The sequence below is a fragment of the Hymenobacter norwichensis DSM 15439 genome, from assembly GCF_000420705.1.
GTDB lineage: Bacteria > Bacteroidota > Bacteroidia > Cytophagales > Hymenobacteraceae > Hymenobacter > Hymenobacter norwichensis.
On record NZ_ATVL01000006.1, the window covers coordinates 690648 to 748318 of the forward strand.

Consider the following 57671-nt stretch of genomic DNA (forward strand, 5'->3'; position numbering starts at 1 on the left):
GAACCCAGGCCGCCGGCAATGGCAATGGCCTTGCAGTGAATCTGGGTGCCGTCAACGGTCGTCACGATGAACGAGCCGTCGTCCTGCTTCTCATAACCTTCCACCCGCTCACCCAGCGTAAAGGTGGGGTGAAATGGCTCGATCTGGCGCATCAGGTTGCTCACCAGGTCGCCGGCCAGAATGTCGGGGAAGCCCGGAATATCGTAGATAGGCTTCTTGGGGTAAATTTCGGAGAGCTGACCGCCCACTTGGGGCAAGGCATCCACTACGTGGCAGCGCAACTTCAGCAGGCCGGCTTCGAATACGGCAAACAGCCCTACGGGACCGGCTCCGATAATGCAGATATCGGTGGAAATAGAATTCATCGGCGAAAGGTGAAAACAAACAAACGGCGGCCGAAGCCCCCTACCTAACAGCCGAAGCGTCCAAAACGTTGGGCGTGGCTGCTACTGTTGCCACAAAGATAGGCACCCCGTGTCAACCCTGCATCAGCCGCCAGCCTCCGAATCCGACTCTATTTGAAAACTGTCTAAAAAAGCGTCAGCTTCTTCACGGCTTGTAAACTGCCGAGTGGGCATGTGAGTTTGGGCGCGCACTACTTGGCTGATTTGGTACATGGTGTGGGACAACGGGTGTACTTCGGCCATCATACCAATGCCGGCTTCCATCATCATGATGTGCGAGGCCAGAAAAACGGGCATCAAATTCAGATTAGGTCCCAGCGTGCGACGCAAATCAGCCAGTACCGTAAAGCCTGGTCGGAGGTGGTCTAGGGCGCGCTGCAAATCCGATAAATAATAGGGTAGTTCGGCGGCTAAAGTCAGTTCCTCGAATCGTTCATATATCATCCGGTTGCGTGCTTCATCAATTCGGACGTGATACTCAGGACGGTAAGCAACTAAGAGCATATAGGCGGCGCAATAGGGAAGGGCGGTGAGGTTGGTCTAAAACAGGAAAATGTAAAAATAATTCATTGAATAAGTCACAAATTAAAGAAATGACAACAAGTCAGGCGGTTAGCATAGCTAATTGGTAATGTGTTGATCAGCCACGGTGGAGCTTGACGCGGATGCGGAAGTACCGCGCGTATAAACGCCAACACCCAACTCCGTTTCCCATTCAACTGAATGGGAAACGGAGTTGGGTGTTGGCATGCTACACCGCAGTGACTTAAGCTTGGGGCGTGTACTTAGTTTTGATGAATTCCAGCATTTCTGGAATGTCGCCGTGGTCTTGGGTGGCGAGGCTTTTCCACAGCACTTCCACCAGCAGCATCAGCAAACGAGCCTCTTTATCTGGTTCGGCGTAGCCAAGTTGCTTGAATGCCTTGGCCAGCAAGCCGGGTAGGGGCTGCAAAAACCGCTCGTGCTGGGTACGAGCCACCGCCACATCTACCAAGCGGTTCTGAAGCTTCCAGAACGCCGGCTCTTCCTGCACCAGGGTGTAGGGTAAATCGATAATCTTGTAAATTAGCTCTAGTGGCGAATTCTCGGGGAGCCGCCCGCGGCCCTGCTCGATGATGCGCTTATAGCCGTGCCGGATGATGTAGTCGAGCAACAGGTCTTTGTTGCCGAAATGCTTGAAAATGAGAGCTTCGGAAACTTCGGCTTCCTTCGCAATCAGGGCCGTTGAGGTGTTCTCGTATCCTCGTTCCGCGAACAGCTGCAAGGCCGACTGAGCAATAAGTTGTTTGCGGTTCATGCGCTAAAGATAAAGTACAAAAGGTGGACGTTGCTTGGCTTTCCTACAACCCGCCAAAGCGGTAAGGAGTGGCCATGCAAGAGGGTGGTGATAATGGCATCCGCCGAACTATACGCGCAAGTAGCACGAATGGCGGCCATTACCCAAATAGGCAAGCCCCAAAGTAACCTGAAATCTTTGAAAAAATCAGCGTCCTGGCGGTTTTAGCTGGTGCTGGATGCGTAGCAAACAGTTATAAGCAGGCAGGTAGGGTGCGCGTGAACTAGCTAAACCGTTCTACCTTTGCCCGCCACTATGGTGAGCGGCCAACTGCGGCAATTGGCTCGGGTGCGTAGCAAGTGCGCGGGCAAGATGGCTCTCAACAAGCTAAAAAATGTAAATCCGTAAGGTTTAAGCGGGTGTTATACGTCTGCGGCTATGAAGTGCAGGTAGTAGTGACCTATAAAGTATTGGTGCTATCTGCTTTGGTTTGTGTATCTGCGTTTTATGAAAGTGAAGAGTTTACTGCGGCTTGCCTCAGTGAGTGCTGTAATAATAGGATTGGTCCTGAGTGTCGGGTGGTTGCGGCCGTGGCCACTGGCCGCCACAACGGAAATGGTAGTTGCGCCAGTGTTGGTAGCAGGCCCCTTACGCCATCTGCCGGCCGCTAGTGCCGGGCGCGTGTGGGAACTATACGTGCAACCCGGCAGCGTAGTGAAGCGCGGCCAGCTACTGGCCAAAGTGGCGGTGCCGCTACGCTCGGCCGCCCAGCAGCAGTTGGAAGCCCAACTACGCCAGGCCCTACAACGCCAAGGGCAACTGCCTGCTGCCCGCTCTGGCAACGACTCTGTGGTTATCCGGCAGGCTAACCAGCAAGTGGCCGCTATCCGCCAGCGTTTGAGCGCCATGCCCCGGCAACTGACTTTCGTTTATGTTCAAGCCCCAGCCAACGGTACAGTGGTGCGCCTACCCGTGAATACAGGCAGCTACATAGCCGATTCCACTACGGTTATTAGCCTAGGCGTGGCGCCTCCGCTCACCGAGGGTGTAGCTCAGAACTAGCCTGCTGAAGTTAAGGCCAGAGTACACTCGGTGTAACTGAACGAACAGCAGAAAAGCACTGGCGTCGAGTCTTAGTGTGGCGCTTTCATATTCCTGCGCAAGATTTGAAGTCAACGAGAAATGCACCGTTGAGAAAATTGCGGCAAGCCTAGGCAGTGTGGATAGCTATTTGGCTGCGAAGCCGCGCTCCGTGAGGCGAACTTTGGTCAGGTCGAAGCCGAACTGGTTGCTGAACTGGCGGGCAATGTTGGCGCGGAAGGTGGCCGTCTGACCGGTTTGGCGGCTTTGCTGCCAGCCGGTAGCCAGAATAACGGTTTGTAGCTTAAGTTCCTCGCCCACTTGCGCGAGGGTGGCGGGGTTGCGGGCCGCTGGGTTGCGGCCAAGAATGCCGGCCACCTGGTTGCGCAGGCCACGGTCCATGGCAGGAGTGATAAGGGCTTCGTTCTGCACGTTGTTGACTACGGCATAGGCAATTTCCATGTAGGCCGCCAGGGCGCTGGCCGCGTCGTTGTCTTGAAAGCCGGAGCCTTTCAGGCCAGCCGAGTACAGCTGGGCGTAGTTGGCTTTGCCGGGACCGTAGGCGGCCTGCAGATACTGGGCCTGAGCCGGCTTACTTTGCTGGAGCCGCTGGGCCAGGTTGCGGACGGTTTGCTGACGCAGGGCGGGCGTAGGCGTGTAGGTGAGGCGGGCGGCGGGGCTTTTGGTGGGGCTGGCGGTGTCTTTGAGCTTGATGCCCTTGCGGGCGGCGTCGCGCTCGGCCTGAGCATACATCGTGGAGGAAAGCACCAGGCCCTGGCCGAGCATAACAGGGTCGAGGGCGGGGCTAAGGTCTTGGGCAACGGCGGGGCGGGTGCAGAGCAGCAGGCCGAAGGCGGCCCCGAGCAGTTGAGTCTTCATAAGCTATAGAAATGAAAATGAAGCTAATGCGGTAAGTGGCTGGCCAGATAATAAAGACAGTATCCTCTCAACGAAACTAGCACCGCGGAGGTTAGCAGGTCCGGCAGGGTAAGAGCTAGCTCGACCTAACCCGCTGGGGCTTCTTGCCGTTGCAGAAACTATGCAAGAAGAAAACAAACTTAGCCGCCGCCAGGTCCTCAGTGGCTTAGGCGCCAGCCTGGCTATAGCCACCGTGCCACCCCTGCTGACGGCCGAAGCCGCCCGCCCGGCCGCCGAACGGGCCGCCGCACTCATTGACCCTACCTCCGCCTACCCCAAGCCACCCTTCAAAAGCCAGACCCAAACCTGGCCGGGGCTGGCCAGCAAGATGGAGCCCGTGCCCGACCACGGCGAAAAAAGCTACAAAGGTTCGGGCCGTTTGAAAGGCCGTAAAGCCTTGATTACTGGCGGCGACTCGGGTATGGGCCGGGCCGCGGCCATTGCCTACGCCCGTGAAGGCGCCGATGTAGCCATCAACTATCTGCCTTCCGAGGAAGCCGACGCCAAAGAAGTAATTGCCTTGATAAAAGCTGCCGGCCAGAAAGGCGTGGCCATTCCTGGTGACTTGCGCGAAGAGGCTTTCTGCAAAAAGCTGGTAGAAGAAGCCGTGCGCCAACTGGGCGGCCTAGATATTGTGGTGAGCAATGCCGCCCGGCAGCAGCAGCGCCAATCGATACTGGACTTAACCACCGAGGATTTCGACGCAACGATGAAAACCAACATCTACGCGCCGTTCTGGATTATCAAGGCGGCGCTACCGCACCTCAAGCCTGGCTCGGCCATTATCGGTACCACTTCGGAGCAAGCTACCGACCCCTCCGAAGACCTTTACGACTATGCCCAGACCAAGGCGGCTACCACCAACTACGTCCGTTCTTTGGCCAAGCAGCTCGCCCCTAAAGGCATTCGGGTGAACGGTGTGGCTCCTGGCCCCATCTGGACGCCCTTGCAGGTAAGTGGCGGCGCCACCCAGGAGAAGCTGGTTAAGTTTGGCGGCGACACGCCCATGAAGCGGCCAGGGCAGCCAGCCGAATTAGCTGGCATTTACGTGCTGCTAGCCGACCCGCTGGCTAGCTACGCTACTGGCCAAGTGTATGGCTCAGCTGGCGGCAAGGGTATGCCATAGCACCGCCGCTGGCACAACCGTCAAGTATGCAAAACGCCCTGGTAGTTGCCAGGGCGTTTTTGCTGCCTTCTACACATACAGCATATGGTGGAGTAGGTGAGCAAGCACCGGGAAGTAGGCGTATAAGTGGGTAGTCGTAAAAATGCAGGTAAGTCTAAAGTCAACTAAAAACAGAGCACGCAGCCGTTGAACTCAAGCAGCTTCTTTTCAGTGAGCTACGTTAAACCTTGTTTTTAGCCTCCTATTCTGTAGTATATGGATTCTAGTACGGCCCTAGCTCAGCATCTGCAAGCTCTGGAATCGTCACCCGATTCCTACTTGGTGTTGTCGCCGGAGCTAATTATTCTGACTGCTAGCAACGCTTATCTAGCTAACACGCTTACCCGGCGGGAACAGGTAGTGGGCCAGTATGTTTTTGATGCATTTCCCGATAACCCTGCCGCCCTCGAAGCCAATGCCGTGCGTAACCTGCGCGCGTCGTTGGAGCAAGTACTAGCTACGGCTCAGCCCCAGCGCATGAGAGTGCAGCACTACGATGTGCCCGACCGGGAAAACCATGGCCGCTTTGTGGAGCGCCATTGGGAAGTGCTGAATACACCCGTTTTCACCGCCGAAAACCACTTGCACTACATTATTCACAGCATTGTGAACGTGACGGAGGCGGTGCAAATGAACAAGGCGCTGCACCTAAGCCAGCACCGGGAGCGTGATGCGTTAGCTGAAGCCGAGCGGGAGAGGCATCGTTTGAGCCACCTCATGCTACAAGCCCCAGCGGCCATTTGCCTGCATTCCGGCCCGCATCTAGTGTATGAATTTGTCAATCCCAGCTACCAGCAGCTGTTCCCGGACCGCGAATTGGTAGGCAAGCCCCTGTTGGAAGCTGTACCGGAACTGCACGGCACCACTATTTGCAAGCAGTTGCAAGAGGTGTACCGAACCGGGCAAAGCCGACAAGAGCACGACGTGCTGGTGCAACTGGTGCGCACGCCGCAGGCCAGCCCCGAGGACTCATATTTCACGTACACGTTTCAGGCCCGCTACAACAAGCACCAACAAGTTGATGCCGTGTATGTGTTTGCCATTGAAGTAACCGCGCAGGTGAAAAACCGGCAACAAGTGCTGGCCCTCAACCAGGAGCTGGACCAAGCCAACCAGCAGCTTACCCGCGTCAATGCCGACCTGGATAGCTTCGTGTATATGGCGGCGCATGACCTGAAAGGGCCCATCAATAATCTGGAAGGGTTGGTGCATATTTTGAGCGACTTGCTGCCTGGCCCGGAGCCCACCGAAGCGGGCACGGTGCTGCATATGATGCAGGAATCAGTGACCCGCTTTCAACGGACGCTGGTGCAACTCAGTGACGTGCTGAAACTGCATCAAGCCCACAACCCTTCCGCCCCGCCCACTGAGCTGGCTACGGTAGTAAACGACTTACGCCAAGATTTGCTGCCGGCACTCCAGCAAACTGGCGGAGTTTTGGAAGTGGATGCCACTGCTTGCCCCTTGGTGAGTGTGCCGGCCAAAAGTTTGCGCTCCTTGCTTTACAACTTGCTCAGCAACGCCATCAAGTATCATCACCCCGACCGGCCACCTCATGTATATTTAAACTGCCAAACCAAGGACGGCTTCTGGCACCTCACCGTGCAAGACAATGGTCTGGGTTTAACTGCCACCCAGCAAGCCTCTTTGTTTACTTTGTTTCGGCGTTTTCACAACCACGTTGAGGGTTCCGGTATGGGCCTCTACACCATCAAGAAAATAGCTGAGAACCTAGGTGGCCGCGTAGAGGTGCAAAGTGAACTGGGTGTGGGCTCCACGTTTTCAGTCTATATCCCGACCCAGGCTATTAAATAATAAACGGCTCACGATACCCTACAATCAACAAGGCCATCACTCCGAACATAGCTGAGGAATGATGGCCTTATTAGCTTGTTAATTACTTAGCCTGAATATGATCTGGAGACTTAGGCTATTTGCTCTGTCTGGTTGGCAAAGTAATGTCCTTGTTCAAGGTCGGGGATGAGGGCAGGATGGCTGGGGTGCCAGCTTAGGCGCTGCTGCGTAAGGGTACTGGAAGCGGCCAGGTCGAGGCCTGCAAAGCCAGCCATCCAGCCAAAATGTGTGGGCGCTTCCTCTTGGGCTACACTTACCACCGGTACATTCAGGTGGCGCCCGATGATGGTGGCAATATTGCGCATCGGAATACCCTCATCCGCAACGGCATGGTAGCGGGCACCAGCTACTCCATTTTCCAGGGCCAACCGGTAGAGGCGGGCGGCATCAAGGCGGTGTACCGCGGGCCAGCGGTTGCTACCGTTGCCGATGTAGGCAGCCACGCCTTTCTCCCGCGCAATGGCAATGAGCGTTGGCACGAAGCCATGGTCACCTTTGTCGTGCACCGAAGCGGATAAGCGCATTACCATAGCGCGCACGCCCTGCGGTACCAAGGCCAGCGCTGCCCCTTCCGAATGGCGGAAGGCGGGTAGGCTAGGGTCGAGAGTGTCTTCCTCCGTCACAAATTCGCCTTGCCTGGTGAGGCTGGCGAAGCCCGAAGTGACGATGAAGGGACGATTTGAACCGGCCAAGGCAACTCCTATGGTTTCTACCGCGCGGCGGTCGGCTTCGGCAGCGGCGGCGTACTGCGTGAAATCATGAATAAACGCGCAGTGGACAACCCCATCGGAAGCGGCGGCGCCACGCTGTAGGCTGTCAAGATCATCGAGCGAGCCACGGTGCACCTCGGCCCCAGCAGCGGTTAAGGTTTGGGCCGCTTCTTCGGAGCGGGCGAGGCCGAGTACTTGGTGGCCCGCTTCCAGTAGTTCCTGAACGACGGTCGAGCCCACAAAGCCCGTAGCGCCGGTAACGAAAATTCGCATGTGTTTGGTTGTTGAGTGGTGTGGTTAAAAGCAACTCCACAAAGGTGCCCCGCGCCAGATGCCCTCCGTTTGCGCCAGCCAAACCATCTACTGAACAATTCAAACAATGTGTGAGTGACTTTAAAATAGGCTACTCCTAGCTCCACATCTAAAAGCTAGTTTCCCTCCTCAGTTGAGGAGGGGCTAGGGGGGGTTGACCAATCGTTGAACGGCCTGCTAACTCTAGCTTCTAGATCTAACCTTTCAACCACCCCTAACCCCTTGCCGCTTAATGCGCGCAATCATTTGAGGAGGGGAACTAGTTTGTAGGTGTAAGGGCAGGCGATACATATGCCATTCAGACGAGCTTAGAGACTTTTCAGCCCTTTTACTAGCTCACCCTCTAAAATCTCTTGGGGTAAGGGTAGTTTGGCGCTTGAAGAAGTTGCAGAAGTGGGCCACGTCGGCAAAGCCTAGGCTGTCGGCTACTTCCGACACGGTCCAAGTGGTTTGTTTTAGCAGTAGCTTGGCTTCCAAGGCCATGCGGCCACCGATAAGCTCAGTGGTGGTGTGGCCGGTGGTTTCTTTGAGCACCCGGTTGAGGTGGTTGACGTGCACGGCCAGCTGGTCGGCGTAGTCTTTGGCGGTGCGCAGGCGCAGTTGCTGCTGCGGAGTAGCCAGCGGAAACTGCCGCTCCAGCAACTCGCCAAACAGCGCCGTTACCCGGGCCGAGGCGTTGTGCGCGGGTGCCTCAGCCGGGACGGGCTGCAGCTTCTGCCCCCAATGAATCAGCTCCCAGAGGTAGGTACGCAGCAGGTCGTACTTGTAGGCGTAGGTGGAGGTGATTTCCTGGGCCATTTTCTTGAAAATAGCCTCAATAGCCGAGTAGTTCTCGTTGCTGACTTCCAGTATTGGCAAGCTGCCCGGCTGAAAAATTGGGAGTTCTTCCAGCATTACGCTGCTGCGGGAAGGGAGCATAAAATCCTCGGTGAAGAGGCAGAAATAACCGCTCTGGTCTAGGTCGTGGGGGAGCCAGCGGTAGGGCACCCGGGAGGTGGCAAACCACAGGGCCTGGTGCTTTACTTCCACTACTTTATCGGCGTATTCTGTCTGGCTGCGCCCGTTCATCAAACATAGCTTGTAGTAGTCTTGCCGCTGAAAGGACATGGCGGGGCGGTTGGGGTAGCTGCGCATCAAATCCTCCATTGTGAAGATGTTGAAGTGCCCCACTTCGCGCGGCTTGCCTGCCGTCAACTCCGTACTAGTAGCTGCCCCCGCCATCGTCGGAAACTTCGCGTAAAACTCTTCGAGCCGAGTGGATTTCATAACAGGTAGCTGTGAAAATCAAATATAGCTTCCTTTCCTGTGGTGTAAGTTGGCTCTGGGTAATCCGCTAGAATGGGTGGACTCTACACAACCTACAGCGGAGTACAAGCAGAAGGCTGCCATTACTTAGTTGCGCTTGGAACGACGGCCTTTGGTAGGTCGTCGTAATCCACACAGTCTAGTTGTGCTCAAGTTGATAAGTTTCTCTGTTATTGAAACGTCAACAAGGGTAAGCCTACTTAATCAAACTCAACAATAGCCTATATGACCACTGAAGAATTTGTGCAGGCTTGTTACCGCGAAAAGCAACAGCTGCTACAGCATTACTTAGAGGGGGCAGGCGCTGAGTGGCTTCGGCCACTGAATAGTAGTAGCCCGGAGCACCGCTTGGCACTAGAGCAATTGCTAGACGTGGTGCTAACCGACACCTTCTATACTATGCTTCTTGGTTTGGAAGGCAGCGGGTCAATTGGCGGTAGTCAGGCGCCTTATGAGCTGCGGGACCGTGAAGGGAATCTGCTTACCAACGGCGACATAGGCGGCTACGCGTGGCAGTACTTCCAGAATGATGGGCAAGAAGAGTAGTTTGGGCGAGTTTTTGCGCGACATGGCGCTGTATGCCGCCTAGTAGCCAACGCTGCCAAAAGCAGAAGCTACTCGCGCAGCCCCCGCCGGATGGCGTCCTCCAGCCGAACCGTGTTGTCGGTGAACTCCTGGTCGTAGAGGTACTGGCCCTGCTTGTTGAGCACGATGGTGGTAGGGTAGCCCGCAATGGCAAACTGCTGCGCCATGCCTTTGGCTTCCGGGACGACAGCAAAACCAAAGTCGCCGCGCTGTTGCAGAAACTTCTTGAGTCGTTCGGGCTTATCCAGCGCGAAGGAGAGGAATACCACGTCGTCTTGGGGCTGGTAGGAAGTGGCAACACGTTTCAGGTTGGGCATTTCCTCGATGCAGTACGGGCAGTTGACAAACCAGAAATTGAGCACCACCACCTTGCCACGCAGTGCCTCCAGGGTAAATTGGCGGCCCTGCAAATCAGTGGCGGTGAAGGCGGGGGCTGCGGTGGTAAAGGCGCGCTGTGGGGTGAGAGCCTTGAGGCGCACCGCATCGGGCGTATCAGCGGGCCGCAGAGATAAGGAGACGAAGGATTTGCCTTCGGCCTGTGGATTATCGACCTTGAAGTGGCCGGTGCGCAGCTTGGCCTTGTAGTCGTCCTTAGACAATACGCGGCCATCCACATCGATATACACAGTATGGCGGTTGATTTTTGGCCGTTGTTGGGCTGCTGCCGAAAGGGCGAACAGGCTCAGGGCCGCTAGGAGAAGAGGTAGGCGCATGTGGGATATAGGTATGCAGTACATACGGCCAAGCCAGGTAGTTATTGTGCATGGGTGCGGCAACAGCAAGCCGATTGAGAATGAATAGTTTCTGTTTCAGCCCCAGTTGCCAACTCCTCAGGCTGCCGACAAATACTTTCCGGCCTAGCCAGCATTCGGGGAACTGGGCGAGTAGCTACTTAGCCAAGTGGAAATTCAGGGGTGGCCTTGTCTGCTGCGCCGGAACTGCTAGCGCCGCCCCGCCTCCGCCGCCCGAATTACCCGAATACAGTTGTTATCCTGGTCGGCGACGTAGAGCGTGCCGTCGGGGGCCACGGCGACGGCGGCGGGGTGGTTGAAGCGGGCCTGGGCGGCGGGACCGTTGCGGTAGTCGCCCAGGGCCTGGCCTTCCATGCCGCCGCTGCCATCGGGACCGTAGAAGTGCTCGGCGTACTTGGTGAGCGGGGGCTCTAGGCGGTGCCGGCCGGGTTCCCCGGCCACGGTGGTTACCTCGCCCCGGGGGCTGACGCGGCGGATGAGGTGGTTTCCCCGGTCAGCAATAAAGACGTTGCCCTGACCGTCGACGGCCAAGCCGGTGGGGTAGTGGAATCGGGCCTGACGGCCGGGGCCGTCGGCGTAGCCGGGCTCGTAGTTGCCGGCCAGCCACTCGGCGCGGCTGCTGCCAGAGGCGTAGCGCAGCAGGCGGCCTTGGAGCACGTACACGGCCCCATCGGGCCCCACCGCCACGGCGCTGGGGTAAAAGTAGTGCCCCTCGTTGCTAAGCGGGCTCACGGAGTGAATGTCGCCCTTGAGCAGGGTGCTGACTTTGCCCTTGGGCGAAATCCGGCGCACGGCCATCGTCTCGCCATCTGTCACGTAGAGGGTGCCATCGGGGGCGGCGGCAACGGAGTTGGGCTTGTTGAAGCGGGCGGCCCAGATCAGGCCGTCGTCGTTGTTGCCGGCCACGATGCCCGGCTGCCCGGCCCAGACTTGCACCTTGCCTTCCGGGCTGAGGCGGTAGATGGTGTGACGGCTCTCATCGGCCACGAACACGCTGCTCCCAGGGCCGGTGGCTACCCCGGCAGGCTCAAAGATTTCCTCGGGAGCCTGGCTCCGGACATCGGGGGAGGGGAAGCGGCCAGCAATGGTGCGTACCTCGCCGGTGGAACTCACCCGGCGCACTAGGCCGGTACCGAAGTCGGCCACCAGCAGGCTGCCGTTGGGCTCCAGCGCCAGGCCCCGGGGCTGGCTGAACTCGGCCGTAGTAGCGGAGCCATCGAGAGTGGTGCGGGGTGGGTGCCCGGCCAGGGTGTAAACCCGGCCGCTGGGAGCAATGGCGCGGATTACGTAGTTCTGCACGTCGGCCACGTACACGGTGCCGTCGGGGCCCAGGGCTAGGGCATCGGGGTAGTTGAAGCGGGCCTCAGTGGGCGTGGCCGCGTCGGTGTAGGCGCGGGCGTCCTGTTGCCCGGCCCAGGGAATTACGAGCTCGGTACGGTCGGGCAGCAGGCGGCGCACGGTGTGGCGCGCATCGTTAGAGGTGAAGTAGATGGTGCCCTGCCGGTCGACAACCATGCTTTGAATGCCGTCAAGGTCCAACTTAGCGCCGGGCCAAGTGCCGGTGTGGGTGTTGGTCATGGTGCCCGCCCAGGTAGTGACTTCTCCACGCATGCTCATCCGGCGGATGCAGCCGTTGGCTACATCGGCCACCAGCAGGGCCCCATCGGGCGCCAGGGCCAGGGCTTTGGGGTGGTCGAAGCGGGCAGCCCGGCCGGTTCCGTCCACGGCGCCGTACTCCCCCGGCTCCCCGGCCAGGGTGCTGACCATACCGGCCGGGGTGATTTTGCGAATGACCTCGTTCTGGGTGTCGGCTACGAACAGGTTGCCGGCGGCGTCCAGGACCAGGCCGGTGGGGTAGCTGAACAACGCCTGGGCGGCGGGACCGTCGCGGTGGCCGGCGGCTTCGGGACCGTAGCCCGGCTGGCCGGCCAAGGTAGTCACCTGGCCCTGGGGGCTGATGCGGCGGATGGTATTGTTTTCGCTTAGGTACACCGTACCATTGGGTGCCACGGTAATGCCCTGGGGGGAGCCGAAGCGGGCCGCCGGACCCTGGCCGTTGGCGAGGTCGGTGGTGGTGGCTATGTGCATTACGTGGCCATCGGTGAGCTTTTGCGGGGCCGGGGGCTCCCCGGCCAACGTAGTAACTAGGCCCGCAGGAGTGATTTTGCGGATGGCCGTCCCATCAACCAGATAGAGGTTGCCCTTAGCATCAGCCCCCAAGGCCCCGACGCGGGCAAACCGGGCGGCCGAGCCCTGCCCGTCGGCGTAGGTGGGCGGCAGCGGGCGGCCCGCCAGGGTGCTAACTACCAGTGCGGGGGCCGGCTCTGCCAAACCGGCCGGAACTTCGCGGTGGATGGGCCCGGCGGGGCGGTTGGCCCGGAGGAACCAGCCGCCCGCCGCCAGCAACACGCACATTCCCACCACTCCCAGGCCCAGATAACTCATCATACGCGCATCAGATAAGGAGAAAATCGGTGTCGGTGGCCGGAAAAAGGTAGTGAAAGGGCAAAGGAATACGGGTAGACGGGCTTAAATACCGGTAGGCTTGCCGTCGATGCTGTGGGCGTTGCGGTTGTGCCAGTATTGCTCCACCTGCTCGGGGCCGCGCTTGTCCATGTTGTCGTTCAGTTCGTTGCGCTCGGCCCGGTAGTCGAAGAACGGCACGGCCATGCCGCACGAGGTCTGTACCAAATCCACCTCGACCACCACTACCTGCCGGGCGCCGGGCAATTGTGGAAACAGCGGCAGCAAGTCGTCCCATTCCGCGTCGCGCGGGTGGTAGATACTTGCGGTGCCATAGAGGCGCAGAATGTTGGGTTTGCCCTCGAAGGCGCACCACATCAGCGTAATGCGGTTTACTTCCAGCAGGTGGGCGGCCGTTTCGTTGCCGCTACCAGTCAGGTTCAGCCAGGCCACGCGGTTAGAGCCGAGCACGCGCAACGTGTCCTGGCCCTTGGGCGAGATATTGACGCGCCCATCCGCAGCAGCCGTACCCACGAAGAACATATGCTGCCGCTCGATAAAGGCCTGGGTGTCGGTGCTGATGGCGGGGTATTGCTTGCCCATTGGGAAGGGAATTTAGCTGGTCAAGCAAGGTAGGGTTGTTGGATGCAGTGACCAAGCCTGAAGTCGGAAACAGCGGGGCTTAGTTTACGCTGTTGATCCACTCTATTCAGCTTGCGCTGCATATGGTTAGTGCAAAACCTGCTCAGATTATCGGGATGGCTGACTAAGTCGTCTTGCTACTTGCGCTTTTGGGGTCTACTGTACGAATTAATGCGTCGCTCCTGGCCTTTTGCAAGTCGGTAAGTCCTCTCTGCTACTTCGGTTTCTGAAGCCACCAAGACGTCAAGACCCGAAACGATAACAAACTGCTGCGGTGCTACTGGAAGGTAGCACACTTCTATATTTTGGCCTTTCTTAACTTCGGAAAAATGGACTTTATCCGAGGATGTAAACGTCAGTAGTTCACCCGAAGAAGCTGTGAAGCGAACAATTGGGAAGCGGTGGAAAAGCCCGAAAAACTTCAGGTCTATTATTTCGCCTGGAACACGGATGCCGTGTCGGAGAATATCTATTCTAGAATGCGACTTCTTGTTATCGTGACACAGCACAAATAGTGTCACGATAATAAGAATGGCACAACAGAAAAAGAATAGCTGATTCATGCTATGGAATTACTTCCGTTTCAGCGCTAACTAAGCCTTACTCAAGGATCGGCAACGTTAGTATCTGAACTGGCTGGGGCAAACTCGTGGTGGTTTACTATTGGTCGAATAAGTGGTCAAGGCCTGAAACAATTACGAACTGCTCTGGCGAAGACGCAGGATAACATACAATTACTTTCTGGCCCTGCTGTATCTCAGTAATTGATGTCTTTTTCTTAGCGGTTAAAGTCAATTGGCGACCCTCTGGCGTTGTGAAACGCACTACTGGATAGCGAGATAGTATCTCGGTTTTGGGGTTGGTTAATGACACTATAACCCCTTCCACTCTTATGCCTTCCTTAAGCGTAGTAACACGTTTTCTGATGTTCCGAATGAATTGCACCAGAACCACGCAAAAGAAAATAGAGAAGGCAATTAAGACGAGGGGGTGGAAATTCTGCATTGTTATAAGTAGAGGTTCCGGCTTTTGGCAGGAAGACTCTTTCTGCACTAAAAGCGTGGTTGATAATTACTAGGAGCCTGTCAGAAGATCATGCTTCGACTTCGCTCAGCATGACCTTCTGAATTAGTACCTACTCCCGCTTCAGTACCTCCCGAATCCCGCTTAGGCCACCGGCAATGTTCTCTAGCTTATCGAGCATTTGCAGGAGCTGGCCGGCGCCGGAGTTGCGGAGGTTGTCGAGGTAGGTTTGCTTGATTTGCTGCCAGCGGGCGGCTTGCTCGGGGGTGAGCCAGTTGAGCAGTTCGCGCAGCTTGAGCAGGTTGGCTTCGGTGGCACTGGTTAGGGTCTGGGCTTCGCTTTCGTAGTGGGCGGCCAGGAGCTGTTCTATTTCCTGGTCGTTCATCACGGGGCGCACTTTCTCGGCCAGCTTGTTCATGTTGCGGTACGAGCCTTGCAGCTTGAACGGCGGCTCGGTGCGGTAGGCGTCGGCCTGGGCGGCGCTGGCAATGTAGGCGGCATTTACCTTGGCCACCACGTCGCGCAGGCGCAGCAGCTTTTGCAGCACTGCCACGTACTCGTTCAGCTCCTCGGGCGAGTGGTTGCCCTCGAAGCTGAGGCCGTCCTGCTGCCCGGATTCGGCGAGGCGGATGAGGGCGGGCACGTCCTGGGGGCTTTGGGTGGCGAGGCGGGCTAAGGCAGCGTTGCTGGTGAGGGCGTTTTCGAGGTAGGAGAGGCGGAAGGCGTCTTCGGAGCCCGCCGTGAGAATGTCGCCGAGGTTGTAGATGTCGGCGCGGTTGGCCAGCATGTCGGGCAGCTGGAATACGTCGCCGCTTTCAGTGTAGGGGTTGCCGGCCATCACCACGCACACCTTGCGGCCGCGGAAGTCGTAGGTGCGGGGGCGACCCTGGTACACGCCTTCAATCTTGCGCTGGGCGTCGCAGAGCGAGATGAACTTCTGCAGAAACTCGGGGTTGCAGTGTTGAATGTCGTCCACGTAAATCATCACGTTGTCGCCCATCTCGAAAGCCAGGTTCAGTTTCTCCAACTCCTGCCGCGCCCCGGCGTTGGGGGCCTGGGCAGGGTCTACGCTGGTTACGGCGTGCCCGATGGCTGGCCCATTGATCTTCATAAAGATGAGGCCCAGGCGGTTGGCCACGTACTCCATGAGGGTGGTTTTGCCGTAGCCGGGCGGCGAGATGAGCAGGAGCAAGCCCATCAGGTCGGTGCGTTTGCCCTCGCCCGCCGTCCCGATCTGCTTGGCCAGGTTGGCCCCGATGATGGGCAGATACACCTGGTCGATGAGGCGGTTGCGCACAAACGACGTAAGCACGCGGGGCCGGAAATCTTCCAGGCGCATGTCCTCGGCGGCGCGGGCCAGTAGCTGCTTCTTCACCTCCTGAAACTGCTCGTACTGGGCTACCGTGGCGCGGTCGTAGTGCAGCAGGCGGCGGCGGAAATCGGGGAAGTTGAGGTGGTAGCTGGGCGTTGGGGTTTTCGGGTCTTGGGGACTTGGGCTTTCGGTGACGATGCGCGGGTGGGTGCCTTGGAAGCCTTCGAGCGTTTCGCGCAGGGGCGTGTGCACCACGCGGCCAGGGTCGTAGGTGTTGGTGAGCAGCAGAACGGCGCACTCGTTGCAGAAATCCGCCAATGTAGCCGCGGCCGGCGCCTGGCGCAGGTAGGCCTGTAGCCACTGCCGGATCAGGGGGAGCTGGGCGGCAGGCTGGTCCTGGAGGCCCGTCACCGACTGCTGAAACAACTCCGTGGCCTGCCGCTCCTGCAACTGCTTCTGGAACTGCTGGTACAGCTCGGCGGCTTCGGCGGCAATGATGAAGGTGCCGGTGTGGGTCAGCTCGTGGAAAAGGTAGTCGCCGGCTTCCGCTACCTGGGCGGGGGTGAAGAGGCCGGTTTGCTCCGCGAAATGGTTTACAGCTGTTTGTAGCTCAGTTTTCAGCTCATCGAACTCCTGCGAATCGGGGAAGACCTGGAGTAGCACCCCGATGCCCTGGAGCTGCCGCTCCCAATGGGCGCGCTGGTCGGGGTTGGCGAAGCGCAGCCAGTAGAGGGCCGCAGCGGCGCGGGTGTCGGCCGGGTAGCGGAGCAGGTCTGCCGTGCGGGTGAGGCGCACCAGGGCCGTGAGCAGCAGGGCGGCATCGTGGTCGTGCACGCCTTTGAGGTAGCCTTCCTGGTAGCGCGCGGCCATAAACTGCTGCACGTAGGCCAGTAGCTCGGCGGCACTGAGGTGGCCTAGCTCCGTTACCGACAGCACGGCGGCGCGGCCGGTTTCCGCATCAGCGGGAGCGGGGTGCTGGGCGGCTTGCAGAATGCGCCAGGCCAGAAACTCGGCCCGGTACACGTCCTGGCTTTCCGACACCACGGTTTGCTCCCACACGGGCTTGGAGGCCAGCAGGGCGGGGTCGGTTATCTTCTGGAAGAAGTTGGTGCCGGTGAGGTGGTAGTGCAGGTCGCCGTCGCGCAGCACCACGGTTAGCTCCAGCGGCTGGGTGTTCACTGTGAAGGAGTGCGGGCCGAACTTGAGGGTCTGGCCGCCGTCGGCGAACAGGTCGGCCCGGTCGCGGAGCTGGCGCACGGCGTCCTCGCGCAGGGTTTTCAGCCGGCTCTGCACGTCATCCGACTTCACCGAGTCGCCGAGGTTAAGCAGCTCCTGGGCCGTTTGGCGCACCTTTTCCACCATCACGTCGGCAGCAAAGTACCCGTTGATATCTGCCACCGATTCCAGGCGGGTGAGGCGGCTCTGCACCGCTTTCAGCAGCCGCTCGGCGCTTTGCAGCAGGGCTGTAGCGCGCTGGTTGCGGGCGGCTACCAGGGCCGTTTTCTTGGACTCGAAGGCTTCGACTACCTGCTCGCGGCGGGTGGTGAGCTGCTCGATAAACTGGTCGAAGTCGGGAAACTTACCTTCCAATTCTTCGAGCTGCACCATGAGCTTGGTCAGATACTCGTCGCACTTGGCGGGGGTGTCGGCCAGGTCGAGGTAGTTGGTGAGGGCCTGTTCCAGCAGCTTGAGCTGGGCGGTAAACTCGGCCTGGGCCTCGGTGCCGGCCAGGGCCTGCCGCCGCCGCTTCAGCGCTGCCCGAATCTGGTTGAAGCGGGCGTACACCGTCGAGATGTTGTCGATGATGGCCGTGGTTTGGGTGGGGTCGGGGATGGGCAGGTTGCTGACCACCTCAATCAGCAGCTCCAGCTCCTGGGCTACGGCGGCGGTTTCCTGCTCGCGCTGGTCGGCCTCGATGGTTTTCTGCACTTGCTCTACGCCGTCGGCAATGGCCTGCACGCGCTGGGAGTAGGGCGCCAGGGCATCGGGCTTGAGCAGGAAATCCACGGTTTGCAGGGCCACTTCTTTGCTCAGGGCTTCGAGGTCAGCGGCGTGCTTTTCCACCGCCGGCAGCTCCACGTAGCGCAGCTCCTTCAGCGAAATTACCTCGCCCTGCACCCCGCGCAGCTCCCCCAGCAGTTGCACAAACTCGGTGACGGAATCGGGGGCCGAGCGGCGGATGCGGCCGGTCAGTTCGTCGGCTTTCTGGAACACGGCCGCGGTTTGCTGGGCGGTGTTCTTGCGGATGCTCTGCACCTTCTCAAACTCCTCCACCGCCGCCGTAGCCGTCTGCCGGATTTCGCTTAGCGGCTCGGCCAGGGCTTGGGCCGCGGGCTCGCGCAGCCAGTGGTAGGCGTCGGTGAGGCTGGTCGTCTGGCGGATCAGGTCGAGGTAGAGGCCGGCGTAGGAGTCGTCCTTGCTGGTCAGCGTCAGGACTTCCTGCACCTCGCTCATGGCCCGCACAATCTCCTTGTTGCCCAACTTGTAGAGGTAGGAGTCGGAGGTGACGGGCAGCTCGAAGTCCGGGGCCGTGTAGGGCGTCTGCCAGATCTGCACGGCGTGGTGCTTCTTGGGCTCGTCGTCGGCCCGGAAGTAGCACAGCTCCCCATTTTCAAACAGGGCGTAGCCGTGGCACACAATGGGGTTATCCACGCGCTGGGCAATGCGGTTGTAGCTCAGCAGCAGGTAGGTGCCCTGGTCCTTGTTGTAGAACACGTACAGGAAATCCTCCCCGTTCGGCGACACCACGCGCTTCTCAAACAGCATCTCCCGCAGCCCATTGTCGAAGAGCTTGTTGTCGCCGGTTTGCAGGTAAAAGCCGTGCGGAAAAATCAGGCCCTGCCCGTCGGGCAACAGCACGCAGGCATCGGCCAGGGCGTCGAGGCGCTGAGCGGTTTTGAGCTTGTGGTTGAAGATGAAGTAGCGGTACTGCTGCTCCTGGTAAGGCCGGATCTTGAGCAGAATCAGGTTGCCAATGGCGGCAAAGTAGATTTCCGAGTCGTCCAGCGTTTGGTCTTTGTTATCGACTGGCTCGCTCAGGATGCCGTGGCCGGTGCTGGTGTTGTCCTCGACTTTGATGGTCAGGTCGCCGCCAATCGTCTCCACGAACACCTTGTCCTCGATGCTGATGTGGGGGTGCTTGCCGCCGCGCTGCATGTCACGGGTGGCGCGCTTCCACTGGAACTCGTGCTGGGGCGGGAAGGTGTACTCGTGGTCGGAACGGTTGTCGATGTACGTGAGCGTGTCGCCCTGCATCAGCCACTTAAACGTCTTCACATCGGAAGCACTCTTGCCCACCCGAAACACCATGAACAGGTGCACACCAATGACGGCGAACTTCACGAACTGGGTGTTCTTGTAGTAGCGGTACAGGTTGCGGAATTCCTCCAAAAACTGTGGATGCTGCAACAACTCCAGTCCCAGCGGCCGAAAGTCGTGCGCGGCGTACTCGTACACCCCGAATACGTCGGCCAAGTCCGGCTCCGCCTTCAGCCCCAGCACCACGTTGTAGCCAAAGATGAAGCGCTGCCCCACCGGCACCATGTCCCAGGGCACGCAGTTGTTTTCAGTGGTAATGCGGCCGGTGCCCAGCAAGCGGGTATCCACGGCCCCAAACACCTGCTTACGCTCGGTGTTCAGCGTGTCGAGGCGCTGGCGCAAGTCGGTGCTGCTTTTGAGCAGGCGGTTGCGCAGGATTTCGTAGGTGCCGGTTTCGAGTTGGGTAGCTTGAGCTTCCATAGGCGGGCAAGGCACAAACCCTTGCCAGGAGAAAAGAACTGCTGATTACTTGGTTGACGGCCGCAACGTGACCTTCAGGATAGCTCTGGCTGGATCGGCTTTAGCGTAGATGATGGCGGTAGTGTCGCCTTTGGCGTGGGTGCGCAAAAAGTTTCTGGGCACTCTGGCTCTGAGAGAATATTCGGCGCTGCCAACGGTATACCGCACGGTTACGCGGCGGCTCTTGTGGGTTCTCACCCTGGTGATGATGCCCGTGGCGTACCCCGGATTCTTCAGAATCAACGCCCGCTTTTCGGCCCTATCCGCTTTAACGAAGTAGACGACGCCCGCGAAGAAGGCAATACCGACAGCCAGCCCGAGGACGAGGCTTATTATTTGCCGGGTTGTAGTGGGCTTGTTGGTAGAAGCGGGTGCTTGCATAAGTAGGTGTCTATAGCTAAAAACTAGTTCCCCTCCTCAGATGAGGAGGGGCTAGGGGTGGTTGATGATGGCAGAACGACACGCGGAAAAGCCGCCTCAATAGTCGCCAATACACTCTCTAAATGCTGTGCGACTAGCTTATTCTCGAACCGCAATACTTTCAGACCTGTGCCGAGTAGATAAGTATCCCGCTCCACATCCTGCGCCTCGCCGCTAGCCGTGAAATGCCCAGCGCCATCCAACTCCACCACCAGCTTTTCAGCCGGGCAGTAGAAATCCACAATATAGGGCCCGATGCCGTGCTGCCGCCGGAACTTGCGGCCAGCTAGCTGACTGCGCTGAAGTGCTTTCCAAAGTGAAGCCTCCGCAGGAGTGAGGTTGCTGCGGAGCGTGCGACGGATAGGTTTCTGGTAGCATAGATTGTGAACGTGCTGAGTATCCGGCATAGCTATATAAATGGCTAGAAAGCTAGTTCCCCTCCTCAGATGAGGGGCTAGGGGTGGTTGACTGATCGTTGAACAGGTTTTGGAATCTAGTTCTAGTAGTTGTTCTAACTTTTCAACCACCCCCAACCCCTCCTCATCTGAGGAGGGGAGCTAGTTCTCTAGCACTAGCTTAAAGGGTAGTTGGCGCTTACTTCAGCTCCAGCATCTTCGCTGGCTTGTCGCCGATGCCTAGGGCCGTGGCGGTGCTGGCCAGCTCCGTGATGGTGTTGCGGGTGGCGTCGTCGCCGGCTTTGTTCATCATTTTGAGCAGCAGGGCCGATACGCTTAGGTTCTTGATTTCCTCGGAGCTGAGGCCGAACTGGTCTACGAAGCGGCGCAGGTTAGTTTTGAAGTCGCCGCCTCCGTCCATGCTGAAGAAGGCGTCTTTCACGGTGCCGAGGACCTCGCTGTTGTGTACGGTACGGTCCACCATTTTGCCCTTGGTAATCGAGCCGATAATCTGGTCGAAGAACATCGTCTCGCCGCCCACGATGTCGATTTTGGCGGCTTTGAGGGCCTCGCCAATCACCTCGGCCTGCGAGGCGGCAATGTCCTTCTGGATGTTGATCTGGGCCAGCTCCACCGACTTATCTTTGTCGAGGCGCAGCTTGAACTCCTCGTGGTCTTTGCCCACGCCGTCGAGTTTCTTCATGGCGTCGGCCTTGGCTTCGATGCCCTTGGCTTCCACCGCAAATTTCTGCTCGGATACGGCGGCTTCGGCAAGGCCTTTCTTCTGGTCGGCATCGGCGCGGGCCTGGATGATGTCGGCGTCGGCGAGGCCTTTCTCGCGGTTGATTTTGGCAGCTACCAGACCCAGCTTTTCATCGGCTTCGGCCTGGGCCCCGGCTTTCGACTGGATGGCCTGGGCTTCGGCGGCGGCAGTAAGCTGGAGCACAGTAGCTTCAGTTTCGCCTTCTTTCTGGCGGGCGGTGGCTTTGGCTTGCATCACCTGCGCTTCGGCCAAGCCCACGGCTGTGGCTTTGCTGGCTTCGGCTTCGGCGAGGGTGCGGATGGCTTGGCCCTTAAATTCGGAAGCGGCTTTTTCGGCTTCGGCGTCAATTAGCACCTGCTTGGCCCGGAACTCGGCGGCCTGGCGCTCCATGTCGGCGGTACCGACGAGGGCTACCGTAGCGGCTTCGGCTTGCTGCTTGGCGGCGGTAATGGCTACCAGCTTTTCGCGGTCGGCCTGGGCTTGGGCGCGGGTGTCTTTGATTTTCTCTTCTTCAATTACTGTGGCTTTTTCCACTACCACCCGCTCCCGAATAATGGTCTGGATGTTCTTTTTCTCTTCTTCCAGCGCTTTTTCCTTCTCAATCTGGGCCAGGGCTACAATCCGCTCCCGCTCGTTGGCTTCCAGCGCTTTAGCTTGGGCTACCCGCTCGGTTTCCACGGCGTCGGTGCGCTGCTTGTTGCGCTCGGCCACCATCACTTGCCGGTCGCGGTTCTGCTGGGCAATGCCTACTTCTTCCTCGGTAGCAATGCGGGCCTTTTCCGATTTCAGCTTTTCTTCCTGCTGCACCTTTTCGGTTTCGGCTAGTTCGCGGGCCCGAATGTTGGCAATTTCGCGCTTCTGCTTTTCCTGGTTTTCAATGAGCTGCTTATCGAGCTGCAAGATGGTTTCCTGGGCCTCCACGTCCTGCTTCTTGATGGTTTTCTGCATTTCGCGGGCAATGGAGTTGGCCTGAATCTTCTGCTCCGAGGTCAGGGCCACAATCTTCTTGATACCCTCGGCGTCCAGAATATTATCTTGGTTGAGTGAGGTGAGCGGGGTTTGCTCCAGGTAGTCGATGGCGCAGTCGTCGAGCACGTAGCCGTTGAGGTCAGTGCCGATGATGCGCAGGATTTCCTGCTTGAACTGCTCTCGCGAGTTGTACAGCTCGATGAAGTCGAATTGCTTGCCCACCGTTTTCAGGGCTTCCGAGAACTTGGCGTCGAACAGGTTTTCCAGCGCCAGCGGGTCGGAGGCGCGGCGGCAGCCGATGCTCTGGGCCACCTGCACCACGTCGTCGTGGGTTTTGTTGACGCGCACAAAGAAGTTCACTTTCACGTCGGCCCGCAGGTTGTCTTTGCACACCAGCCCTTCGGAGCCCGCCCGGGCAATGACCATGTTTTTGAGCGTAATGTCCATCACCTCCAACTTGTGCAGCACTGGAATCACGAAGATGCCGCTAAACGATACTTTGGTGTCGCCGAGGCCAGTGCGTACCAGTGCTTCGCCCTGCACGGCCTTTTGGTACATTTTCACTACAATAGCCAGCAGGCCCAGCACGAGCAGCGCGACGATGACAATCACCGCCAGAGAAAGTTGTTCTAACATGGATGTAAGGAGTAAGAGTAGAGTCAAGGAGAGAGAAGAATTGAGTCTGATAAACCGGTAAGTTGCCTATGAAATGTGATAGTATGACAACTCAGGGAAAGGAAATTTGAATATCCGGATTCAACTGCTGCAACGTGGCCAGAAAACCAGCTTTGTCGGCCGGTGAAATCAGCACCGAATCGTACTTGTTGTAACTGATTTCCAATCGGTCGAACGACAAAGCGGCGGAGCTGGCTGGGCTGTTGCTGGGAATTACGCGTTTGATGTTAGCCACCGGAATGGTCTGTTGCGGCCAGCCACACACGATGTAGAGCGTGTCGAGGGTGAGGCAGTAATATGTGTTGGTGAATAGCCGCAACAGAAATAGTTCGACCGCGCCTAATATTGCCACTGCCAGCCAAGCAGACTGCCAAATGCCTACTATCAGCAGCCCCAGCAGCAGCCCGAAAACTGACCCGAACAGCCACCAGCTAATCTTGGATTTGTAGGTCTTATTCATAGCTGAATACAATTAGGCTGAGCTGCAAGCTAGGTGGTTTCGTAGGGCTCGATGAGGTAGCAGCGCCGGGCAGTATCGTAGTCGATTACCAATGCCGACTCGCCTTTGCGCAACTCCGTTGTGGCCGATGCCGCCCGCACATTGAGGACCAGCGGTGCCCCATTGAGCAACCGGACGCTGGCCTGACCCAACCGCTCGTGGGTGGTAGGCAGCAGCACTGTGCACACTTTGCCCAGTGGTTGCGCGCCGCTGTCGTGGTTGCGCTCCAAGGCGGCAAACAGGTGCACGAATGGCAGCGTCAGGACCTTGGCTAGCAGCAAACTCCCGATAAACAGTGGCACCAGCAGCAGCAAGCCCAGCAGCAGGGACGTATTGCCGAGGTAGTAGTTCAGTAGGATGCTGCCAACCCACAACGGTAGCGCCACAAAGCTCAGAAACACCATCAGCGGCACCCGGCCCAGGTTGAAAAAGGCCAGCGCGTTGTTCAGCCAACTGACGCCCATGCCCGAACTGTCGGGGGCTACGTGGGCATCGTGGGGGAGACCGAAGTCGTGGTGGGTGTGCAGGTCCAGCGTTTTGAAATCCAGCAGCCCGAGAATTACGGTCAGCCAATAGAGCAGCACAAACACCAAAAGGGTGGTAGGCAATAAGTTGGGCGGCGAAACGGCCGCGTGCAGCAGCTCAGTCATAACAGGAAGGGAAAGCCGCTTTTACCGAGGAAATCGGCAGGAAGATAAAACGCAGTATAATAGGAATCAGAAAGTTATAAGTTGGGCTGTTCGCGCGTAGTGTGCTGCTTTTCTTGCTGCTCCAGTAGCTCCAGTAATTCGCTGTTGTGGCGCCGCAGCCGGCGGGAGTAGCTGCTATAGGAAAGCAAGCCGAGCAGCAAACCAAACGTTAGCAGGGTTTGGCCATCGGCCGCGCTAATGATATGGGGCAGGCGCAACCCCAGGCTACATAATACTAGGAGTAAGGAGCCGATGCGCATCAGCTTTTCCGGCAGATTCATGGCGTTACTCATTAGGCGTAAACAATTATTCGAAGCCTAGCTTAGCTTTCAGCGCCTGCAAATCTGCCGAGGCCTGGCCGGAACCGTTAGCACCTAGCGCCTTATCAATTTCCTGGTCGATGGTCTTGTTTTCGTTGGCAATCTGCCCGTACGATTCGGCCAAGGCTTCCTCGGTGGCCACCTTATCTTTCATGCGCTCCAGCAGCGCCACCGTCCCCGATGAATCCAGCTGGGCCAGCTGCTGATTGATAGTTTTGGTGGCCGTGCTTACAGTTACGCGGGCCTTCAGCGTTTTCAGCTCGTTGTCCCACTGGCTGATGGTGCTTTTCAACTGCTGCACGTTCTGGTCGAGCTGCTGAGCCGAGGCTTCAAACTTTGCCTGGTCCTGGCCGGCGCGGTTGGCTTGGGCTTCGTGCTGGGTTTTCTTGAGCAGCGCCTCAGTGGCAAGGCGGTCGGCTTCTGGGGCCGGTATTTCCTGGCGGTGGGCTTTCTGGAGCAGCAGCACGGCTTTGTTTTCGTAGTCGAGGGCGCGGTTCCGTTCGGTTTCCGCTTCGTTGCGGGCCCGGATGGCCAGGGCCTTCACCTCAGCCAGCGCGTGCAGGGCCTTATCGAGGTCCTGGCGTAGGTCGCGCAGGCCTTGCTCGGTCATCTTGATAGGGTCTTCGAGCTGGTTAACGGCTGAATGGGCTTCGGCCTGCCCGATTTTGAAGATACGATTGAATAGATTCATGATTATTGGGGTCTTAGGAGCTTGGGGTTTCGGGAGCTTAAATCTTTCAGATGATCTTGATACCAACCTAAAGCCTAGGCTTCTAAGCCTCCAAGACCCGGTTTAGAAAAGGCAATCAGCTCGTCGCTGAATTCACTTAGTAATAGTGCCAGCGAATTGAATACGGCCTCCAATTCGGGCCGGTCCAAGTGTTCCAGCTGAAGCGTGTCGCGGAAAATCACCTTGCGGCCTGATTCGTCCAGCACGAAAGCACCGTGAATGATGTCGCGGTTTTTCTGAAGCAGCCGCTGGTAGATGTCGCAGTTGGGAGCAGGCAAGTCGAGTAGGTATTGCTCCAGAATCAGGAGTGGCTCGCCACACCCCAGCACAAGATGCTCGATGCCCAGCTCCGGCTTGCTGACTACCAGTAAGTTGGTGTCCGCATCGGTGTGCTGGATATCGAAGCCCAGCTCCAGCAGAAAGCCCTGGATTTTGGTGAAGTAATGATTGGCCATAGAATAAGGTAAGGAAGTGCCTGATGAAATAAGTGGCAAAGCAGGAAGCTTATATAAAAAAGTATCGTTGCGACGATGAGCACCCATTCATCGACAGCTCAAAAAACTAGCGTCTCTACTGGCATCTAACAGTAATGTGGTAGCTTTACGACACAAGAGTACTCAAAGTTTTAGATAAGCTCAAATTTTGAGCGAAAAAATATTTCACCTGATGTCTTACGTTGGAAAGAACATTCGCAAGATTAGAACGGTAAAAAAGCTAAGCCAGGCTGCATTTGCCGAGCTTTTTGGATTGGCACGGCCCAGCGTTGGGGCCTATGAAGAAGGCCGTTCTGAGCCAAAAATGGAGACGCTCATTCATATTGCTCAATATTTTGGCTTGTCCGTTGACTTGCTACTAACAAAAGAGCTAACGGTAAATGAGCTGTACCATTTCGATATATTCAAGCAGGATGCCTCCGCTGAAAAATTAGCCGTACCTACTGTTGCCCAAGCCGACCAGCTAAGCCCCATAACCCCCTTTGTGCCCGCTGACCGGCTGCTGGAATACATTGTGCAGCATCACAAAGCCAGCTTTCTTGATACGCTACCGGCTCTCACGTTTCCGCACCAGTTAGGCCCGGCTACGCGCGCCTTCGAGATAGTAGGGGCCGAAATGCAGCACCAGCAGCAAGGCCTGCGCCACCAAGACGTAGTGCTCTGCCGCCGCGTTGATCTGGCAACTCCCAATTTGCGGGTGCACCGCATCTACGCCTTTGTTACCCAGAACCGTTTGCTGGTCAGGCGCCTATCAGAGCGGCGGCCCGACAATACGCTCAAGCTGCGCGCCGATAACCCCGATTACGGCTCCGAGGAGTTTGCGCTGGACCAAGCCCTGGAAATATGGGAAGTAAAGGCCGTTTTCACTACTCACCTGCGCCCACCGTCCACCATGGAAGAGCGGGTAACGCGGCTAGAAAGGCAGGTAGAGGAGCTATTGGCTCGGCTGGGGTAGCCACTAACGCAGAATTAGAAGGATTAAAAATACCTGCTTGCGTGCGGCCAGTTTATTGAGAGAGGCGTTACAGGTAGTACTCACGCAGGATAGCCACAACGAATATCATGCAGAATGTGCCCCACAGCAAGGCCTGCCCCAGCAGACCCCAGGCGCGGCGGCGTTGCGGCGACTGTTGCTCATACAAGCTGGCTGTATTCCAATTGGCAAAGGCCTTTCCTACGGTTGTATTAAGCCATAAGTAAGAAACCAGCCCCACCACCAGCACTCCGCCTACCATAACGCCTGCCGGGACGCTACGCCAAAGAAGCAGCGCTTGCAAGGCTACATAAGTCTGGATGATTTGCATGTGGATTAGCAAGCGAACAACCATCAGCGTTTTTTCTCCTCGCAGGTTGCTTAGCTGCACGGCTGCCGCGTAATTGGAAAGCAGATACGCTTTTTTAAAAGAAAGTTCTGTAGTAGCAGCGCGCTCAGACGGGCTGGTGGATAATCTGTATAAGGCGTAGCAAGCCAATAGCACCGGAGTGCTAAGTACTGCCCCAACGATAAGCTTGGAAAGGGCCAAAGAAACTAGCAGAGGCATGGCTACTTAATAGAAGATGATACGTAGCAACTGGTTTCAGCTGCTAGCAGTAAGTATACCTAGCCGAAAAAGGCACTGGGTAAGCTAGTGAGTTGATAAAGCATCGGCAACTGCTACAATAGTTTGGCAAGTTCTGGTTAGAGCAGTCGGCATTGCGCTAGCGTAGCTTAGGCTATTGTTGAAAGCTTTAAGCACCCAGAAAGACATTTACTGAACGGCCTTCCTATGAATGACTATCACTTTTTCTTTTTGTCTTCCCGACCAACAGCCTGATCGATCTTGCCATTTACATCGAAAGCATAGTCCAGAATACCATACACCATGATAACTGCCCCAGCAATGGGCACCCAAGCGGGAGCTGTGACACCCGCTGCAACAGCCGAAGCCGTTACCCCTATACCTACCAGCGTAACTACTAGCATACCGCCATCAATGGCAGTGTGCGCATTGTAGTTGTCTGTGCTTAGTTCATAGGCAATTTTGCTAGCGGACAGCGCCGCCCCAACCCCACCAATTTTACCGCCAAACCGACTACTAAATCGCGCCAACCGGGAGCTGGTGACACCGCGGGCCACTGTGGCGGCGCCGCTGGCTACTCGGGCTGGTGCTACCACCTTGCGGCCCACCACCCGGTTGAAACGTTGCGTACCGCGGTAAAACGAGTTGTTGATTTTGTTTTTGGAGGCGTGCGTTAGAGCGTGGCCTTCCAGAAGGGCACCCACACCGTTCCAATGCTTACCCGTCACATCTATTGGGTCGCCGATATAAGTTTTATGGTCGAAAGGGCCCGGTGCGTACTTAGGGTCGGCGGGCCGAACCACCGCCCGAGGCCACAGCGGCACTTGGTTTCTCGGCTGGGCTTTGTAGAGCATTGCTCCAGGCCGACGGTCTACACGGGTAGCATCAGCAGGGGCACCGTAGCACTTCATAATAGCATAACATTGGTCGGTGTCAGGCAGTACTACTTCCAGCCGCGTGATACGATACGAATTCCCATCCATTGTTTGGATACGTTGCCCAACTAGGTCTTTGGCTCCTAGTACTTTGGTGGGCACCACCCGCTTCTGGCCCATGGTAGCCAAGGCAGGGTTGCGGCCGGTAGCTAAGGTTTTGGCCCGTGCAGAAGCCACAGCACCAGTGGGTTGGCCGTTGCGGGCGGCGCCTTGCTGCGCCCGGACACTGGTGCCGCGGGCTTGGGGTGGCTGGCCGCTTAGGGTAGCGGCGTGCTTGGCACGAGAGCTGTTGGATGGGGCTTGCATAGCACGGTAGAAAGAAAATACTGGCTTTCAAGCAAGATACGCAACCTGTTGTAACCTGTTCAATTTAGCAGTAGTAGATAGGGAGCTACGCATCTTGTCACGGCGAACATACCATAAAGTTTTCTACCTTGGTGTGCTACCATATTCCTCGTATTGCTCTATGGCTCGTCAAGTTACTGCTTCTATACAGTGTGCCGGAACGCTACTGGCGCCTTCCCAAGATGTACAGTACCTCGTGCTGCATCAAGATTTATTTGGCCATCATCACTTCGAAATAGCGGTTCCTTTCGATAATGTGGAAGGGCCGCAAGAAGCATTCTTTTCAAAGGCGCACAAGATGCTGTTAGGGCAGCCCCTATCCATTGAACTGACTGCCGACTCCTTTCATTTCAATCAAGGGCAGGTTTTTCAGTTTAAAGGTCTGGTCACTAACATTGCCACCAGCAAAGACACCGACTATGTGGGGAGCATTCTGGTGCGCGGCTACAGCCCCAACTATCTGCTGACCGACGGTTTGAAACGCCGCACCTTTGTCAAGCAGACGCTAAGCAGTATTTTCAACAAGGTGCTCCAGGCTTACCCCGGCAACCTGCTCAAGCACAGCATCAAGCCTCAGCACGCGGCTCCCATTTCATTTGTAGCCCAGTACGACGAAACCAACTTTGACTTTCTGAGCCGCTTGGCTACGGAATACGGCGAGTGGTTCTTCTACGACGGCGAAACGTTGCAGCTTGGGGCCCCGGCGGCCGGCTCGGAAGAGGAATTTGTAGCGGATGGAGCGTACAACAGTTTCACTTTCGGCATGGCGCTCAAGCCGGCTAAGGTGAAGATGTATGAATACAGCTACGAGAAAAACGAGAAGTTCAAAAGCTCCACCAGCAGCCAGCAGGTACCTGGTATTTCCGGCCACCCGTTCGGGAGCTTCGCACTGGAACAATCAGAAAAGCTGTTTGCTGACGAACTGCACCTATCGGCCGAAATGCTGATTGCCAGCGCCAGTGAGCTAGACGAAGAAGCCAAGCTGCTCAAAGCCAACACTGCTGCTGAACTCATCACCTTCGAGGGCAACAGTGACAATCCGTCGTTGCGGGTGGGCGGCGTAATCAACGTGAGCGGGGAGGGGCTGGGCAGCCGCCACATTACGGCCGAGAGCTTCGGCAAGTACCGCATCATCAGTATTGCCCACCACCTCGATGCGGAAGGCAACTATAGCAATTCTTTCACGGCTATTCCTCACTTTCTGAACGTGCCGCCGGTGCGGCCCGGCTACAACCCGCCCGCCGGTACCCCCGAGCTGGCTGAGGTGATTGATGATGCCGACCCGCAAAAGCTAGGCCGCCTGCGCGTGCGCTACCACTGGCCCGTAGACAACCCTAAAGACGCCGAAACCGATTGGATTCGGCTACTCACGCCCTATAGTGGCGACGGCAAAGGGCACTTGTTTAAGCCGGAAGTTGGCTCGCAGGTGCTGGTCGGGTACCAGGGAGGACTAGCAGAACAGCCCTTCGTACTGGGCAACATGTTCCACGCCAAAAACAAACAAAGCGCCAAGTACTCACCCGATGGTAACCTGATGAAAGGCATCCAGACCTCGGGCGGCAATAAGTTTGTGATGCAGGACAAGCAAGGCGAACAGAGCATCAACATCTCCAATTCCAACAACAAGGGCACATCCCTGAACATCAATTTCAACGGCGACGGCAGTGTGAGCATAAGCACCAATGGCCCCATCAACCTCACGGCTGGCGGCGACATTACGCTTACTGCCAAGAAGAACATCACGCTCACGGCGGAAAACGTGACGATTGATGCTAAAAAGAAAATCACGAAAACCGCTAAGGAAATCGAGATGACGGGCAGTGACAAGGTGGATATGAAGGGCAAAGCCACCACCATTCAGGCCGACAACACCATGAAAATTGCTGCTTCCTCATCGCTGGATGTAAATGGTGGCAGCAAGGCGAGCATCAGCTCCGGTAAAACCCGAATCCACTAACCCCGCAGCTATGTCCTTGCCGTTAGCAATGGGGGCAGTGGCGGCCCCGCGTACGTATAAGCTTACAACCACTTCGTTTATGCGCATGAACGAGGCCGAGGAACACAACGTGTATCATACGGTGGCCCGCCAGACCCTACTAGAGCGCAAACCGAACAATACCTACCGGCTGTCCATTGAGGTGCTCAGTTTTGAGTTTGAGAACCGTACGTTCTTCAACTTCCTAGCTGCCGACCTTAATCAAGTCAGCAATAAGCTTGTCATCCAGACCGATATTTATGGACGGCTGGAACGCATCGAAAACAAAGACGAAATGCTCCGTACTTGGCAGCGTATTCGGTCGGAAGTAATCAAGAAGTACGAAAAGTATTACCCCAAAGCTTTTTTCGATGCCTTCGAACAAAGCCTGCAAACGGAGGGGCTGTTCGAAAAAACCATCCGCAATAAAGGCCTGCATGGCGTACTATTGCCCGGTATTTATGGCTATGGTTATGCGCCCGATGCACCGGTGCCCGGTACGCGGGTGCTGGAGCAGTTTATCAACCATGTGAACCTACCCTTGCAAACCACTACAACCGCTGTGGAGCGCCAGCTGCCCAACCAACTGGCATTGGAAGTAACCGGCGGGCTGCACCAGGAGGCCTTGCAGGAAGACGACCTACGCCGGCTGTTCCGCACCATGGCCGATAATCCGCTGTTGAAGGTAAGCATGCAGGCCAACTGCCAAGAACGCTATACGCTCGACGAAACTACGGGCTGGTTGCTACAGGCCGAGCAACGCCTGAAAGCCGAAGTGCCCGGCATCTACCACAACGAAGTGCATCACGCGTTAGAAACCGTTGGCTAGAAATTGCTTATTATGAAGAGGTTGCTATCTATTTTATGTAGTCTTCTCTAACCTACTCGCTACGCTATGGCTGTTGATGACAAGTATGTGATGAATGGGGTCTGGCTCACCTGTGACAAAGGCGTTACGCCTTCGCGCTTCAACGTGACGCCCAAGCCAGTACAACTCTACGATGAGCATTTTGCCAACGAGCTGGACAAGATTCCGCTTGTCAACATCATGCCGTTTGGGGTGTGCAGCGTCACGAAGACGCCCTGCGTGCCGGTGCCTCTGATGTGGGAGCGAGTCATGGAAGAGGGCCTGACGGTACTTGGCGCCCGTCCGCTGCTAGATACCAGTAAGTGTATGTGCGGCGCAGGTGGTAAAATAGCCATTCACTTTACTAAGGCCGATGCTAATGCCGCTGTTGAGCTAGACAAGCAGCTCGACAAAGCCGACGAACTTGCTGAAGCTGCCGAAAAAGCCTCTAGCTGGGCATTTTTTGGCGGCATAGCCCTAGCTGTTGGTGGAGCCATCCTGTGCGCTACGGGCGTAGGTGCCCCTCTAGGAGCCGCCATGATTGCCGGCGGCGGCCACTTAATTACGGCCAGCACCATTCTGGCAACTGCTGCCGCTGTTACGAAGGGCGTAACCAACTTTGCCCGTGACCCTAGCCTGCAAAACGGTCTGTCGATTGTGGGGCAGGTGGCCAAGGATTTGGTCATTAACTACGTCATGAATAAGCTCGGCGGCGCCGTAGTTAAGAAATTAGGGCAAGCTGCTCAGAAAGCCATGAACCGGTTGGGCCTCTCGGAGCGAGCCTGCAACATGGCCAACCGCATACTTTGCACCGTCACGGGTCACCCTGTCGACGTCATTGGTGGCTACCTTTACACCGAGGCCACTGATTTCGAGTTTCCCGGTCCGATTCCCCTGCGCTGGGAGCGGCTCTGGAACTCCACTTCCATCCACGAGGGTGCCCTGGGCCACGGCTGGCACCACAGCTATGACATGGCGTTGTTTGTGGACGCCGATCAGGGCCTCGTAGCGCTCCGCGCCGCCGATGGCCGCGGCATTGCCTTCGACCTAGTGCCCCTAGGCCAGCGCGACTTCAACCGCCTGGAGAAAATGAGCCTAGTGCACGACGAGCGGGGCTTTGCCGTTCTCGACCATGCCCAGCGTCTCACCTACCGCTTCGGCGCCAACCGCGGCGACGGGGTTTCGCCGCTGGTAGCTATTGAGAATGCCAATGGCTTTGCCATTACTTTCGCCTACGATGCCCGTGGCTTCCTACTAGACATAGTGGACAGCGCCCGCCGCCAACTGCGCGTGAGCTGCGACGAGCAAGGCCGCATCCGCACTATTGCCACGGCCCACCCCACCGAGCCGAGAAAGATTGTGACGCTGGTGCAGTATAGCTACAACCGTCGAGGCGAGCTAACCACCGTCACGGATGCTCTAAGCCAGGAAGCACAGTACAAGTACCGCAATAGCCTGTTAGAGCAAGAGACGTTCAAGAATGGGCTGCGCTTCTACTTCCGCTACGACGGTGCCGGTCCCGAAGCCCGCTGCATCCGCACCTGGGGCGACGAGGGCATCTATGACCACAAGCTCTACTATGATGTAGCCAACCGGCGCACCATCGTCACCAACTCTTTAGACCATGCCACTACCTACGTTGGCAATGAAAATGGACTAGTTGTAGAAGTGCTTGACGCGCGAGGCGGTGTTACACTCTCCGAGTTCAACGAGTTTAATGAACTATTGAGCGAAACCGATCCACTCGGCAGCAGGACGGAATATGCATACGATGAGCGGGGTAATACTAACTTGGTTACTCAGCCTGATGGTACGTCGTTGAAGTTATGCTTCGACGAAGATAACGACCTAGTGGCGGCTACTGATGCGGTGGGAGGCGAGTGGCAATGGAGCTATGACGCAACCGGTAACGTCCTTGGAAGCACCAATCCGCTTGGAGCAATAACCCGCTATGTCTACGAGAATGGGATGCTTCGGCACATCACAGCACTCAACCAGCAATCCACTGAACTGCTTTACGATGCGGCCGGTAACATGCTAGAGCTGCGCACCACCGACGGGCAGTTCACCCGTTGGCTGTACGACGGTTGGGGCCGCGCAGTGAAGTCCACTGATGCGCGCGGCAACGTGCAGTGGCAGGAGTACGACCTGCTAGGCCGTCCCGTAAAAGTATACGCGCCCGACGGTAACGTGCGCACTTTCACCTACGACGCTTTTGATAACCTCGTGCGTGCCCAGGACCGGCAGCAGGATGTACATTACGTCTACCGTGGCATGAGTAGGCTGATTCGTCGGATAGAAGCCGGCACGGTCGTAGAGTTCCTGCACGACACAGAGGAACAGCTGCGGGCCATTGTCAACGAGCATGGCCTCAGCTACCGTTTCGAATTGGATGCCTTGGGTGACGTAATCACCGAAACCGGGTTCGACGGGCTTACTCGCCACTACCGCCGCGACGCGGGTGGCCGTATTATGCAGGTGCTGCTGCCCGATGAAAAGCATACACACTATGGGTACGACAAGACTGGCCGGGTAACAGAAGTTACTTATTCCGATGGTAGCCGCGAAACTTATCGCTACCGTCCCGACGGGGCCCTGCTTGAAGCCGCTAATGATGTAATTACCGTTGGCCTGACGCGTGATTCACTGGGCCGGGTACTCACTGAAACCCAGGGCGCGCATATAGTCACCAGCGAATATAGTGCTTGGGGGCAGCGCGAGGGATTAAGTTCCTCACTGGGGGCCGATGTGCGCTTTGGCCACGATGAAACCGGCCGCCTGACCCAAATCAAGGTCGACAATTGGCAAGCACAGTTTGAACACGACGCCCAGGGTTTAGAGCTCCAGCGCGCCTTTAGCGGGGGTGTTCGGGCTCGGTGGAAGCGTGATACAATGGGCCGTCCTATTGAGCTTCACATCGGTAGCAGGTTGGGTCGAGGGCCGGAGCGCGTCCGCCATTACAGTTGGCAGGAAGACAACCGGCTAGTCCAGATTCAGGACAGCTTGAGTGGCCCGCAGCGCTTTCAGCACGACGCTCGCGGCAATCTGGCCGCTGCCACCTTCGCCGACGGTACTCAACAATTGCGTCAGCCTGATGCGGTGGGAAATTTGTTTCGCAACAAACAGCGCCAAGACCGTCGTTACGGCCCAGCTGGGCAGCTGCTGGAAGCCGCCGGTACGCACTACGCCTATGACGCGCTGGGCAATCTAATTCGGAAGACCACATCCAAGGGCGAAGAGTGGCACTACAGTTGGAATGGTGCTGGGCAGCTGATAGAAGTTGTACGGCCCGATGGCAGCGTGGTCCGCTTCGCCTATGATGCTCTGGGCCGGCGGGTCCGTAAAACCTTTGCTGGCCAGATCACCCAGTGGGTCTGGGATGGCGACCAGCCGCTGCACGAGTGGACCAGCCCGGAAGCCGACAGTGGCACGCCTGACGAGGTGGTAACCTGGCTGTTTGAGGAAGACAGCGCCGCGCCCGTCGCCAAGCTGCAGGGGCGGCACTGCTACGGAATCGTCACCGACCACCTAGGTACGCCCTTGGAGTTGTATACCGCCGATGGCCGTCCGGCTTGGCAAGCCGAGCTGGACAGCTACGGCCGGGTGCGCCAAACTATGATGGAGGAGCAAACTGAGTGTCCATTCCGTTACCAGGGTCAGTACGAAGATGTTGAAACAGGTCTGTACTACAACCGCTTCCGCTATTATGACCCCAATGCAGGCAGCTATATCAGCCAAGACCCCATCGGGCTTACGGGTGGCGACCGGCTCTACGCCTACGTGCACGACCCCTTGAGCTGGATAGATTTGCTTGGGCTGGTAGGTGGCCCAGCATCGCTGCCTGATGGGCCGGGCATTTACATCATCACCAATGAAGCCAGTAAACGCTCTTACGTAGGTAGCGCTGGCATTGGCGACCAAGGTATGCTCAGCCGTATCTCGGACACCGAGCATAAGAAAGCACAGTCCCTTTTGTTGGAAAAAGGGACCAAGGTGCAATACACTAAAGTGGACTTGGGTACGGCCACTAATCAGAGCGACCGAAACAACATCCTGCGCTACTACGAGCAGCGGGAATTTGACCGTCAGGCTGGAAAGCGCAAATATACTATGCTGAACGACCCCAACAGTCGCATTCAGGCGGTCAAGAAAAAGCCCAAAGCCGAGAACTTAATCAAAAAGCACGGTGCCTCCGCCTCCAAAAGGCGCGTCACCTGCAAAGGATAATACCTCTATTCATGAGCAGCCAGCCAAAACTAATAACTCAAAGCAAAAGCACCTACGGTCCGACTACCCACGGCGTGTACTGCCTAGGCAGCAAAAGCGAATGCAGCCACTTGGAAGAAGACGGCGCAGTACGTCTCAATTGGGGTAAGACGCCCGAGCCCGAGCAGCTGGCGAACATCCAATCCTTGTACTTACTGCCTACGACAGTTCAGCTAGCTAAAAGCCCGCACCTACCCGACTTTATCCGCAAGCTAGGGCAGCTGCGGTTTTTGGAACTTCCTCTGCCACTGGCTCTGACGCTACAACCCGACGCGCTGCCAGCTTCGCTGGAGTCCTTGACGCTGCTTCATTGGGAACAGTACGCCGGCGGCCTCAACATCAAAGACGCACGGTGGCCTGGTCTGACCTTGACAGGTCTAAAAAGCTTCAGCATTCTTAGTGGCTTTGGAGCACCGGAGCTACCTTCTCTCCTCGGCGTTTCTAACGAGGTTTTCCCACAGCTGGAACACCTAAGCTGCCGCCTCGACAAAAAAGGCGAAGTGCTGGCCCAACTAGCCGATTTTACTTCCCTGCGGCACTTGGAGCTAGAGTTTGCCTATAATCACAATATTTTTGCGAGCATCAACAGCCCGTTGCAGTCGCTGAGCCTCGAAGGCGCGAACAAGGAATTTCCTCTAGCGCGGATTACTGTCATCCCTACCCTGGAACTGCTGTGGCTGAATGGCATCAAAGCCGATATCAACTGTGCGCTATTTCAAGCGCTACCAAACCTGCGAGAAATTAGTGTATTAAACTCCAAGAAGGTGGCTAATGCGCAAGAGCTACTACAGTGTCCTAAACTGGAAAGCATTTACTTCTTAGATTGCGGAAACCCATTTAAGGGCGTCAAGAACCAGTTTCAAGAGGCCAAGTACGAGATGCTGGATATAGACTTCAGCTAGTATTACTGTAGACCACCGCCGCTTGGTAAAATAGCTAGGTGTATAGTTACAGGTAAAGGATAGTGGTGTTCTGATAAATTGTGCAGAACTGGTTAATATGCTTCATCTGCTTTAAAAGCGCACACGGTTATTAGGCTTGGTCTGGTGGGACGATGAGGAACCCGATACGGTAGGTTTTTGGGATGTTTTAGATGAGTGGTTCGCAATGGGAATAGAGGAATATTAGTGAGTGATGAGCTATTGATGGGTGCCTAGCTGAAGACCAGTTAAGGTGTGGCCCTGAACGCGGCCTTTCTGGTATGGGATGTGGCCTCGGTAGCAGCAGGAGCTAAAACCGAGGTGCGCACCGCCCTGAAAGCCGGCACCAAAGTCGCTGTCGGCTTGGCTAATAAACAAAGATGGCCGATCTGGTGCTCAAGAACGGGCTCAAAGCTAGTGTACGCTTATTTTCCGCCAAGATTCCGCGCCTGTGCGTAACGGCCTGCTATCTCGTGGGCACGCCGATGGCGGTGCAGGATGGTTACAAAAACATCGAGAACATTGTAGCCAGCGAATTGAGTTGGTTAAAGCCTGTGCTCAAGAAACCGGGTACTCCTAGGTGCGGTCCTCCGGACGGACTATCCGTTGCCGCGGATGCTCTAAGCCAGGAAGCACAGTACAAGTACCGCAACGGCCTGTTAGAGCAAGAGACGTTCAAGAATGGGCTGCGCCTCTACTTCCGCTACGACGGTGCCGGTCCCGAAGCCCGCTGCATCCGCACCTGGGGCGACGAGGGCATCTATGACCACAAGCTCTACTATGATGTAGCCAACCGGCGCACTACTGTCACCAACTCCTTGGGCCATGAGGCCACTTACCTCGGCAACGAAAACGGCTTAGTCGTGCAGTAGTACATTGACCGGCGCGGCGGCTTGCACCAGACTGAGTACAGCGAGTATAATGAGGTGCTCAGCGAAACTGACCCGTTGGGCAACATCATTACGCATGTGTATGATGACAAGGGAAACTGCATCGAAACCCAGACGCCAGCGGCCCAGACGGTACGCATGTTCGATGAAAACGACCAGCTGACGCAGTTGACTGACGTGATGGGCAACACCTGGCAGTGGGTATATGATGCGCAAGGCAACCTGCTGGAACGACTCAACTCAACGGGGCTAGTTACACGCTATGCGTATCAGAACGGGCTACTAGGCACCGTAGTCGAACCCACGGGCCGGGTAGTTGCGCTGCATTACGATGCCGGGTATAACCTGCAAGAGGTGCTAGATGGGAAAGGGATAGGTAGCCGGGCATTGTATGACGGCTGGGGCCGGCTGCGCAAAGCCACCGATGAGCGTGGCAATGTGCAGTGGTGTGAGCATGACTTGCTCAACCGCGTGGTGCAAGTCCATGAGCCGGATGGCAACGTGAGTAGTTTCGCCTATGATGGGCTCAACAATGTTATTCGAACCAAGGACCGTCAGCACGAAGTGCAGTATGCGTATCGGGGCATGGGCAGCATGGTGCGGCGCGTAGAAGCAGGCACGGCCGTCGAGTTTGTGTACGATACGGAAGAGCAACTGCGGGCCTTCGTGAATGAACATGGCTTGTTCTACCGCTTCACGTTGGATGCGGAAGGGGATGTATTGGTGGAAACCGGCTTCGACGGCCTCACCCGGGAGTATGTGCGTGACATTGGCGGCCGCGTCGCCGAATTAGTACGGCCCAATAACCGCCGTACGCAGTATACGTACGCTCCTACCGGGCAAGTCGCGGAGGTGCACTACAGCGATGGCAGCAGCGAAACATACCGCTTTGCCCCCAATGGCGCCATGCTGGAAGCCCACAACGAGGCCGCCTCAGTTAGTATGGTGCGTGACTCTCTAGGACGAATTGTCACTGAAAGCCAAAACGCGTACGTGGTGGAAAGTCAGTACGATGCGTTCGGCAACCGGATCAGTCTTCCTTGGGAGCCCAGGTAAGTTACCAGCACAGCAAAGCGGGTGACGTAGAGCAGATGCGCGCGGGTTCCTGGCAGGCCCTATTCGAGCGGGATGCCCAAGGGCTGGAGATGCAGCGTTTGCTCAGCGGCGGGGTACGTATGCAGTGGAAGCGCAATGCCCTGGGTCGGCCTATTGAGCAGCGTATCAGCACTAGCAGCCGGCGGGAAATACGCCAGCGCTACTATAGTTGGCAGACCAGTGACCAGCTACCCCAGATTGCGGATAGCAGCACCGGTCTGACGCAGTTCACCCATGACGCCGTCGGGAACCTTGCGGCTACCCACTACGCCAATGGTACGCAGCAGCTGCGCCTCCCGGATGCATTGGGCAACCTGTTCACCACCCCGCAACGCCAAGACCGGCGCTACGGTCCGGCCGGACAGTTACTGGAAGCCAACGGCACGCAATATTTTTACGACGCTGAAGGCAACCTAGCACGCAAACTGACCCACACGGGCCAGGAGTGGCACTATAGCTGGAGTGAGGCCGGCCGGCTGAGCAGCGTGTTGCGACCCGATGGGCAAGTGGTGCGCTTCACCTACGATGCCCTGGGCCGGCGGCTAAGCAAGCACTATCGTGGGCAGGTCACGCGTTGGGTGTGGGATGGCAACGTACCGCTGCACGAGTGGACTGGCTTGGAACTGGAGCAAGCAAATGTGGAAGAGGTCATCACCTGGCTATTTGAAGAAGACAGCTTCACGCCGCTAGCCAAGCTGCAAGGCGCGCAGCACTACAGCCTGGTGAGCGACCACCTAGGCACACCGTTGGAGCTACACGGGGCCGGCGATGCGCCCGTGTGGGCCGCGGAGCTCGATAGCTACGGACGAGTGCGCCACCAGCAGGGCGACGTTGCGGCCTGCCCGTTCCGTTACCAGGGCCAGTATGAAGACCAGGAAACGGGCCTCTACTACAACCGATTCCGCTACTACGACCCTGAGAGCGGACAGTATATCAGCCAGGACCCGATTGGCTTACTAAGTAATAATCCAACAGCCTACGCTTATGTCGTAGACCCTAACTATTTTGTTGACCCATCTGGTTTATATAATGGTGAAGGCGTTAGAGATTTAGGTGATTATGTGTCTTTCCACAACCATAATTTAAGCCCTTCTGAATACACTAAGCCGGATAAGTACCACTTTGCCAAAGCAAATGAGGCAGTGTATAATCGTATTCAGACTGATCCGGCTTTTAAACAGTACTTGGAAACTAATTATCCAGGTGCCGTTAAGCACGTAAGCCCTACACGCAATGGTACCTTCAGAGGAACAGCTCCAAAAAATTTAACGTGGCATCACGCTACAGCATCTCAAATGGGCGGACAGCCTGGCTGGCTGCAAATGGTTGATCGGGCAGATCATTCCACCTACCATAAGATTTACCATCCCGACGATATCGGTGGAAGAAATGAATGGGGCGGAGGAACCTCCTGTAGAAAATAATAAATAGTACTACCAATGAAAAAAGACTTTGCATTACCTATTCAAGCAATAGGAGAAAACAACTGGAAAGAAAAACTTCAACAGTACTTAGATTCCTGTGATATTGAAACAGCAGAAGTAGATCCTAATAGTATAGAAGAAAAAGAAAGGGAGTTGAATATTAAACTTCCAAAAGATATGCGGGAGTTCTACGTGAATTTTGGAAGAGTTGACAGTTCTGATTTTATGTATGGATTAAAAAGTATAGAAGAATTAAAATTTTTATTTGCGGCTAATATTACATTTATATCATTAAACTTTAAAATGTATCAGATTAACACAATGGTCTATTTTGCGGACAGTCCAGGCAATGATCCCGTATGTTTTGATAAGGATTCACATGAAATATATTTGTTTTCACATGATCCTATTAAAAAGGCTTTGGTATTTTCTGATTTCAACCAGTATCTGTTATTTGAATTGATGGAAACAGAAAAATTAGTGGGCAATGGTGTTGATGAGACTGTGGAGCAGAAATTAAAAATAAAGCTTCTTTCTGGAGAGGGTATTGATTACGAATTTAGGGATATGAAATTGTAATGAATTGTTAAATTATCCTATTCATATACCTGTCAAGTTTACCTGATCCGTTGGAATAAGCAGAAACTATTTTTCGTCTAAATAGTAAATTATATGTTTGCTTAGTATACTACTGAGAGCCTAATATGGCAGATTAAGCATGCGGTCAGGTCTGCTATTGAGTGTAGTCCTGACCGCATGCAATTACCCGGATAGACTATCTAGGCCAAGCTCTTTCTTTTTGTTATTACAGCTTGGTGAGCGACCACCTAGGCACGCCGCTGGAGTTGCACGGGGCCGGCGATGCTCCAGTCTGGGCGACTGAGCTGGACAGTTACGGGCAGGTGCGCCGCCAGCAGGGCGACGCCACGGCCTGTCCTTTCCGCTATCAAGGTCAGTACGAGGACCAAGAAACTGGTCTGTACTATAATCACTTCCGTTACTACAGCCCTTATGAAGGGCTCTATATCAGTCAGGACCCTATTCGGGTCAGAGGTGGCCTGTCGCTGTACAGCTACGCCCACGACTCTACCACTTGGGTTTGCCATTTCGGTCTGGCGCCTGGCCCTGGCCTAATTACGTATCCGGTTTCTGCGGACTCCCCCCGTTGCCAGGGGCACGGACAACGGGTATCGATAGGGCTTGGGCATTGGAGAAACAACTGGCAACTCGGCCGTGACTGGCAAGGCGACCCCAGGAATATTAACTTCCTGGAAAACTACAAACACCCCGGCGAAGTCAACAACCACGTGCATGGCGCTGAGGGACATGAGGGCACCATCCGTAACGTAACCTGGGGTGATCCTATAGACCGGCAGGCCATGATTGACCGGCATCGTCAGGCACAAAGCGTCAGCACGTTAGCACCTGCCCTTAACTAAACACAACTCCTTAATTCCTCATATATGGCTTTACTTGATGTCATTCAGCGCTTTGCAAATAAATTCAACCAAGAAGAAAAGAACTTTGGAACGCTGACCCTGCGGGCAGAGAAGAAAGAGGTGCAAGAGGAGTTGCTTCCGGACGGGGAGTTGAAGACTTTCTACGCCAGCGTTGATTTCGACAAGCTGACCATTGGAACTACACTTTTTCTGGATATAGTTACGTTGGCTGAACTGCCAAAGTATCAGGAAGGCTGGCGCTGGGACTACGATACGGGCCCGGCAGGAAGACACGGAAGGCTGGAACTCCACTTGGCTCGTATTCGGCGATAAAAACGGAGATGCTGTATTTGCGAAGCTGGAAGACGAAGTAGCGCCCATCTTCGGAAGCATCCAAAAGGACGAGGAATATCAGCTAGCCTCCTCCCTGGAGTCATTCCTGTCCATCTTGTCGGACTGCATGATTATGGAACGAGAAGAATTTGGCAATGAGACGAAGTCGGAAGACTTACCGTCAAGCCAGAGTTCATCGACAGAATCCGCTCCATAGTGGCTAAGTATGAGGACGAAGATATAAGTTGATGAGTTTGTTGACTTTTTCTTTGGCTAGCCAACTAAGGCTGACTGATAAAAAATTATTGTTTCACTTGTCCTACTGTATATATAAGGCAAGTGGAGCAAGCCGCTATAGCTAGTCGATAGAAAGTCTCACTGTTGCCTTCATATAAGCTACAGAGGTGCTATACACTGCGTAATTATATGTCATGTTTGCTTTAAACGGCAATAGCTAAACTCAAAAGGTGCTAAGCCACTCGAAAATCAACTTTCTCCCTTAGATGAAGCTGAAATAACCGAGCTTGAAAAGGCAGTTGGTACTAAGTTGCCAGCCCAATACATATGGCCACTGCAAGCATATGAGGAGTTTCACCTTACCAACTCAGTACAGTTTAAGCCGCTTAAATCTGAGCTAGGTTACAAAAATGCGGAAGTCCTTGGCATTGCTAATGAACCAACTTTCTCGGGCTCAGAAATAGCCACAGTCTATGGTAAACATGTTCAGAAAGGGATATCGACTCTGCTTGAAGAGATGAATGCTTCCCGAGGCAGAATGCCCGAACAATTCTACCCTTTGCCGACGATGGAGTAGGAAATCAGTTGTGTTTAGCCTCAGAGTCGGGATGCCATCAAAGAGTGTATTGGTGGGACCATGAGCTAGAATGGGACGCCGACGAGTATGAAGATGCAACGGGCTCTGCTATGCCTGAGGCAGCGAAGTTTCAGAACGTATATCTAATAGCGAACAGCCTAACGAAGTGCTTGGAAAGGATCTTTGTCTCAGCTTCCGCTAACAAATGACAGGCTAATACTATATACGCAAAACGCCCCTGCCATCAGAAGTAGCAGGGGCGTTGCAATCTTATAGCAGGTTTACTTTATACCCACTTGTTGTCGAGTACAGCGCCATTGGCGTTGATTTTGTTGGCCGAAATGGTAAGGCTCAACGTCATTGACGTGTTGGTGTCAGCGCCACGAGCATCGAAGTGCTCGGAGTAGCTTACGCAGTAAGCTTCCTCAAAGGAAATTTCCTTCAACGTCGAGTCTTGGTCGATACGCTTGAAGGTGATTTTACCACTTTCGCGCTTATAGGGGTCCAGCATCCAGCTGGTGAGCGACGCGCTGTCCGTAGACACAATGGTTACTTTGATAGTACCGCCCTGTACTTTAGAAGAAGGGCGGCCCTTATCATCAATGGCTTGATCGAAGGAGTAGCTGCAGCTTACTACTTCGCAGTCGCCGCTACCGGCGGCATTGAAAAACGCACTGAATGAGGCCATACTACAGAGTAATTAAGGTTGAAAAAATGGGTTTAAGGAAAGCAATAACTCTATTGGGGGTGATACTAATTGCACTAAAGAGCTTACTAACTCACTGGTCTTTTCCACGCTCTATTGTTGGTTGTACTCGGCATTCCAATCGCGGCCCGGCGAATCTGGATCGTCACCTTTAGTGCCGTCCAGCGAAACCAAGAAGGTTTTGGCGGGGAAGTAGGGCACCATGTGGATATCGAGTAAGATACGGTCTTTTTGGTTGGGGTCCCGCTCGAACTTCTTGATAGAGAATTTCTCAATCAGCTTGCCCGGGCCGGCAATTCCATCCAAGAAGCGCACAATCTGGCTTTGGATGTCCATACGCATGTTGTGGTCCCAGTTCTCGAAGGCGCGGCGGTTGAGGAAGTCAATCAGCACCTTGGTCACGTAGTCGAACACTCGCACTACCGAGTAGGTCTGCAAGCCAATATTGTCGCCGTTGAAAAGCGTCTTGGCCGAGAAGGCCATTACCCGGCCATATTCATTGACCATGGGTACTAAGCCCAACTTCTCTAGGTTGGCAATTTCGCTCTTACGCAACGGGAACCGTACACCGTCCACTTCATTAAGAGTACCGTGCTTGCGGCCTGCCGTTACCTGCGAGGCTAGGGTGCTATAAATCCGGCCAGCTAACGCCGAAGAAGGCGGAACGAAAAGATCTTCTTCTTCACCTACTTCCTCCAGCTTGCCACGGCCAACCAGCCAGTTACAGGCCATAATAACGTTGGATTTATGTGCGTCGGCACCCGTTAGGTTTGCTTCGTCGAACAGCTCGATTACATCGTCAGGAGTATCGTAATGCTCGAAGTCAGTGACCATCATGACTTTGTTTTTATGGGCAATCTTAGCCCATTTATCTACCACCTTGTTGGAGCCCAAGTAACCCGGTACTACCAGCAGCGAGTAGTTGTCGCGCAAGTCAAGACGGTCGAAGTTCTGCTCCAACTCGCTCGATACAGCATCGATAAAGGTGGTATTATCGAGGTCCTGTAGCTGATCTTTATCGGCGTTCATGATGGAGATGTTCTTCACATCATCCTGATCGGTGTTGCGGTAGAACAGCGCCATCGACCGATACGATTGTTCGATGTCGTGGGTGGCTTCGATAGCCTTTTTGAGGTTATCGGTGAGCTGGTTGGTAGACGACTCTACCTGTTGCTCACACTGTTGTACAGCATCAGCCACTGAGTCGGCCTTGCTCAACATCTCGTGCCAGAGCGCCAGCCGCTTCTTGAGCTGCTGGCGGTCGGCTTTCTTGCTGTCTTCGGTAAGAAATATCTTTTTGCGGGCCTTCTTCTCGGGGTTCAGGTTGGAGGCACCATCAATGGTCGTCTCCAGTAAGTCGAAACCGCCGAATTTGGTTAGTGCCTGCGCATTTTGTTCGAGGCTGGGTGCTTGCTCCCGTTCACGAGAGGCCGTAGCGGCAGTTTTTTGTTGTTCGGTTGCCATAGATAGAGAAAGTACCCTACTGATCTAGTACAGATAAAGAGAAAAGCACAAATGCACTCTTTCGCCGCTAGTCTAGCTCGGCTATCATCGACTGAATAGCCGCCAGAAAGGCTGCTTTTGTCTCCGGCGTATCTAGCGCTGACTTCAGAATCTTGTTGGACTTAAGCTGGCGCAAGAGCTTCTGCAAATCTTCAGCCTGCGTACTCAAATCCTGAAGAAACGTGCTCTGGTTGATGATACCTTTTTTGCCGAAGTCGCCGAGCGACTCAAAATGCAGTGTTTCAGGAACGACGGTACCGTTTTCTTTCTCAAACTCCACTTCAACCTGAGGCTTAAAGTGGGCGAAAACTGCTTCGGGTGTGCGTAAGCCTTCTACTATCTGGGCCCGTAGGGGCGGGTCGGCCGTAAGCTTTTGAACCAGTAGGGTTCGGTTGAGAGGGATATCTGAGATGGCCTCCTGAGCATTGTCAAGTTTGCGCTCTTGTCCACCAATTCCGTAGTTGTACATAAGAAAAAGGATTACGCTCGATGCTTCACTAGCAACTGCCCCATATACGGTGCTTCGGCGGTTAAGGTACAGTAATTTAAGAAATTGAAGTACAAAGCACTGAAAATCACATATTCTTAATATCGGGTAAGCTCCTCTGCATTTGGGCGACAAGGTCTTTCAGCCTATATCCAACGCGTATTTGGCTGGGAAAAGCCCCTGATATTCCCCTACCTTACCGCCGACTGCTTAGCTGCGCGAGGCATTTATCCGTACCGGATTTTATTGCCCTCTGTAGTCCGTCGTTCATCAGTTTCGTTCTTCTGTTTCTATTCTATGGCTTACACCGACGAGTTAAAGCGTGCCCTCCACATTGCCCAGGCCGTGGCCCACGAGTATCGCCACGAGTATTATGCCGCGCCGCACCTATTAATGGCACTGTTGCACAATGAGATAGGATTGGCCTCGTGGCTGGCTGTAGATCTAGACAAGGACATTCATTACTTGCGCGAGTGGGTGGAAGTGCGCCTAGAGGGCCTGCCGAAAGCCACCCGCCCCCCAGAAATGCCCGCCGCCGACAAAGACCTTAAGCCGGTGCTAGAAGTAGCTGACTTAGTGGCCCTACAACTCGCCAAAGACCAGACTGACCCACTGTGCGCCCTGGCGGCACTGCTCCGGCCAGGCCTAGTGTACACGCCCGAGCAACTCAAATCGTTGCCGCTCACCCAGCGCGAAGTGGTGGAAGCCGCCGAGCCCGATGCCATGCAGCCCGTTGCTGTAGGCGCCGATGGGCATGAATCAGCGCCGCTCACTGACCGGGCATCACCGGTTGGTAAAGCAGGGGCACTGGCTACGTACTGCGTGAATAAAACAGAGCAGGCTGCTGCTGGCAAACTCGACCCCATTGTGGGCCGCGACGCCGAAACCCGGCAGATGGCCGAAATCTTGGGCCGGCGTACCAAACCCAATGTGCTGCTGGTAGGGGAGCCCGGCGTGGGCAAATCGGCGCTGGTGGAAGGTTTTGCCCAGCAGATTGTGCTGAAAAAGGTGCCCACGCATTTGCAGCAGGTAACCTTGTTCGAGTTGGATTTGGGCACGCTGGTGGCCGGGGCTTCTTACAAAGGTGAGGTGGAAGACCGGATCAAGAGCGTGCTCAGCGAAATCAAGCAGTACACCCGCGCCATCCTGTTTATTGATGAAATTCATGCTCTGCTAGACCCCAAAGGTTCGGCGGGCTCAGGCATTGCGCAACTGCTGAAGCCAGAGCTGGCGCGCGGCGAAATCACCGTTATTGGAGCTACCACCAACGACGAGTATCGCCAGTACATTGAGGCTGACGAGGCCTTTAATCGCCGGTTTGACGTGTTGCGGGTGGAGGAGCCGAGCGTGGTGGTGGCCGAACGAATGGTAGCCAGCGTGCTACCTTACTACGCCAGCCACCACGGCCTGCAAGTGGGTGCGGGCACTGTAGAGGAAGCTGTACGCCTAGCCAAGCGCTACATCAAAGACCGGCAGCTGCCCGACTCAGCCATTGACCTGGTGGACCGCACCATGGCCGCCATCCGCATGCTCGACGACCACGCCGGCGCCGAGCTGTTGCAACTACAGCAAGATTTCGAGCAGCTAGCCGAAGCGCACCGCGACTTTCCAGAGCCGGAGCGCCTAAAGGAGCTGCGCTGGTTTCTGTACCAGGTGCAAAACCAGGTCAGCCACCTCTGGCTCAACCAGCTCGACCAGGAGCAGCAGCCTGATACGCTGGAAACCTCGGAAGCCCTAGAAACATATATTCGGGAGCTGCTGGCGTCGGTAATCGAGCTGTCTGCTACCAAGAAAGACAGCGTAGAGCGGGCCGATATTGCGGCAGTAGTATCAGGCAAAACCGGTATTCCGCTAGGCAAGCTGCAAAGTAACGAGCGGGACAAGCTCCTAAACATGGACCAGACCCTGCAACAGCGCGTGGTGGGCCAGAACCACGCGGTGAAGGCGCTGTGCGAAGCCATTCTGGAGTCGCGCTCCGGCCTTACCAAGGCGGGGCAGCCCATTGGCTCGTTCTTTTTGCTGGGTCCTACGGGTACTGGCAAAACCGAGCTGGCAAAGTCTCTGGCCGATTTTCTGTTCAACGACGAGTCGTTTTTGATTCGCTTTGATATGTCGGAATTCAAGGAGGAGCACTCGGCGGCGCTGCTCTATGGCGCGCCTCCCGGCTACGTGGGCTACGAGGAAGGTGGTATGCTGGTGAACAAGATTCGGGAGAAGCCTTACTCGGTGGTGCTGTTCGACGAAATTGAGAAGGCGCATAGCTCGGTGTTCGACATCTTCCTGCAGATTCTGGACGAAGGCCGCCTGCACGACCGGCTGGGCCGGGAAGGCGACTTTTCCAATGCGGTTATCCTGTTCACCTCCAACATTGGCAGCGAGCAAATCATCAAGTCGTTTGGGGAAGGGCAGATTCCGGCTACCAACACACTCATGGAAACCATGAGCCGCCACTTCCGCCCCGAGTTCCTAGCCCGCCTCACCGAAATAGTGCCGTTTGCGCCTATTTCCGAAGAAAACGTGGTGCAGATATTCGACATTCATTTGCGGCCGTTGCAGGAGCAGCTGCGGCGGCAGGGCATCACGCTCAACCTCTCAGACGACGCCCGGACGCATCTGGCACTGTCGGGCTTCACGCCGCGCTACGGCGCCCGGCCTATAAAAGGCGTAATCCGGCAGCAGCTGCGGCGTCCCATTTCCCGGATGATAATTGCCGGCGAAGCCAGTAAAGGCACGGTAATTTCGCTGGACAAGGCCTCTGAAGCCGAGGAGCTGACTTGGCAGGTGCAGGCGGCGCCTTCGGAAGCTGCCGAGGAGCCTATGGCTATGCCCACGGAAGAAGTTGCCAGTTAGGCTACAACGGGTAACTGGTTGAAAGGTCAGACTCTGGGGGAGGTACTTTCCGGCGGTGACGCTCGTGCCGCAGTGGCACCATCAGTGGCGCGACCAAGTGGCTCTGAATCCGTTTAGACCTGCCATATACAATGGCGCTAAACGGATTCAGAGCCGCAAATGGTTGAGCACACCAAGCACGAGAAAGACCGGAGCATTGGCCCTATCACCGTGGACTTAGGATAATGAATGTGCCCACTTGGCCCCGCTTGCTTGTAACTTCTATGGGCTGGCTATGGATGTTGTTGCTGTCCTTCACCCAATGCCACTCCATGGGAGCTTCCGCTAATCCTGTCTATAAACACAAGCCCGAAGAATACTTCCCTACTGCTCCGGCCCAGACGTTGGCGCAAGCCATTCGGGAGGATGATGTAGCGGGAATTGAGGCTGTGTTCCGTGAGTATCCTGCTCTGAATCCCAACCTGGAAGGCCGGCAAGGCGTCACATTTCTATTCTGGGCATATTCGCACCACCACGTGAAGGCTATGCAGGCCTTGGTAGCACACAAAGCCGACGTCAATCAGCCGTTGCATCTGCCTGATGGCCGAGGCGGCACCTGCACTACGCACCTGCTCAATATTGCCACCGAAGGTCCCAAGGATAAGTTGTTGTTGGCTTTGCTTGAGTTAGGTGCCAACCCGAACGTAAAAGATGAGCGGAAGATGCCGGCTCTGCTCAACGCTGTATATATCAACAACTATAAGCGCATGGAAATGCTACTCGACCACGGAGCCGACATCAATGGTACCGACAGCGCGGGCGGCACAGCAGCAGCAACCTTAGCCAGCCTCAACAACTTCGAGATGGTGCATTACCTGTTGGAGCGCGGAGCCGACTGGCGTATCAACAATGGGGAGGTAGCACTGAGCACACAAGAAAAAAGCCTTGGGAATGCTGAAGCCACCCAATGGCAAGTCAAGGTGAAGCAGTTGCTGATTGGCCGCGGCGCAAAATTCCCGGTGCCTTCATCGGGAGCAAAACGCTATGCTGCCATTCGCGAGAAGTGGGAGCAGACCCCCGAAGGCCGCGCCTGGCGCGAAAAGCTCGATGCCCTGGGCGCCCAGCCCGAGGTGGTAGGCAGGCCCTGGGTGCAGGAGGAAGACCAGGCCCGAGCCGCCATGAAAGCGTGGATGAAGCAACAAAGTATACCAGAGCCGCCTTTTTTCACTCCTGAATAGGTAAGCAGCAGGCCACGTACAGCTAGGTAGATATCTGAGGTTGTTTGCTACAGGCTGGTAGCTGCCACGCTCACCTCGTAGGGTAGGTTCATGGCCGACTGGCTGGCCAGCAGCGTTTGCAATTCCTGCGCGGCCCGCTGCCACTCTGGCCCCGATAGGCGGCTGCCTGCCGCGGGGCTTAGTACCACCCGAATGCAGCGGACGAAGCCTTCTGTAGGGGTAGTGCCATTCCGAAAACCCTTCTCGATGTGTACCTGGCTAAGCTGGCTGCCCAATTCAGCCCAGCACGCTGCCCGGATGTCTTCCAGCGTGACAATACGGTTGCGGCTGAGTAGGTTTTTGCGCAGCGCGTGCACCCGCTCCTCGGGGCGGGGCCGCTCCCGGCCACCAAGGGAAGTAGTAAGTAGTTGCACGCCTTCAAGGTAATGGCCATCATATACTAGCAGGCGGGTGCCGGTAGGCAGGCGGTTGCCGGCCTCCCCGTCGCTCGACCAGTACTCCAGATACACACTGTCGTTGGCGTCGCGGGGGCGCAGCATCACGTAAGGAGCCGGGTCGCGGCCGATTTCCACTTCGGTTTGGGTGAGGCGTTCTTCCAGCCGGGCCAGATTCTGGTTGAGCTCCCGCAGGGTGTTGGACACGAAATCGGTGCCGGTGGCGGTGAAGGCGCGGCTTTCGTCGCGGAGTAGCTCCAGCAGCTCCAGCAGCGCCTCCTGGCCGGAGCGGGCATCAAAACGGCCGGCCCCGTACCGCAGCGTGTAGGTATCGGTGTCGTTTTCTTGGAGGCTGGTGAGGGTAGTAGACCGAAAGACCACGTTGCGCAAGCTGTACACCTCCCGAATAGCCAGAAAAGCCTCTTCCGATACCAACGGAAAAATGTTGAGGGCCGGCTGCAACCGGAACAGCTGCTTATTGAGCCGCCGATTGAGCACCGGGAAGCAGTTCAGCCCACAGGTTAGGGTGGCCAGCGCCTCGGGCGGTAGAGCGTGGGAGAAGCGGATTTCCAGCCAAATTAGGGGCTGCGTGAAGGTTTGCACCACTTCCGGGGCGAAGCGGGGCACCAGCACCGCCGGAAACGACTCGCGCAGGTAGAATTGCAGCTCAGCGGCCGGCGTAGGCAACAGGCGCACGAAGCTGGGGCCGTAGAGGTTGCGCACGTGCTGCTCAACCCGCTGTAAAAAGTCGTATTCCTGGTGCAGCAGCGGCGTGGCATCGTCGGATAGGGCATCCAGCCCCTGCGCTACGGGCAGCGTACGGTCGGCCAGGCGCCAGCTTTCACCCGGCAGATAGGCTAGGTAAGTGTCGCGCCGGGGCTCATTCAACCAGTCGAAATAAAAGGAAAGGTCGGCCAGGGAGGTAATTTCGGGGTGTAATTCCACTCCCAGCCAGAGGCGGCGGTATTCGGAGGGCTCAAGGTTCATGGCGCCGGCCAATGGCCGCTTCTGGCCTGCCGCTTCCACGCGCCAGATATAGTCGTCGGTGGCCAGGTAGCGCACTGCGCCATCGGTGAGGCGGGTGGCTTGCAACGGTGAGAAGAAGATGCCGCCGCCTGTGGCCGCTCGCCCAACGCTGGGCCGCTGGAACAGAAACTGCGCATCAGGCGGGAGCTGCATGTACGGCTCCCGAGGCTGAGCCTGAGCAATGGCGTGAGCCGGGCGCGGGGCATCTACCACGTCGGGGTTCAGCAGGCCCGCCAGCCGCTCCACCAACCGGTATTGCGTGTTGTTGATTTCCTGCCCAATCTTCTCCAACTCCACCGCACAGGCCTCCAGCAACAGCTCCACTAGTGGGTCGAAGCCTTCCATGTCGGCTTCGGTATAGCCCCACATTTCGGCGGCCTTCTGCGTCAAACGACTCTTGATACCACCCTTAGTGAAATCCTCGGAAAATTGCATGTAACTAGAGAAGATAGGAGTTAAGAGCTAAAAGGGAAGACTGGAGAGCTATGAGTTCTAATCCAGAGGTGAGGAGTTGGAAGCTAGGAGCTTTTGCTTCTAACTTCCAGCTTCTCACTCCTCAGTTCTCTCAGCTTATACTACTGACAGGGGCGCCACAAACAGGCTGGCGCGAAACGAAAACGGCTCGTTAGTGCGCTGCAAAGTAGCCCGCACCGTTACTTCCAGCCGCTTGCGGATGCGCTGGCTGACGCCTTTCATTTCGAAGTCGTCGACGCCGACGAGCACCTTCACCTGGCCCAGGCGCGGCTCCCGCTCGGCAATGCTTTGTTCCACCGACCGTTGCACGTTGTCTTTCCAGCGCATATTGGTCATGGCCTCGAAATCCTGCTGCCACACCACGCAGCCAAAGTTCGGGTCGAAGCGCGACTCCCCGAAGTGCGTGGTCAGCATCAGGTACAAATGCTGGGCAATAGACTCCTGTACTGAGCACCGGGGCAGGGGCCGCCGCTGCAACAGTTCCTCGAAGTTCAGGGGAAGGCGGTAGTAGTCGTTGCTCATTATAACAGGGGAAAGACGGCGGAGGGCCGAAAATCTTATTTGTAGCCGAAAAGGCCCCGCTTACGGCCCAACTCCTTGTCAATGGAGTCAATCATTTTCTCCACGCTGTCTTTCATATCATCGGAGCTAGGGTTTTGCAGAATGGCCACGAAGCCCTTGCGCGACTGTTCCAGCATTTCTTTGCGCTGCTCCTTGCTCATGCTCGAAGCCCGCAGCCGCAGGCAGTCGGCGTTGGCAAACCGAAGCTGGTCGGTGAGCAACGCTACTTGGCCGCCACTAGCCTCCAGGCGGCGCTGCATGTCGCCGCTCCGGCCGCCGCCGCCACCACCGCCGCCGCTATTTATAACTGGGGCCGGACGGTTGGCTGCTGCCGCTTGGTAAGTAGCCAGCAGTTGCTTGGTTTGGGCTAGCTCGGCAGCTATCTGCTCCTTGCCCGATACATCAATACCCTTTTTGTCGAGTGACTGGCGCAGGAAATCCACGGTGTTGCGGTTGCTGCGGAACAGGTCGAAGTCGCGCAAAACGTTGTGGGCTAGGCGCTTGTTAGTGTGGAGCTGCATTTTGGTGGAGTCGCGCCGCAACTCACTCAGCGTGACGGCAATGGCGTTCAGGTAGTCCTGGCTGCGCTTGTTTAGTTCGCCCACCACTAGGTCGTTGCTTTCGGTGCGGAGTTGCCGGTCGGTGAGTTCGATGCGCTGCAAATAGCCCGTAAGCGTATCAAGCTGGGTAAGCAGCCGGGTCTGCTCGGTGCGGGTGCGCTCCAGCTCCTGCTTAAGTTTCTGATTTTCACTGGCAATCGAGCCGTCGGAAAACAGGTAGTACGAGGCCAGCAGCGGCAAAGCCAGCGCCAGCACGTAGAAGACGAGAAATTTCCACAGACGGGTTGTGCGTTCGGCGTGGTTAAGAGGCTTCATGCAGGTGGGAGCAGTGACGAACGAAAAACAGGATTAGAAAGGATTCCACCGGGTAACGGGCTTTTCCGGCGCGGCCGTTGGGGCTACGGGATTCTCGTTGATAAAGGTTTTCCAACCTTCCTTGTTTTTGCCGATGTACTCGAGCTGGGTGAGTTGGCGGAATACGTTGGCCACCAACTGCCACAAGCTGTATTGCTGCTCCAGGTGCTCGTGCACGCGGTGGTGGTCGTAGCGCATGGTCACGGCGTTGCTCAGCGCATTAAGCAAGGTAGCCGGCAGCGTTTCCGACCATTGCTCGAAGTATTTCAGCATTTCTTCCCGCTCGGCTTCGGTTAAGCAGTCGATGGCCGTTTTCACTTGCTTGGCTAGGCGCAGCAGCGTATCGAGGAGCTGAATGGGCGGTTGCTCGGCGGCGCTCAGGTGCAGCGTAGTTAAGTGCTGGGCCAGTGCAAACACCGTTCGCTCGGCCAGGAACTGCACTTGGTCGGCTAAGTGGCTTCTCTTGTCGGTACGCAGCTTCACTTTATGAATAATCTTGAAGCCGTCGGTTTCTATTTCCTGTAGCACATGCTCCAACTGATGTAGCCACTTTAGCAGGGCTGGGTGGCTGGTGAGGGCTGTGCTGGGCGGAATAAACTGCGTGACTGGGCGCAAGTTGCCATCGATGTAGAGCAGCTCGCCCACCACCAAATGAAACGAACTGACCGAGGCGGTATTCACTTGCTGGGTAGGCACCACACTCAGCTGGTAGTCAGGGCGGGTGTAGGGATGGCGCGGTGGCACTTCCTCGGGCGCTGGCTGGCCCATCGGTACCCGCAGGTAGGGGTTCACCGTCACAACCACGCTGAACCGAAGCTGCTCGGTAGGGGCGGGTAAGTTGAACTCGGTGAGCAGCTGGGCCAGGCTGGTGCGCAGGGTAAGAGGCTCGTTGCCCCCTGTCAGTTCGATGCGTGCCCCGCCGGCCGTAACGGCGCGGCAGTGCGTCAGGCGGGCCGTAATACCCTGCTGCTGGTCCACGTTGAGCAGCAGCTCGAACGACGACAAGCCGTGGTCGTCGGCAGGGAGCAGGCCGTAGCGGTGTGCGCTTAGGCCTACGGCAGTGGCGTCGCGCAGGTGCTCGGTGGTAAACTGTTCAAGCTCGGTGAAATGGCGGCGGGATATTTTCATCCCATCAACCCAGTTCACGGGATAATGCTTGATTTCGGGTAGCATAAAAGAGGCGGAAAGGAAGAGGATAAATCTGCTGATACAATCAGGGCCGCGCACTAGCGCTAGCCCACCACGCGCCGGGCTACGATAATGTCGCCCTGCTTAAGAAAATTGTCGCGGAAGCTGTAGTCGGGGTTGATGTAGCGGCGAGGCTTCCACCAGCGGTGCTTCACATAGAACATCCAACCGTAGGGCTGGCCCTGCTCGTCCAGGTACTGAATGGCCTGCTCGGGCTTGAGCACATTGTAGTCGGTGAGGAAGATGTGAAATAGGTCGCCGAAGTGCATTTCGTACGGCGCCTTCGACGAAAAATCGTGGTAGAGCGACTCGCCGTAGCGCCGCGGCATCCAAAAGTGCACCACCATGAAATTATTGAGGTCCATGCGAGCCAAGTCGGGGCCGGGGCTGTTGGCGCGGTAGTGCCACAACTTGTAGTGCCGGTGCGGAATCTGGCGCCAGCTGCGGTAGGCTTCGTAGAAAAAATACGGGATAGTGGCCGGCAGCGTAGCCATAATAAACGACGTGGGAGCCATGCGCCCTTCCAGGTTGGGCAGCCACACCAGCAGGGCCACGCCCAGCGCACCGGCCAGCCAGGCTACTACCGTCATTACGGTGCCGTGCACCCAGTTGTCGGAATCGAACCAGGAAAGCCACTGCTTTTGCGCGTACAGGTGAAAGCACCCCAGTAGCAGCGACACCATCTGCACCAGCAGAAATGTAACCTTATAAGAAAGCGGGCTGTAAATGGCCCCGGCTCCCAGCAACCCAAATAGTAGCAGGCTGCTCAGCAAATACAGAAAGACGCTAATAAAGGTCGGATTCTGTTGTAGCCCGGAGCGTGCACTGGAAAACATACTGTTTGCCGCACTGCGCGCCTGTGCTTCCGGATTAGGAGTCAGCATAATAGGCTAGCTTTAATCAGTCGTTAGAAAGTGAGAAAATCAGGTGCTTTTGCCTCAAAAGAACTACAATTTCTTTGTTTGTTCTGATTGCAGTAACTAGAGACGATAAAACCCGGCCTTAGTTACCTGCTGTACCCGATTTTGGGGTGGCGGGTTGCTAGCACCGCAGGCCGGGTCCACAACAGCTTGTAAGTTGTCAGAAAAAAGATAGTATGCCAAACCCCACTGCTTTCGGACGCTTTTTTGGTACGCTGCCCACCCCGCCAGCACCTGCGGCTACTAAGCCTTCATTGGGGGGCACCCCGCGCCTGTTGGTGGAGAAGCTGCGGCAGCAACCTTTCGACTTGCGGCTAGAAGTGGTACTAGCTGATCTGCTGGCCCACGGCTATCAGTTCGATGAGTTTGTGGTGCGGCCCGTCAGCCTGTTTGCCCGCCGCTACCGCCGCGACATTGGGGCCGTGACAGAGGAGCGCACGGAACGCTGGCAGACGCCCAAAACAGCCATTGAGGTGCATCGTGAGGGCATTTATGACGCGCTGCCCCAGCAACTGTTTCATCACCCCGGCGACTCTACGCAGCAGGGCGTGCGGTCCATGATTGAAGACATTCAGGCCCAGCGACGCCGCGAAAAGGCCACCCGACGCTTTTTTCTGCCCTTCGAGCAGGAATTTTACCGTTTTCGGGTGCTGCTAGAGCAGGAAGAGCGTCGGTACATGACCAATCTATCGGCGCAGTGGTACAACGAGGTGCTGGCCCGGTTCTGGGAATTGGCTGGTCAGTTGCCGCCCCGGCAGGTTACTACACTGCTTTACCTGTTGCCACTGGCGCACCGCATCACCGGCGACCTGCTGCGTACGCAGCAGGTGTTTGAGAGTGTGCTGGAAGTGCCTGTGCTGCTACGCACTATTGCTCCGCTGCAATTTGCTGCCGAAGACTTACAAGCCAGCGGTACTACGCCCGGCGCGGTGCTGGGGCAGGGAGAGCTAGGCCGCGACTTTGTGCTGAGTGGGGCCTACCAGGAAACCCTGCCAGCCCTGGAAATCAGCCTCCAAGCGCTTACAACTGCGCAGTTGGAGCTATATCTAGCCCCTGATACTTGGCAGGCCCGCGCCTTGAAGCTGCTATGCAATTACTTCGTGTCGTTTGAAACCGACGTGGTACTGCGCTACGAAATGGCACCCACCAGTCAGTCGTTCACTTTGTCTGATGATGGCGATACTGCAGTGCTCGGCTATACCACAGTAGGCTTGTAAAGAACCAGCGGCGCTGGATATGAGCTGTTTTCGGTGGGCCTAAGTGTGCCCAATAGGAAAGCTATGCGTTTCCCAGATGTCTTGTAATGGGAAAAAGCTGTATGCTGGTCAATGAAAGTTTATATTTTGGAATAGGCTGTGCCAAAATGGTTCTGGTTGGGTGATTCCAGGTTAGAAGATATGGATATATTGAATAAGTTTTATAATATGCGTTGTAAATACGTAATTGAAACAATTATGTAGTAAATAAATGCAATAAATAGGTTGATAAAATTAGCTCCGAAATAAATCCGAACTTTAGATGGCTACGTAGTTGTGAAAGTGTAATTATGCAATACAATAGCGCTTATGAACAGGGAAGAAGCCATCCGCTTGGCTCAGATATATTTGCTGGAGGAAGACCAGTACCATCCGCTTGCGCTGGACAGCCTACGCATTCTGAATTCACCCACCGAGTATGAGGAGTGCTGGTACTTCGATTACCGCTACTATTACCCCGAGAAGGTGTCTGACCAGTCGCGGGACTTGCTGGTTATGGTGCCGGGCTTTGCTATTGCCAAGCGTGACCAACAGGTTCGAGTTGTCACTTGGAATGAGCTATACGAGCTAAACCAAGTACCACTACAGTTTTGATTATTCCGCCTGATTTTTCACGGTAAGAACAGGGAATCAATTTGAAAAATGCTCTGCTAAAAGTTCGATTTCAATGCCTTGAAGTATGTAGAGAGTTCAGTAGTGATATAGTAGTTCAATTAAGTTGTACATCTCAAGGGATAGTAACAGTCTTGCAGCCTGTTCTTGCATAAGCTACGGTCTTGCTAGCTGCCACTTAACTTTAGTATAATGATTTAGTCATGGATATTCTCGAACGGCATCACGTATCGTCGTATGGAGCCGAGGGGGCGCCTGTTGTATTCGCCCACGGCTTTGGCACCGATCAGCAAACGTGGCGCTACGTAGCGCCAGCCTTTGCCGCCCAAAATCGGGTGATACTCTTCGACCTGGTAGGTGCCGGCCAATCCGATAAAGCTGCCTACGATTTCACCCGCTACCAGACCCTTGATGGCTACGCAACCGATCTGCTGGCGCTGCTCCGGACTCTGGCGCTGCCCAAAGTGGTGTACGTCGGTCATTCGGTAAGCGGCATAATTGGGGTACTAGCGGCCATCCGGGAGCCGGATCTGTTCGACCGGCTGGTACTGCTGGCTTCTTCGCCATGCTACCTCAACGACGGTGTCTATGCCGGCGGCTTCGACCCCGCCGACTTGGAGGAGTTGCTCGGCTTCCTCGACCGGGACTACCTAAGCTGGTCGAATACGGTGGTACCGACGCTGGTAGGAGGGGATATGCGCCCTGAGCTAGTGGATGATCTGCTGGCCAGTTTTACTTCCGTGGACCCCGCCATTGCGCGGCAGTTTGCCAAGGCCACGTTCCTATCCGATTATCGGGCGGTACTGGAGCAACTCCGGGTGCCGGCCCTGATTGTGCAGTGCGCCAACGACTCCATTGCTTCGCCGGTGGTGGGCCATTATCTGCACGAACACCTAGCTGGCAGCACGCTAACTATCCTGGATACAGAAGGCCATTACCCGCACCTAAGCGCGCCGGTAGCTACAATTGCCGCCTTGGAGCGCTACTTAGGGCAGGAAGTTGCCATTATTGTAGGTGTATAACACGCATCAGCCCATAACAAAACGGAAGCGCCTACCACCCCCGAAGAGGATGAGTGGTAGGTGCTTCCGTTTTGTTATAGGTTTGTCTGACTCAGGCCGCCCCAGGCTTACTTGCCGGCAGGGCTAG

Annotated in this window: 50 protein-coding genes (2 of these 50 cut by a window edge); 20 read left to right on the plus strand and 30 right to left on the minus strand. The window is 56.1% G+C overall.

What is annotated here, in order from left to right; all coding sequences use genetic code 11:
• From G536_RS0104075 to G536_RS0104085, 3 genes are all read right to left on the minus strand, one after another.
• On the minus strand, positions 1 to 365 hold the beginning of the coding sequence (locus G536_RS0104075; RefSeq protein ID WP_022822306.1) for an NAD(P)/FAD-dependent oxidoreductase. It extends 649 nt beyond the left edge of the window; 365 of the gene's 1014 nt are visible here — the first part of the coding sequence; the start codon lies at positions 363 to 365; its stop codon lies off the left edge, out of view.
• A gap of 123 nt (positions 366 to 488) precedes the next feature.
• Entirely contained in the window at positions 489 to 908 is a 420-nt protein-coding gene (locus tag G536_RS0104080; RefSeq protein ID WP_157530388.1) for a hypothetical protein, read from the minus strand.
• A 262-nt stretch (positions 909 to 1170) separates the two neighbouring features.
• The gene (locus tag G536_RS0104085; RefSeq protein ID WP_022822308.1) at positions 1171 to 1701 is read right to left on the minus strand and encodes a TetR/AcrR family transcriptional regulator; all 531 of its coding nucleotides are present in this window, start codon (positions 1699 to 1701) and stop codon (positions 1171 to 1173) included.
• Between the two features lie 492 nt (positions 1702 to 2193).
• Between G536_RS0104085 and G536_RS0104090 the strand changes: the two genes are divergently transcribed.
• Positions 2194 to 2742 (plus strand): efflux RND transporter periplasmic adaptor subunit, encoded by a 549-nt coding sequence (locus G536_RS0104090; protein WP_169515039.1) that lies wholly within the window; start codon positions 2194 to 2196, stop codon positions 2740 to 2742.
• Between the two features lie 165 nt (positions 2743 to 2907).
• Here the strand turns inward: G536_RS0104090 and G536_RS0104095 are convergent, their stop codons facing one another.
• Complete coding sequence (locus G536_RS0104095) at positions 2908 to 3639, minus strand: hypothetical protein (RefSeq protein ID WP_022822310.1); 732 nt, start codon at positions 3637 to 3639, stop codon at positions 2908 to 2910.
• A 160-nt stretch (positions 3640 to 3799) separates the two neighbouring features.
• Here G536_RS0104095 and G536_RS0104100 point away from each other — a divergent pair, with 160 nt between their 5' ends.
• Both G536_RS0104100 and G536_RS26170 read left to right on the plus strand, forming a co-directional pair.
• The gene (locus G536_RS0104100) at positions 3800 to 4804 is read left to right on the plus strand and encodes an SDR family oxidoreductase (RefSeq protein ID WP_022822311.1); all 1005 of its coding nucleotides are present in this window, start codon (positions 3800 to 3802) and stop codon (positions 4802 to 4804) included.
• A 255-nt stretch (positions 4805 to 5059) separates the two neighbouring features.
• Entirely contained in the window at positions 5060 to 6658 is a 1599-nt protein-coding gene (locus G536_RS26170) for a sensor histidine kinase (protein ID WP_022822312.1), read from the plus strand.
• Between the two features lie 110 nt (positions 6659 to 6768).
• On the opposite strand, the gene G536_RS0104110 is transcribed toward G536_RS26170, so the two are convergent.
• Both G536_RS0104110 and G536_RS0104115 read right to left on the minus strand, forming a co-directional pair.
• Complete coding sequence (locus G536_RS0104110; protein ID WP_022822313.1) at positions 6769 to 7680, minus strand: SDR family oxidoreductase; 912 nt, start codon at positions 7678 to 7680, stop codon at positions 6769 to 6771.
• Between the two features lie 375 nt (positions 7681 to 8055).
• Entirely contained in the window at positions 8056 to 8985 is a 930-nt protein-coding gene (locus tag G536_RS0104115; protein WP_026879815.1) for a helix-turn-helix domain-containing protein, read from the minus strand.
• Between the two features lie 264 nt (positions 8986 to 9249).
• On the opposite strand from G536_RS0104115, the gene G536_RS0104120 reads away from it, so the two are divergent.
• Positions 9250 to 9570 carry a hypothetical protein gene (locus tag G536_RS0104120; protein WP_022822315.1) on the plus strand — a complete coding sequence of 107 codons (321 nt, stop codon included), beginning with the start codon at positions 9250 to 9252 and terminating at the stop codon, positions 9568 to 9570.
• A gap of 68 nt (positions 9571 to 9638) precedes the next feature.
• Here the strand turns inward: G536_RS0104120 and G536_RS30285 are convergent, their stop codons facing one another.
• From G536_RS30285 to G536_RS0104190, 13 genes are all read right to left on the minus strand, one after another.
• Entirely contained in the window at positions 9639 to 10322 is a 684-nt protein-coding gene (locus tag G536_RS30285) for a TlpA family protein disulfide reductase (protein ID WP_022822316.1), read from the minus strand.
• Positions 10323 to 10550: 228 nt separating this feature from the next.
• The gene (locus tag G536_RS0104130; protein ID WP_084708504.1) at positions 10551 to 12809 is read right to left on the minus strand and encodes an NHL repeat-containing protein; all 2259 of its coding nucleotides are present in this window, start codon (positions 12807 to 12809) and stop codon (positions 10551 to 10553) included.
• 81 nt (positions 12810 to 12890) lie between these two features.
• On the minus strand, positions 12891 to 13427 hold the full coding sequence (locus G536_RS0104135) for a pyridoxamine 5'-phosphate oxidase family protein (protein WP_022822318.1): 537 nt from the start codon (positions 13425 to 13427) through the stop codon (positions 12891 to 12893).
• Positions 13428 to 13603: 176 nt separating this feature from the next.
• Positions 13604 to 14029: a DUF3592 domain-containing protein gene (locus G536_RS0104140; RefSeq protein ID WP_022822319.1), complete on the minus strand. Its 426-nt coding sequence runs from the start codon at positions 14027 to 14029 to the stop codon at positions 13604 to 13606.
• A 572-nt stretch (positions 14030 to 14601) separates the two neighbouring features.
• The gene (locus G536_RS26180) at positions 14602 to 19539 is read right to left on the minus strand and encodes a DNA repair ATPase (protein WP_022822321.1); all 4938 of its coding nucleotides are present in this window, start codon (positions 19537 to 19539) and stop codon (positions 14602 to 14604) included.
• Positions 19540 to 19584: 45 nt separating this feature from the next.
• Positions 19585 to 19959 carry a DUF3592 domain-containing protein gene (locus G536_RS0104155; protein WP_022822322.1) on the minus strand — a complete coding sequence of 125 codons (375 nt, stop codon included), beginning with the start codon at positions 19957 to 19959 and terminating at the stop codon, positions 19585 to 19587.
• 23 nt (positions 19960 to 19982) lie between these two features.
• Entirely contained in the window at positions 19983 to 20405 is a 423-nt protein-coding gene (locus G536_RS0104160) for an endonuclease domain-containing protein (protein WP_022822323.1), read from the minus strand.
• A gap of 187 nt (positions 20406 to 20592) precedes the next feature.
• Positions 20593 to 22761, minus strand: a complete 2169-nt coding sequence (locus G536_RS0104165; protein ID WP_033369506.1) for a flotillin family protein — start codon at positions 22759 to 22761, stop codon at positions 20593 to 20595.
• A gap of 91 nt (positions 22762 to 22852) precedes the next feature.
• Entirely contained in the window at positions 22853 to 23260 is a 408-nt protein-coding gene (locus tag G536_RS0104170; RefSeq protein WP_022822325.1) for a PH domain-containing protein, read from the minus strand.
• Positions 23261 to 23289: 29 nt separating this feature from the next.
• Entirely contained in the window at positions 23290 to 23949 is a 660-nt protein-coding gene (locus tag G536_RS0104175; protein ID WP_022822326.1) for an OB-fold-containig protein, read from the minus strand.
• Between the two features lie 74 nt (positions 23950 to 24023).
• Positions 24024 to 24269 (minus strand): hypothetical protein, encoded by a 246-nt coding sequence (locus tag G536_RS0104180; protein ID WP_157530390.1) that lies wholly within the window; start codon positions 24267 to 24269, stop codon positions 24024 to 24026.
• A 25-nt stretch (positions 24270 to 24294) separates the two neighbouring features.
• Positions 24295 to 24999, minus strand: coding sequence for a PspA/IM30 family protein (locus tag G536_RS0104185; protein WP_022822328.1), 705 nt, complete (start codon positions 24997 to 24999; stop codon positions 24295 to 24297).
• A 74-nt stretch (positions 25000 to 25073) separates the two neighbouring features.
• Positions 25074 to 25493, minus strand: a complete 420-nt coding sequence (locus tag G536_RS0104190; protein ID WP_022822329.1) for a CesT family type III secretion system chaperone — start codon at positions 25491 to 25493, stop codon at positions 25074 to 25076.
• A gap of 211 nt (positions 25494 to 25704) precedes the next feature.
• Here G536_RS0104190 and G536_RS30290 point away from each other — a divergent pair, with 211 nt between their 5' ends.
• On the plus strand, positions 25705 to 26487 hold the full coding sequence (locus G536_RS30290) for an XRE family transcriptional regulator (RefSeq protein ID WP_022822330.1): 783 nt from the start codon (positions 25705 to 25707) through the stop codon (positions 26485 to 26487).
• Between the two features lie 67 nt (positions 26488 to 26554).
• Here G536_RS30290 and G536_RS32020 read toward each other — a convergent pair whose 3' ends face one another.
• Entirely contained in the window at positions 26555 to 26836 is a 282-nt protein-coding gene (locus G536_RS32020; protein WP_157530392.1) for a hypothetical protein, read from the minus strand.
• A 473-nt stretch (positions 26837 to 27309) separates the two neighbouring features.
• On the minus strand, positions 27310 to 28332 hold the full coding sequence (locus tag G536_RS0104205; protein ID WP_022822332.1) for a hypothetical protein: 1023 nt from the start codon (positions 28330 to 28332) through the stop codon (positions 27310 to 27312).
• 160 nt (positions 28333 to 28492) lie between these two features.
• Between G536_RS0104205 and G536_RS26190 the strand changes: the two genes are divergently transcribed.
• From G536_RS26190 to G536_RS0104260, 10 genes are all read left to right on the plus strand, one after another.
• The gene (locus tag G536_RS26190; protein WP_022822333.1) at positions 28493 to 30328 is read left to right on the plus strand and encodes a type VI secretion system Vgr family protein; all 1836 of its coding nucleotides are present in this window, start codon (positions 28493 to 28495) and stop codon (positions 30326 to 30328) included.
• Positions 30329 to 30338: 10 nt separating this feature from the next.
• Positions 30339 to 31175, plus strand: coding sequence for a hypothetical protein (locus G536_RS0104215; RefSeq protein WP_157530394.1), 837 nt, complete (start codon positions 30339 to 30341; stop codon positions 31173 to 31175).
• A gap of 66 nt (positions 31176 to 31241) precedes the next feature.
• Positions 31242 to 35420, plus strand: coding sequence for a DUF6531 domain-containing protein (locus tag G536_RS0104220; protein ID WP_022822335.1), 4179 nt, complete (start codon positions 31242 to 31244; stop codon positions 35418 to 35420).
• 11 nt (positions 35421 to 35431) lie between these two features.
• Positions 35432 to 36361 (plus strand): hypothetical protein, encoded by a 930-nt coding sequence (locus G536_RS0104225; RefSeq protein ID WP_022822336.1) that lies wholly within the window; start codon positions 35432 to 35434, stop codon positions 36359 to 36361.
• Between the two features lie 398 nt (positions 36362 to 36759).
• A complete protein-coding gene (locus tag G536_RS30295; protein ID WP_022822338.1) occupies positions 36760 to 37251 on the plus strand; it encodes a hypothetical protein in 492 nt (163 codons plus the stop codon).
• 21 nt (positions 37252 to 37272) lie between these two features.
• A complete protein-coding gene (locus G536_RS30300) occupies positions 37273 to 38325 on the plus strand; it encodes an RHS repeat domain-containing protein (RefSeq protein ID WP_022822339.1) in 1053 nt (350 codons plus the stop codon).
• Positions 38310 to 39788, plus strand: coding sequence for an RHS repeat-associated core domain-containing protein (locus tag G536_RS30305; RefSeq protein WP_022822340.1), 1479 nt, complete (start codon positions 38310 to 38312; stop codon positions 39786 to 39788). The genes G536_RS30300 and G536_RS30305 overlap by 16 nt, the downstream gene beginning before the upstream one ends.
• 15 nt (positions 39789 to 39803) lie before the next feature.
• On the plus strand, positions 39804 to 40367 hold the full coding sequence (locus G536_RS0104250) for an SMI1/KNR4 family protein (RefSeq protein ID WP_022822341.1): 564 nt from the start codon (positions 39804 to 39806) through the stop codon (positions 40365 to 40367).
• A 236-nt stretch (positions 40368 to 40603) separates the two neighbouring features.
• Positions 40604 to 41227 carry an RHS repeat-associated core domain-containing protein gene (locus tag G536_RS30310; protein ID WP_022822342.1) on the plus strand — a complete coding sequence of 208 codons (624 nt, stop codon included), beginning with the start codon at positions 40604 to 40606 and terminating at the stop codon, positions 41225 to 41227.
• A gap of 24 nt (positions 41228 to 41251) precedes the next feature.
• Complete coding sequence (locus G536_RS0104260) at positions 41252 to 41560, plus strand: hypothetical protein (protein WP_022822343.1); 309 nt, start codon at positions 41252 to 41254, stop codon at positions 41558 to 41560.
• A 1100-nt stretch (positions 41561 to 42660) separates the two neighbouring features.
• Here G536_RS0104260 and tssD read toward each other — a convergent pair.
• The 3 genes from tssD to G536_RS0104285 all read right to left on the minus strand — a co-directional run bounded on the left by tssD (position 42661) and on the right by G536_RS0104285 (position 45052).
• Entirely contained in the window at positions 42661 to 43062 is a 402-nt protein-coding gene (tssD, locus tag G536_RS0104275) for a type VI secretion system tube protein TssD (RefSeq protein WP_022822346.1), read from the minus strand.
• 111 nt (positions 43063 to 43173) lie between these two features.
• A complete protein-coding gene (locus G536_RS0104280; RefSeq protein ID WP_022822347.1) occupies positions 43174 to 44544 on the minus strand; it encodes a DUF5458 family protein in 1371 nt (456 codons plus the stop codon).
• 67 nt (positions 44545 to 44611) lie between these two features.
• Positions 44612 to 45052, minus strand: coding sequence for a hypothetical protein (locus G536_RS0104285; RefSeq protein WP_022822348.1), 441 nt, complete (start codon positions 45050 to 45052; stop codon positions 44612 to 44614).
• Between the two features lie 315 nt (positions 45053 to 45367).
• Between G536_RS0104285 and G536_RS26205 the strand changes: the two genes are divergently transcribed.
• Together G536_RS26205 and G536_RS0104295 are read left to right on the plus strand one after the other, a co-directional pair.
• On the plus strand, positions 45368 to 47920 hold the full coding sequence (locus tag G536_RS26205) for an ATP-dependent Clp protease ATP-binding subunit (RefSeq protein WP_022822349.1): 2553 nt from the start codon (positions 45368 to 45370) through the stop codon (positions 47918 to 47920).
• Positions 47921 to 48231: 311 nt separating this feature from the next.
• Positions 48232 to 49137 carry an ankyrin repeat domain-containing protein gene (locus G536_RS0104295; RefSeq protein ID WP_022822350.1) on the plus strand — a complete coding sequence of 302 codons (906 nt, stop codon included), beginning with the start codon at positions 48232 to 48234 and terminating at the stop codon, positions 49135 to 49137.
• Positions 49138 to 49184: 47 nt separating this feature from the next.
• On the opposite strand, the gene G536_RS0104300 is transcribed toward G536_RS0104295, so the two are convergent.
• The 5 genes from G536_RS0104300 to G536_RS30315 all read right to left on the minus strand — a co-directional run bounded on the left by G536_RS0104300 (position 49185) and on the right by G536_RS30315 (position 54618).
• On the minus strand, positions 49185 to 51032 hold the full coding sequence (locus G536_RS0104300; RefSeq protein WP_022822351.1) for a type VI secretion system baseplate subunit TssF: 1848 nt from the start codon (positions 51030 to 51032) through the stop codon (positions 49185 to 49187).
• A 135-nt stretch (positions 51033 to 51167) separates the two neighbouring features.
• Positions 51168 to 51593 carry a GPW/gp25 family protein gene (locus G536_RS0104305; protein WP_022822352.1) on the minus strand — a complete coding sequence of 142 codons (426 nt, stop codon included), beginning with the start codon at positions 51591 to 51593 and terminating at the stop codon, positions 51168 to 51170.
• 35 nt (positions 51594 to 51628) lie between these two features.
• Positions 51629 to 52507, minus strand: coding sequence for a hypothetical protein (locus G536_RS0104310; protein ID WP_022822353.1), 879 nt, complete (start codon positions 52505 to 52507; stop codon positions 51629 to 51631).
• A gap of 33 nt (positions 52508 to 52540) precedes the next feature.
• Entirely contained in the window at positions 52541 to 53719 is a 1179-nt protein-coding gene (locus G536_RS26210) for a hypothetical protein (protein ID WP_022822354.1), read from the minus strand.
• Positions 53720 to 53778: 59 nt separating this feature from the next.
• Positions 53779 to 54618 carry a TssN family type VI secretion system protein gene (locus tag G536_RS30315; protein ID WP_157530398.1) on the minus strand — a complete coding sequence of 280 codons (840 nt, stop codon included), beginning with the start codon at positions 54616 to 54618 and terminating at the stop codon, positions 53779 to 53781.
• A 212-nt stretch (positions 54619 to 54830) separates the two neighbouring features.
• Between G536_RS30315 and G536_RS0104325 the strand changes: the two genes are divergently transcribed.
• From G536_RS0104325 to G536_RS0104335, 3 genes are all read left to right on the plus strand, one after another.
• Positions 54831 to 55871, plus strand: a complete 1041-nt coding sequence (locus tag G536_RS0104325; RefSeq protein WP_022822356.1) for a type VI secretion system baseplate subunit TssG — start codon at positions 54831 to 54833, stop codon at positions 55869 to 55871.
• Between the two features lie 348 nt (positions 55872 to 56219).
• Positions 56220 to 56504, plus strand: coding sequence for a hypothetical protein (locus G536_RS0104330; protein ID WP_022822357.1), 285 nt, complete (start codon positions 56220 to 56222; stop codon positions 56502 to 56504).
• Between the two features lie 221 nt (positions 56505 to 56725).
• A complete protein-coding gene (locus tag G536_RS0104335; RefSeq protein WP_022822358.1) occupies positions 56726 to 57544 on the plus strand; it encodes an alpha/beta fold hydrolase in 819 nt (272 codons plus the stop codon).
• Between the two features lie 107 nt (positions 57545 to 57651).
• Here G536_RS0104335 and G536_RS0104340 read toward each other — a convergent pair whose 3' ends face one another.
• On the minus strand, positions 57652 to 57671 hold the final stretch of the coding sequence (locus G536_RS0104340; protein ID WP_033369629.1) for an OmpA family protein. 1009 nt of this gene lie beyond the right edge of the window; 20 of the gene's 1029 nt are visible here — the last part of the coding sequence; its start codon lies off the right edge, out of view; the stop codon is at positions 57652 to 57654.

Bases quoted from the DNA above. Each gene is read 5' to 3' on its own strand.
- G536_RS0104330 (WP_022822357.1), top strand. From the start codon at position 56,220: ATGAACAGGGAAGAAGCCATCCGCTTGGCTCAGATATATTTGCTGGAG.
- G536_RS30290 (WP_022822330.1), top strand. From the start codon at position 25,705: ATGTCTTACGTTGGAAAGAACATTCGCAAGATTAGAACGGTAAAAAAG.
- G536_RS32020 (WP_157530392.1), bottom strand. From the start codon at position 26,836: ATGCAAATCATCCAGACTTATGTAGCCTTGCAAGCGCTGCTTCTTTGG.
- G536_RS30295 (WP_022822338.1), top strand. From the start codon at position 36,760: ATGGCCGATCTGGTGCTCAAGAACGGGCTCAAAGCTAGTGTACGCTTA.
- G536_RS0104300 (WP_022822351.1), bottom strand. From the start codon at position 51,032: ATGCAATTTTCCGAGGATTTCACTAAGGGTGGTATCAAGAGTCGTTTG.
- tssD (WP_022822346.1), bottom strand. From the start codon at position 43,062: ATGGCCTCATTCAGTGCGTTTTTCAATGCCGCCGGTAGCGGCGACTGC.
- G536_RS0104215 (WP_157530394.1), top strand. From the start codon at position 30,339: ATGTCCTTGCCGTTAGCAATGGGGGCAGTGGCGGCCCCGCGTACGTAT.
- G536_RS0104170 (WP_022822325.1), bottom strand. From the start codon at position 23,260: ATGAATAAGACCTACAAATCCAAGATTAGCTGGTGGCTGTTCGGGTCA.
- G536_RS0104085 (WP_022822308.1), bottom strand. From the start codon at position 1,701: ATGAACCGCAAACAACTTATTGCTCAGTCGGCCTTGCAGCTGTTCGCG.
- G536_RS0104180 (WP_157530390.1), bottom strand. From the start codon at position 24,269: ATGAATCTGCCGGAAAAGCTGATGCGCATCGGCTCCTTACTCCTAGTA.
- G536_RS0104175 (WP_022822326.1), bottom strand. From the start codon at position 23,949: ATGACTGAGCTGCTGCACGCGGCCGTTTCGCCGCCCAACTTATTGCCT.
- G536_RS0104280 (WP_022822347.1), bottom strand. From the start codon at position 44,544: ATGGCAACCGAACAACAAAAAACTGCCGCTACGGCCTCTCGTGAACGG.
- G536_RS30315 (WP_157530398.1), bottom strand. From the start codon at position 54,618: ATGCTGACTCCTAATCCGGAAGCACAGGCGCGCAGTGCGGCAAACAGT.
- G536_RS26170 (WP_022822312.1), top strand. From the start codon at position 5,060: ATGGATTCTAGTACGGCCCTAGCTCAGCATCTGCAAGCTCTGGAATCG.
- G536_RS26190 (WP_022822333.1), top strand. From the start codon at position 28,493: ATGGCTCGTCAAGTTACTGCTTCTATACAGTGTGCCGGAACGCTACTG.
- G536_RS0104165 (WP_033369506.1), bottom strand. From the start codon at position 22,761: ATGTTAGAACAACTTTCTCTGGCGGTGATTGTCATCGTCGCGCTGCTC.
- G536_RS0104325 (WP_022822356.1), top strand. From the start codon at position 54,831: ATGCCAAACCCCACTGCTTTCGGACGCTTTTTTGGTACGCTGCCCACC.
- G536_RS0104220 (WP_022822335.1), top strand. From the start codon at position 31,242: ATGGCTGTTGATGACAAGTATGTGATGAATGGGGTCTGGCTCACCTGT.
- G536_RS0104100 (WP_022822311.1), top strand. From the start codon at position 3,800: ATGCAAGAAGAAAACAAACTTAGCCGCCGCCAGGTCCTCAGTGGCTTA.
- G536_RS30285 (WP_022822316.1), bottom strand. From the start codon at position 10,322: ATGCGCCTACCTCTTCTCCTAGCGGCCCTGAGCCTGTTCGCCCTTTCG.
- G536_RS26210 (WP_022822354.1), bottom strand. From the start codon at position 53,719: ATGCTACCCGAAATCAAGCATTATCCCGTGAACTGGGTTGATGGGATG.
- G536_RS0104310 (WP_022822353.1), bottom strand. From the start codon at position 52,507: ATGAAGCCTCTTAACCACGCCGAACGCACAACCCGTCTGTGGAAATTT.
- G536_RS0104140 (WP_022822319.1), bottom strand. From the start codon at position 14,029: ATGAATCAGCTATTCTTTTTCTGTTGTGCCATTCTTATTATCGTGACA.
- G536_RS0104305 (WP_022822352.1), bottom strand. From the start codon at position 51,593: ATGAGCAACGACTACTACCGCCTTCCCCTGAACTTCGAGGAACTGTTG.
- G536_RS0104120 (WP_022822315.1), top strand. From the start codon at position 9,250: ATGACCACTGAAGAATTTGTGCAGGCTTGTTACCGCGAAAAGCAACAG.
- G536_RS0104080 (WP_157530388.1), bottom strand. From the start codon at position 908: ATGCTCTTAGTTGCTTACCGTCCTGAGTATCACGTCCGAATTGATGAA.
- G536_RS0104130 (WP_084708504.1), bottom strand. From the start codon at position 12,809: ATGATGAGTTATCTGGGCCTGGGAGTGGTGGGAATGTGCGTGTTGCTG.
- G536_RS0104205 (WP_022822332.1), bottom strand. From the start codon at position 28,332: ATGCAAGCCCCATCCAACAGCTCTCGTGCCAAGCACGCCGCTACCCTA.
- G536_RS0104260 (WP_022822343.1), top strand. From the start codon at position 41,252: ATGGCTTTACTTGATGTCATTCAGCGCTTTGCAAATAAATTCAACCAA.
- G536_RS0104225 (WP_022822336.1), top strand. From the start codon at position 35,432: ATGAGCAGCCAGCCAAAACTAATAACTCAAAGCAAAAGCACCTACGGT.
- G536_RS0104115 (WP_026879815.1), bottom strand. From the start codon at position 8,985: ATGAAATCCACTCGGCTCGAAGAGTTTTACGCGAAGTTTCCGACGATG.
- G536_RS0104155 (WP_022822322.1), bottom strand. From the start codon at position 19,959: ATGCAAGCACCCGCTTCTACCAACAAGCCCACTACAACCCGGCAAATA.
- G536_RS0104135 (WP_022822318.1), bottom strand. From the start codon at position 13,427: ATGGGCAAGCAATACCCCGCCATCAGCACCGACACCCAGGCCTTTATC.
- G536_RS0104110 (WP_022822313.1), bottom strand. From the start codon at position 7,680: ATGCGAATTTTCGTTACCGGCGCTACGGGCTTTGTGGGCTCGACCGTC.
- G536_RS0104335 (WP_022822358.1), top strand. From the start codon at position 56,726: ATGGATATTCTCGAACGGCATCACGTATCGTCGTATGGAGCCGAGGGG.
- G536_RS0104160 (WP_022822323.1), bottom strand. From the start codon at position 20,405: ATGCCGGATACTCAGCACGTTCACAATCTATGCTACCAGAAACCTATC.
- G536_RS0104185 (WP_022822328.1), bottom strand. From the start codon at position 24,999: ATGAATCTATTCAATCGTATCTTCAAAATCGGGCAGGCCGAAGCCCAT.
- G536_RS0104095 (WP_022822310.1), bottom strand. From the start codon at position 3,639: ATGAAGACTCAACTGCTCGGGGCCGCCTTCGGCCTGCTGCTCTGCACC.
- G536_RS26205 (WP_022822349.1), top strand. From the start codon at position 45,368: ATGGCTTACACCGACGAGTTAAAGCGTGCCCTCCACATTGCCCAGGCC.
- G536_RS0104285 (WP_022822348.1), bottom strand. From the start codon at position 45,052: ATGTACAACTACGGAATTGGTGGACAAGAGCGCAAACTTGACAATGCT.
- G536_RS0104190 (WP_022822329.1), bottom strand. From the start codon at position 25,493: ATGGCCAATCATTACTTCACCAAAATCCAGGGCTTTCTGCTGGAGCTG.
- G536_RS26180 (WP_022822321.1), bottom strand. From the start codon at position 19,539: ATGGAAGCTCAAGCTACCCAACTCGAAACCGGCACCTACGAAATCCTG.
- G536_RS0104295 (WP_022822350.1), top strand. From the start codon at position 48,232: ATGGGAGCTTCCGCTAATCCTGTCTATAAACACAAGCCCGAAGAATAC.
- G536_RS0104250 (WP_022822341.1), top strand. From the start codon at position 39,804: ATGAAAAAAGACTTTGCATTACCTATTCAAGCAATAGGAGAAAACAAC.